Here is a 57,671-nt window from a genome sequence, read left to right as displayed (position 1 = left end):
ATCGCATAGACGATATCCGCCACGTTGTAGTCGATGAGCTGAACCTGATCCTGGCCGCCGCCAATGGCATCGATCCGATCGTCGCCGTCGCCCGCGCGGTAGAGGTAGGTATCGTTTCCGAGACCGCCGACCAAAAGATCGTCGCCCTTGCCACCGTCCAGCAGGTCAGCTGCATCCGTTCCGACGATAATATCGCTGCCGTCAGTGCCGAGGTCGGCCACGAGAAGCGCACGCACGTCGTCGATTGTCAGAGACGTTGCGCTGTCCGCGAGCGTAATGGTGTCGACCTTCCGGCTATCGGAGGCCAAACCGTTGACGATGACAATCGAGTCGTTGGCATCCGAGAACCGGATGACGAGGTCGAGGCTGTTACTGCCGCGGCGCGAGAAACGCACGTCCGAAAGCGCGTAGCCCGATATCTCGAGGCGGTCCCCGCTCGAGGCGCCGCTTTCGCGGATGACATCACGCCCATCGCCGCGGGCGTACTGGTAGACGTCGTCGCCTTCGCCGCCGGTCAGCGTGTCGTTGCCGGTCCCGCCGCGGAGGATATTGGCCCCGGCGTCTCCGAAGATGAAGTCGTCGACCGGAGTACCGACCCGCGCCAGCATATCGGCTGCGGTCCACGTCGTACCGTTCGCGAACCGCAATTCCTCAATCCGCCCGGCTCCCGTTCCGTCGGCGATCGTCAGCCGGTCGTCGGTTCCACGGATCTTGACGATAAGATTGGCGCCATCGCTGCTTTGCTCGATGACGATATCGCTCTCGGCGATTCCTGCGCCTAACGCGATGGCGTCCACGCCGGAGGCGTCGCTGACGATGTCTTGCCCGTCGCCGAGGGCGAATTCGTAAACATCATCGCCCGCGCCGCCCAGGAGCCGATCGTTGCCGGCTCCTCCCTGGAGGTGGTCGTTCCCGTCGAGTCCATTGAGCTCGTCGTCGCCGGCGCCGCCGGCAAGGGTGTCGGCGTTGCTTGTGCCATAGATGCGGTCCGCGCCGGCGGTCGCCGCGGTCGCCATGGCCGCGAGGGTCGCGGCCGACCAGACCGTGCCGTCGTCGAACTGGACGGACAGCGCCGCCATCGTCTGCGACGGATAGGCGCCGAGATTAATCCGGTCACCGGTTCCGATGATCTCGAGCGCGGCCGTCGAGATACCCCGCACGATCTGGACCTGGCTGGCAAGGATTCCCGCGCCAAACACCAATGTGTTCACGCCAGAGGTGTCGGTGATGGTGTCCTGACCGTCGCCCAGGTTGAACCGATAGGTGTCGTTGCCGGCCCCGCCGGCGAGCGCATCGTCACCCGTTCCGCCGATAAGCGTATCGTCGCCAGCGCCGCCGCTCAACTGGTCGTTCCCGGCCATGCCATCGAGAACAGTGGAGTCGCCGACGAGCTTCAGCACGTCATCACGATCGGTCGCCACGACGGAACGGTTGAGCACGTCGTTCCACGACCAGGTGGTGCCGTCGGTGAATGCGATCGTCTCGATCTTTCCTGCGGTGCCGGCAACAAGCGCGTTGCGAAGGCGAATGCGGCCGCCATTTGCGTCAATACGAAGTTCGATATCGTTGCCGATCTGCGCAACACTCACCTGGCTGGGAGTGACGCTCGCTGCAAACTCGATCCGGTCGCTGCCGCCCACATCATCGATTGTGTCGCGCCCGTCGCCGCGCGCGAACCGGTACAGGTCGGCTCCGGTGCCGCCGTAGAGGCGGTCGTCGCCCAGGCCGCCTTCGAACACATCCGCGTCGGCCAAGGAATTTGCGGCGTCGCCGCCGTAAATGACGTCGTCCCCCGTCCCGCCGGCGAGAATGTCGTTGCCGGCGCCGCCGAGAATCCGGTCGTTACCGTCCTGGCCCGAGACCCAGTCGTCGCCTTCGCCCGCGTCGATAACATCGCTGTCGGCGCCGCCTGCCAGCTTGTCGTTTCCGGCATATCCGTAGATCGTGTCCGCACCGCCAAAACCGTAGATGCGGTCGTCTCCGGCGCCGCCCGTAAGCAGATTCCCCGCGTCGGTATCGTCGATGTTGACGGAGGTCTGAAGCGGGAAGGGAAGGCCGTCGAAATTCTCCGGCGTCAGGGTCGTCGCGTCGACGCCCTTCAGGCGCAAAGCGGAGTAAGGCGTGCCGTTGTTGGTACGAACGACGATGGTGTCAGCGCCGTCTTGCTGTACGACCAGGCGGCCGTCGGTGAACGGATTCCCATTCCAGTTCTGGAGCCTGACGATGTCGCCAGCCGCGCCTGCTTGGAAGTCAGTGATAACGTCCTCTGCACGCCCGTAAGTCCATCCGTCCAGATACTGATAGGTGTCGCGACCGGTGCCGCCCGTCATTGTATCGACATCGTCATCCGTGCCGAGGCCGATGAGGACATCGTCGCCGGCGCCGCCAAGCAACGTGTCGGCTCCTTCGCCGCCGTCGAGAATGTCGGCCCCTCTGCCTCCCTCGAGCAGGTCGTCGCCTTCGCCGCCGTTCAGGATGTCGTTGTCGCGCACGAAATCCGTGATCTCGCCGCCGCGAATGCGGCCGTACCAAACGCCGGCAAGTCCGAGATTTCCGACGCTTGTGTCGAATTCGACATCCCCGCCGGCAGGAACGGGAATATTAGTCGCAGAACTAAACGACATGTTGGGGCTTGAGTATGGGTAGCTCCAGTCGAGCTGCTCATAACGGAAGACCACGTCGAAGTCGTTTTCGCCAATGACCTTGATCTGCGCCTGGAAGGCGTTCGGGACGGTCCCGTTGACGTAACGGCCAACGTCGTCCCATGTCACCGTGATGGTGTTGGTCGTGGCGTCGAAATCGACCCAGACCTGGTTGCTGCCGGTCGAATTGCCGCCGGGGCTCGGGGTGAGTTCGCCGGCGCGCGTATCGACGTAATGCGGCCAGATCTGCAGCCGCAAGGATCCGATGGTGATATAGCCCGTGTCGGCGACCTTGATCTTGTCGACGACGGTCCCGTTGACGCTGACCTGGCCGCCGTTGAAGTCGGACGGCAGATTGTACTCGACCGTGGTACCCTGGCCGCGCGGCATGACGGCCTCGCCGAAACCGCGCGTTCCGCCCAGGCCGTTGACCAGCGCGTTTGTGGCGGGTCCGATCGCAGCCAACCCCTCCGCGACAAACGGATCGGCATCGCTGGACCCGTCGTCGCCGATGAGATGATCGTTGCCTTGTCCGCCATTAATGGTATCGGCGCCGAAGCCGCCGTCGATGAGGTCATCGCCGAGGCTTCCATTCAGGACGTCGTCATACGGCGTCCCTGTGATCGTCTGATCCACGGTGGTCTTCAGCGCCAGCCCGCCGAAATTTTCCGACACGAGGTTTGCGACATCGACGCCGCGAAGAATCATAGCGGTGGCGTAGACGTTGTGGCCGCTGGCGTCAGTCGACACGACCGCCTTGATAAGAGCGTCCGCGCCGTCCTGGACGACGAGCACGCCACCATCGATCTGTGCCCATCCAGCGACCTCAACGATGTCGCCGCCGTCGCCGGCCTGGAAGTCGGTCACGGCATCAGCTTGAATGACGTACGGAACCTGCATGTCTCCGCCGCCGGTGCGGTCGGCATAGGACATAACGAATGTGTCCTGGCCAACGCCGCCAGTCAGGATGTCGAAGCCGGCTCCACCTTCGAGGCGGTCCTTGCCCAATCCGCCTTCCAGCGTGTCGTTTCCGTCGTCGCCGAACAGCCGGTCATCCTCGGTCAGAGTGACGATGAGGCTCGCGCCTCGGAGCTGTGCGGCCCACACGCCCGGCTGGTCGATGTTGCCGACCGCCGTATCGAGCGCGACGTCGCCGCCGGTCGGAAGCGGAAGCGTGAACGTTCCCCATGGCGTGGTTATGAAGGGCGTCCCGGATTTGGTCCAGTCCAGCCGCTCATAGCGATAGACTATGTCGAAGTCGCCGTTGCCCAGAACCTTCAACTGCAACTGGAATGCGTTCGGAATGGTCCCGTTGTTGTAAGCGCCGACGTCGTCCCAAGTGACCGTGATCGTGCTGGTGGCGGCGTCGAAGTCATACCAGACCTGATTGGAGCCCTGCGAGTTACCGCCAGGGCTCGGCGTCAGCAGACCGCCTTCCGTATCGACGTCCTGCGGCCAGATTCCGAGCGTGATTCCGCCAAGCACAAAGCGGCCGTTATTGTACACGGTCATGGAGGTCAGCGACTGACCGTCAACGACGATCGCTCCCCCGTTGAACTCGGTGGGGATCGTGACGGTTGCGGTGTCGTCGTCGCCGCGCGCCAGGACCTGCTCGCCAAAACCGATGGCGCCGCCGAGCGTGTTGACCAGGCTGCTTGTCAACGGGCCGAAGTAATCGGCGAGAGTCGTTCCCACGGACGGCGGAACGCCGTTGTCGCCGATAATGTGATCGTCGCCGACATCACCGTGAATTTCGTCGGCTCCGTAGCCGCCATCAATCTGATCGTTGCCCCAGCCCCCGTAGAGAACTTCCCCGCCTTGCGTTCCGGTGACAACGAGATCGTCGGTGCGCAGGATGGAGAGACCGTTGAAGTTTTCCTTTACGAGGTCATCGGCATTGACGTTCTTCAGGGTCAGCAACGGACCCAGCGTGTCGCCGTTCGGACCGCTGATCCGGCCTTGAACAATCACATCAGCGCCGTTCTGGCGAACGAGGGCCGACCGTCCAAAATTGCCGTAAATCGCCGCCTGATAGTCGAGCTCGATGATATCCCCGAGAACACCCGCTTCGAAGTCTGTGATGATGTCGCCAGCCGCTGCCACCGGATTCTCGAGCGTCATCGGCGCGAAGCCGACTCCGCCACCGGTCCCGCTCATGCCGCCGCTGCGGATGATAAACCGATCGCGTCCCGTGCCGCCGGTGATCTCGTCCTGCTCGTCGTTCCCGGCAAGATTGAAGAACGTGTCGTTACCGGCGCCACCGTCCATGACATTGGAGCCGATGGAATCGTAGAACTCGTCGTTTCCGTCGCCGCCGAGCAACACGTCATTGCCGCCGCCGCCCTCAAGAACGTCGTTTCCGTCAAGGCCGGAGATATTGTCGTCTCCCAGACCCCCTTGAAGCGTATTGTCGCCGCTATCGCCAACGATCACCTGGTTCTGAGCAAACTCGACCACACCGGCGTCACCGGTGAAATTGTCCGCCGTCAGCAGGCTTCCGTCGACGCCGGCCAAGCGCACGAGCTTGCGCGTCGCGTTCAATGATCCTTCGGTGAAAACGCCGATGGAAATGATTGCGTCCGCACCGTCCTGGGTAGCAAAAATCCTAGCGTCACCAGGAATGTCGCCGTCAAAGATGATTTCGAGGACGTCGCCTGCGCTTCCTACTTCGAAATCGGTGATGACGTCGATGTCGGGACCCGCGTCGTAGAGCGAGGCAAGGACTTGGTACTGATCGCTGCCACCGCCGCCGGTCAGCGTATCACTGCCGTTGCCGGTTCCGACGCGACGGAAATAGTCGTTCCCGTCACCGCCATCGAGAATGTCGTTGCCGCCAGCGCCACCGTCGAGAATATCGGCGCCGCCCAAGCCCTGAATGGTGTCATCGAGGACGCCCCCGACCAGCACATCGTCGTTCTCCGTCCCGATGAGCGTCAGATTCTCGGTGAGGAGGTGAGCGCGGTCGTCGAAGGCGGCGAAGTTGTCGATTGTCAGCAGGCCGCCATCGACGTTCGCGAGGCGCAGAAGCTCGATGGGCTCAACGACCCCTCGGGGGGAAAGGTCATAGTAGAAGACAACGTCAGCGCCTTCCTGCACGATCGAGATCAGGCTGAAGTCGATCGGGTCGATCGACCTGTCCGAGGGGCGGACCGAACGGAAGTTGATAATGTCGCCGTTCGCTCCCGCCTCGAAATCGGTGATTGTGGACTGCGATCCGACATTCACCGGATCATAGGCGGGTATGCGAACGATGAACGTGTCACGTCCTGCACCGCCGGCGACCGTATTGACCGCCCCGGGTGACGACAGGTCGAAGATGTCATTGCCATCGCCGCCTGACATGGTGTTGAGGCCGTCAGTATCGAAAAATCGATCTGCGCCAGCGCCGCCGACCAACGTATCGTCGCCAAGGCCGCCATCAAGCACATCGCCGAGTGCACCGGCCTGAAGTACATCATTTCCGGCCGTGCCGAGCACGAGGCTCCCGGCTAGAACGACAGGCGTGCGGCCGTCAAAGTTCGCGAAGTTGTCCGCGGTGAGCAGGCTTCCGTCCACGGATTGAAGCGTAACCAAGCGTATGAGAGCATCGTCGGATGCGACGTCAGGCTTGAAGTAGACAATGACATCCGTGCCCTCCTGCACCAGCACCAGCCGTTCGGTGCGGACAACGAAGCCCGCTGTGTCCGGCAGGAACTCGCGGAAGAGCAGAATGTCTCCGCCGTTGCCGGCGGTGAAATCCGTGATGACAGTCGAGCCGTTGAACTCAGTGGTTCCGTCAGCAGGAAGGACGACTTCAAAAGTGTCGCGCCCGGCTCCGCCACTGATCTGATTGGCATGGCTGCCGCTCTGGATCACCAGGAAGAGATCGTCACCCGCTCCGCCGGACATCGTGTTCGTGCCGGAGGTGTCCTCGAAATAGTCGTTGCCGTCACCGCCGATCAGCGTGTCGTCACCACCATCGTAGTCGAGGAGGAAGTCATCACCGGCGCCGCCGTCGAGAATGTCGTTGCCTTGGCCGCCGTTCAGATGATCGTTGCCCTCTCCACCTTCGAGGTGATCGTTGCCGGCGTTGCCGTAAAGGAAATCGTCTTGACTGACCGCGAGGCCGACGAGGCCGTCGGCACGAATCTGGAAGGCCCAAACGCCGGGCGCGTCGAGATTGCCAGATGCCGTGTCCAACCCGACGACGTCTTGCTCGGAGAGGGGAAGTGAATAAGCCACGCCTGGCATTTCGACCGATGGAACGCCCCATCCTTCGGTCTGCCAGTCGATATTTTCGTAACGATAGACAACATCGATGGCGTCTTCACCCACCACCTTGATCTGCAACTGGAATGCATTGGGAACAGTTCCCGACGCATACTGTCCGACGTCGTCCCAGGTGACAGTGATCGTCTTTGTCGTCTCGTCGAAGTGGTACCAGACCTGATTGGTACCTTGCGAGGTACCGCCTGCGCTCGGTGTCAACGGACCGCCACTCGTGTCGACGTCCTGGCCGAAAATATTGAGCCTCGCGCCACCAATCGTAACGGCACCGTTGTTGTTGATGTCAATGCTCGATACTGACTGGCCCCCTACAGTCAGCAGGCCATTCGGAAGTGCCGCCAGAAAGGCCGAGGGTATAGCAACTGGCGTGAACGATTCATCGCCGGTCGGAAGTGCGTCTTCGCCGAAGCCGGACGTTCCGCCCAACGCACTGACGAGGCTGTTCGACAGTGGCCCGAAATAGGTCTTCAGGGCTGCCTGAACCGCCGTCCAATCGTTGTCGGTGAGATCTTCGGGTCTGTCGCCGACGATGTGATCGTCACCGTCATGACCGTTAATCGTATCGGCGCCGGCTTTGCCGAAGATTTCGTCGGCACCAGCGGTGCCATCGATGACGTCCGGCCCGCTCGTCCCATTGATGACCGATCCGTTCGGATTGCCGTCGCCAGGGCCCGCGCCACCAAAGATGGTGGATTCAAACGGGTCGCTGTTGATGGTCGGGTTCAATACCCGCTGTGCAGCATCGATGCTCAGCACGCGAGCCTGCACGTCGGCGAGATTCCAGATCGTACCGTCCGTGAAGGTGAACCGATCAATCGTGGAATTATACGTGGCCGATTGGTTGTAGATCAGGATCCGGTCTTCGCTGCCACGCAATTGCACAAACAGATTGTTGCCATCGGACGAGAGCACGACGTCGCCGACCGCAATTCCAGCGCCGAAGCTGAGCGTATTGGTCGTGTAAGACGACAGGGACTGGATCGTGTCGTAGCCATCGCCGCGGTTGAAGATGAAAGTCGCATTGGTCCCACCCGACCGGAGGATGTCGTCTCCCGCACCGCCATTGATCGTGAGCGGCAGGTCGACGCTGTAGTCAAACTCGATGCGATCGTCGAAGGCCGTTCCATGCCCGGCGCGCGCCAGAATATCGGCGGCCGTCCACGTCGTGCCGTCGGCGAAGGCGAATTCCTCGATCCTCCAGTTGTAATCGGCACCACCCTTTTCGATGGTGATCCGGTCTTCGGTGCCGGCGATGCCGAGCACGATGTTGCCACTCGGCACGCCGAGGAAGACAATGTCGTCCGGCACGACGCTCGGAGCAAACTGAATGCGGTCGATTCCGTCGGAGCTGCCCCAGTCGGAAATCAGATCCTGGCCGTCGCCGCGGCCGAAATAGTACGTGTCGCCGCCGAGACCACCCCAGAGATGGTCGTTGCCGACGCCGCCGGTCAGGATGTCGTTGCCGCGCCCGCCTTTGATCCAATCATTTCCGGGCCCACCGAAGATCGAGACGCCGTTGCCTCCGGTGAGATCGGGCGTCCCCGACGGCACAACGATGGTGTCGTCGCCGTTGGTCTCGAGCAGACCCACGGAGAGTTGCGAAAGCGAAATCTGCTGGCCGCCGGCAAAGCGGATCGTCTGGACCACGGCATCGTTGTCGCTGGGCGAAACAGCCAGCGTGATCCGGTCGTTGGTGCCGGCGATCGCCAGAATGATGTTGCCGTCGAAATCACGCGTCGCGACGATGTCCTCGAGCGTGATGCCGGCGCCAAATTCAAGGATCGCTTTCCCGTCGACCGTGTCGCCAAGCTCGATACGGTCCTGCCCGTCGCCACGGCCGAACTTGAAGACATCCGCGCCGCCGCCGCCGATCAGGGTGTCGTTGCCGGCGCCACCGGCGAAGGTTTCCGCTCTTGTCGTTCCGACAAGTCTGTCGTCATGGTCCGTACCCTGCCCGATGGCCAGGTCGAACAAGCCGTCGCGCGAAATCTGCGTGCCATCGCCGAACACGATTGTGTCGACGCCGTTACGGTTGGATCCGTAGCGCAGGACGATCTCGTCGTCACTGTTGGCAAAGGTGAGGAGGAGTTCGTCCCGGCTCGGGTCCGTGCGTGTCACCCGCAGATCCGCAACGGTGTAGCCCGCAACTCGGAGCGTGTCGGTGCCGGCGCTATCCTCGATCACGTCATGGCCGTCGCCACGCGTAAAGACATAGGTGTCGTTTCCGGCGCCACCCAGCACCAGGTCGTCACCGCGGCCTGCCGCGATCGTGTCGGCGCGGGCGCTGCCGAAGACCGTATCGTCCTCCGGCCCGACCTGAGCTTCGATCGACTTCTGGATCAGTTTGGCGGCATCCCAGATCACCCCGTCGGCAAAGGAGATCGTCGGCACTGCGCCGCCGGCCAATGCGCCGGCGATCGTCACCTGATCGCCGGACCCGGCGAAGGCAATGATGAGGTCCTGGCTGTCGGTGCTTGCAAGACGCACCTCGGCCTGTGTCGAGCGTAGATCGGCAAAGTCGACCTCGGCGCGTGTCACGCCGCTCGGCATCTCGATGCGGTCGAGCCCGTCGCCGGCGTTGAAGACGACACGGCGATCGTTCGACATGACGACGCGGTCGAAATTGAGCGAAGGCGTGATCGCGTCCGGAGAACCGGGCTTGCGCAGGTCGATATTGTCCTGACCGGCGAGACCCTGTTCGTCGATGATCTGCGCCTTGACCTCGGCCAGGGTCAGCGTCTCGCCGTCGTCGAACACGAAGTTCTCGATGACGGACTGATCCGAACCGTTCAGCACCACGAGACGATCGCTCGTCGACGCCAGCGTAATCAGCAGATCGCCGCCGACGATCGAGAACCGGACCTGGTCGCGCGTCACGGTCGGGCCGAACTCGATGCGGTCAATGCCGGCGGTATCGGCAATGCTGTCGAGCCCGTCGCCGAAACCAAAGCGATACGTATCGTCGCCGGTTCCGCCTTCGAGCGAATCCGAGCCCTTGCCGCCGCTAAGCACGTCGGCTCGGTTGTTGAAGCCGACGAGCTGATCGTCGCCATCGGTGCCAAGCAGCAGACGGATCTTCACCTGTTCGATGGTCAGAATCGATCCGTCTGCGAAATGATATTCCTCGACCTGCTTGCCGTTAAGCCCGTCAACGATGGTCAACACGTCGGTGCCGTTGCCGAGGTCGATGACGAGGTCGTTGCCGCGCCGCTTGAAGATCATGGTGTCGAGCGTGACGGAGGCGCCGAACACGACGCGATCGATAACGCCGGCTGCGTCCGTCTTCTCGAGGATCTGGTCGAAATCGTAGTCAGCGCTGAAGGCGTAGGTGTCGCCCTGGTTGCCGCCGATCAAGGTGTCGTCGCCCTGCCGCCCGTCGAGCGTGTTGGGCGCATTCAGCGTTCCTTCGATGACATTGTCGCCGCGGTTGCCCGCCTCGATCTGGAGGAGCTCTTCGACATCGGAATTACGAAGGAAGCTGCCGTCCTTGAACTCGAACCGCTCGATCCCGTCATCGATGGAACGGAACTGGTTGCGGATGCGCAGCGTGTCGGTGCGTTCGAGAACCGAAATGACGAGGTCGTCGCCGTCCTTGGTGAACAGGACGTTCTCGCGGGTGATGTCATCGCCGAACACCACCTTGTCGTCCACGCGCACGTTCGCGCGCGGTCGGTCTGCCCAGGAGGCACGAATGCGATGGTCGATGATGACGTCTTGACCATAGCCGACGTCAAACTTGTAGATATCGCCGCCGTCGCCGCCGATCAGCGTGTCGTTGCCGCCACGGCCGTCCAGCGTTTCACCGAAATTGGAGCCTTCAATGGTCTCATCGGCACTGGTACCGACAAGATCCAGGTCCTCCGCGTTGAAGTCGGTGTAGACGAGCGTGCGATCCGCAAACTCCAGATATTCGACAGCAGCATACTGGCCGTCGTCACGAACGAACTGGTTCTCCAGAACGAGCTGTTCGCCGGTGCCCTTCACGGTGATGACGACATCGAGTTTCGTGCGTGAGAACGTCACGTCATTGAAGTTCAACCCTTCGAGGACAACGCGTTCCTCGCCCGAATTGTCGAAGATCGTATCGCGGCCGTAGCCGCGCCCGAAGATGTAGGTGTCGTTGCCGCTCTGACCTTCGAGCCGATCGTTGCCGGCGCCGCCGTCGATGCTGTCGTCGATCGTCTCGAAGCCGTAGATCGTGTCGTCACCGGCCGTCTTGGCGATGTCGACATAGTGCTGCAACAGCTTGAAATAGGACCACTTCGTGCCGTCGCCGAACTCGATCGTTTCGATGAGGTTGGTGTAGCCGACCAGGAACAGAAATTCGAGGTAGTCGGTCATCGTGATCTGATCGTCGGTGCCGGTGACCCTCAAGGTGAGGGTGTCGCCGGAGCCGTCGCGCAGATAGTCGAAATCCGTCCACCGCAGGTCGTCGATAAACTTCAGCAGGTCCGGCGTGTCGCCGAACAGCTTCATCGAGAAGTCGGCATCCTTGACCACGTCGTGGTCATAGCCGCGTCCGAAGATATAGGTGTCGGTGCCCTCGTGGCCGGAAAGGTAGTCGTTGCCTTTACCGCCATCGAGCTTGTTGTCGTTCAAGATGCCGTAGATCGCGTCGTCGCCGTCGGTGCGCGCGTTCAGAAGCACCTTCTCGACGATCTCGGTGAAATCGAGCGAGCTGCCGTCCTCGAAAACGAACTTTTCGATCAGGTTGGGCGAAATGAAATCCAGCCCGTCGCTGCCGCCCAACAGGCCGCCGAACGCGCCCATGTTGAGCCTGACGCCGCCAAATTCGCCCTCGACGAGGATCCCGTCGTTGGTGATGTTGCCGGCTTCATCGTAATTAAGCTTGCCATCCTCATCGAGGATGTAGAGTTGCAGGTCGTCGCTCTCACCGTCGCGAATAAGGTAGAGGTCGTCTGCGGTGATGTCGCCACGGAACATCAGAAAATCGAGGCCGGCCTTGACCGGACCAATGCTGACGTTGCCCGACTCGCCAATGACGTCCTGACCGTCGCCGCGCGCGAAGATGTAGATGTCGCCGCCGGCGCCGCCGTGCAGGACGTCGTTGCCCTTGCCGCCCCACAGGACGTCGCCCGAGCCGGAGCCCATATAGGAATCGTTGGTGTCGCGAGGATCGGCGACCTGCATCGCCATGCGCATGCGATCCCAGATCACTCCGTCTGCAAAGACGATCTGGTTGACGCCGCTGTCCATCCGCTTGCCGATCCCGTACATCGGGTTCAGTTCGCCGAGGAACTGGTCCTTCAGCCGGATCGTGTTGGTCCGGCCGGTGATCTGCAGGATCAGGTCTTCGCCATCGCGAATGGCCTTCACATCAGCCGCATTGACGTCGGTGAACCGCAGTTCGTCGTTTTCGCCGGTATCCTGTTCGACAATCAGGTCGGTGCCCGAATTCTGGCCGACGAAGTAGTAGTCCGCGCCCTTGCCGCCCTGCAGCGTCTGATCGCCGCCGGTCATGTAGAAGAAGTCGGTGCCGTCTGTGCCGTTGACGGTCGTGTCCGAGGTCGCGTGGGTGATAATGCGCGTTTCGTCGATCGACAACGCGTTTGCCACGGCCTGGATGTCGAGCGGAATACCTACATTCTCGAATGCCGGGAGCAACATCTGGAAGATGAATGCCTGGTCGATCGAGACGCTGCTTCCCCAGACGTTGCCGCGCCCGGTCAGCGCGTAGTCCGGATAGATCTGCCAAAGAATCTCGTTCCAGCCGACGAGATAGTCGTAGGCGGCATCGTTGTCGTTGTTGGTCGGAGCGCCTTCGAAGATCGCCTCGAACATCGGCGCGAGTTCGCGATTCGTGGTCGGCCGATACTTGTCCGTGGCCACGTCATAGGTGAGATCGCGCGCGAAATCCTTCAAGCCGCCCTGAAGGGCCAAACGTACAGCCATACGCCGGCTGACGATCATATATTCGTCCATGACCGGCTGAAGCATCTCGATCATCGTCTTGATGTCGGACACGCCGCCATTGATCGAGCTCAGCGCCTGCCTGGTCCCGTTGATCGAGTAATCGATAATGCCGGTATTGCTGTCGAGGACCGCCGTCAGCATCTCCGGACGGAAGTCGATGCCGCCGAGCGACGTCGCGAAATGGAATTGCGCAGGTGTCAGCAATTCGACGCGGTAATGGCTGTCGTCGGTCGAGTTGACCTCGTCCAGCGTGTCGAAGTCGACTTCGTAGTTGCGCAGATTGAATTCGCGCGAATCCCCGTACTTTGCTTGCAGGTCGAGAGCGCGATCGAGATTCCGGGCCCAGACGTAGAACTTGCCGTCGCGGTCGGTCACTTCGACCGTGTAGTCGACCACGATGCCGTCGATCGTGTAGACGCCGATCTGCTCGACCGGAATGTTCGCATACGGATTGTAGCCGATCTCCTCGACGCGCCATTCCTGGCCGGTCGGATGGGCGATCGCGAGAATATCCTCGCGCGTGGCGTAGACGGTGCTCGGATCGGAAGCCAGGCGCCATGTGCCATCGCCCAGCGCGATGCCATAATCCAGAATCACGGCGCGGCCGTTCACGACCGCCATGAGATAGGGTGCAGGCTCGCGATGCTCGACCGCTTCGCCGCGTGCTGACGGCGACCAGGTCTGCTCGATCCGCCAATGCGTTCCGGCGACGGCTTCCTGGGCGAGGACCTGCTCCATAGTGGGGCGTGCGATCACGACACCGCCTGCGTCGAGCACAGGCGCTCCGGATTCGAGCGTCCAATAGCCGCCCGTTTCATCTTCGACGTAGACCGCGCGATCAATAAGGATGGTCTTGCCCGTGCCATCGGTGCCGAGCAATACAGGGGTGAATTCGCGTGTCAGTTCGAGCGTTTCGCCCCAGCGGCCGAGCACCGGTCCGACTTGCTGGACGAGCGTCCTCAGCGACGGCGCGGTCATCGTAGTTGCGGTGCTGGTCGCGAGTTCGGCCAAGTCGACGTCATTCGCCATGGCGATGGCAAGATCGGTGATCGTGCCCATGCCCTTGGCGTTGAGCTGCAAACCAGTCTGCCAGGGTGCGAGGCCGGACTCGCCGGCAAAGCGCGTCTCGACGTCGCTGGAGTTAAGGATCGCCTCGAACATGCGGCTGGTGCGGCCGCCGTCAAATACGACATCGCCGAAGGATAGGAGTCTCGTAGATTGCGGGGTCGTTATGTTGGTAGCGGTCGTAGAAAGGCTAAGTTCGATTATACCGAGCTCATTGAGTGACTTCAGTTCGCCTTGGTCGGTGATGCCGTTCTGGTTGTAATCTTGCCAGACCTTAAGATCGGCCCAAAGCGCGTCCGCTGCGGTGATCTTGCCGTCGCCGTTGCTGTCGTATTGCGTCAGCTCGGCATAGCCCCCCTCATAGCGGTTGCCAAACATTTCCGATACGTCGTCTATGTTGCCGTTCTGGTTTCCGTCCACCACCAGAAAACCGTCGTCGCCCTTCAGCCAACCAGTACGCTCGGCGAAACGGTCGCCGTCGACGTCGAAGAAGAGGCGATTGCTGTCAATATCGACGGTTTCGAGGCCATCGCCCTCGAGGTCGATCATCAGTGGATCGGCACCAGTGACCCATGCCGCACTTTTCGCGGCTCTCAAGGTTGCCGCGAGAAACACAAGTGTCGTGTCGAGCGTCATGAGCATTTGAAACATCTGACCGAACAGGCCGGAGCCTGCGACAGACGGCAACATCGAAATCAGCTGCAATGACGCGAATATCGGGTTCCCATCCTTGAACACCATGTTCATGGTACCGGGAGGCGTTTTATCGTCCCCGAGGAACGCGCTAAGATCGACTTGTTCGAAGCCCCATTCGCTACGGTTTGTAAAGTCGAAGTCTTTGATACGCATGACGCCGGTAGCGTCAGTGTAACTGCCGTCTCCGTTGGGGATAGCGTTGAACAGCCCATTCTGTCCGGTCAGAAGTCTGAAAAAGCTATCGACAACGTTGCCGACGAGAAGATCCTTCCCGTCCATCTTGTATGTCATGAACGGCATCAAATGGTCGAAGAAGACCTGGTTCCCAGTAGCTACTGCCGCTGAATTCATGGCAGCAGAGACGCCGGACGCAACCATCATGTTGCCCGTCCGCATCCCGAGAGCAAGTCCGACACTGCCGGCAGTGGCATCACCGCCCGTCATCGGCAGGCCAAAGAATTTCAGCACGTCATAATGCTGGGCATCCATGATCGTGGTGTCGGGGAAATACCAGAAATTGTCGGCGTTTTCGGATGAATCGGTTACTTTTTGCTTCGTATCGGGGTCTTCACCGTTGTAAGTGTCGCCGTAAAGTTTGCCTCCCTTTGAGGTGTTGAAAATCCAATCGCGGCCAGTGCCTCCGATCGTTAAGGCGCCATTCCCGCCGCTGGCGACGATCCAGTCGTTGTCAGCTCCACCATCGATGCTAAGTTCCAGACCAGGGACCGTCTTGGCGCCGTTGTAGAAAAGAATATCGTCGCCCTTACCGCCGCGAATAGTCCCGACGCCGGAGTGGATGTTGTAATCGGTCCCAGAGAAATAAAAACGATCATCACCGTCCGTTAACGTAACATTCTCCGCACCGAGCACATAAATGTCATCGTCCGGAAGGAGGCTTTCTGCAACGAGCCCGTTCTTGATTGCTGTGACGCCGGTGGCGTTAAAGGTGAGTCCGCCGACGATAGACGCGATATACGAGGAGGCGGATATCAAGGCACCAGCGACTGATCCGGCACCATGAGTGCTTCCGTCATACCAAAAAATGCCCTCAGTGCCGTCCCAACCGTCGCGAGTTTCGTATTTAATTGTATCGAAGTCTCCGGAAGTTTTGTTACCTCCGCTCGGGTTGGAGAGGTCCAATGTTAGACCGTGTTCAAGAAGCCCTGATTGCTTCTCTACGAGTTCGTAAGCCTTCGCATCAATGTTGACGGTGTCGCCAACGCCTCCAAATTTGATTTGCTCGATGTTAACAAGGAGGTCGCGCCCTCCTGTCCCATCATCAGTGACCTCGAACGCAAGGATGTTTTCTCCGAGTGGCTGCGATCCGAGAACAACGGAAATACCGCGAGTAACCTCCGAGTAATCGGCGGTATCAAAATCATCAATAAAGAATAGAGCGCCGTCCCCACCTTCGCCACCGTCAAGCAGATCATTTCCGGCCCCACCGATAAGCACATCGTTGCCAGAACCGCCGTGTAAAGTGTCGTTTCCATCGCCACCGTCGAGCCTATCGTCACCGGAATATCCGAGGATAACGTCATTCCCTGCGCTGCCGGTCAGGTGCCCGTCGTCGTCGTCGCTCGGATTAAAACCGCTAAGCCAATCCGACCACTTGACTTCGGGCTCGCCGTTGCCGCCAATGAGCTTTCCGCCATCCGGAAGGTCCAGCTCAAATTCGGTGATCGCACCTAAATCATTAAGCCCAAATACTGCTCCTACGGCTAAGAATATGTTGCTAATCCAAATGTCGACGGGGTCTTTGTCTGTTGATGCATCGAGAATATTTAAACCGATTGCACCAACCCAACCTGTGCCGAGATATCCAATAACTGTTGACGCTATGTTCGAACTGAATGCTTGACCCAAGATTGTCGAGATGGCCGTCCAACTGCCATTTGCAATCTCATTCCATACACCCGGCCGTTTGAGTTCTTGCCACTTCGCCTCCCGAGCCGCCTCGTCTCCGGCAAGCTCCAGCGGGACAAAAGCGGTCCACGCACTAATATCTAGCCCGAAACGCTGAAAAACGCTCGTATGATACTCTTGAACTATACCTACCGGCAGATCGATTGAGGATTTGGCTTCGTGTTCAGCCGCGTCGTAGTGCGGATCATTCACATCCGCGAGTTGTTTCCGAGCATCAAAATCCGCTCTTGCCAATGCAGCGGAAATTTTCGCCCACATCTCAGACGAGATCGACTGCCCGCTTTCCTTCGCGCGCGCCGAGGCAAACGCGCGAGCCACACGGCCAGACAACGACTGTGCTGCCGCAACATCCGCAGCAAGCAGACCGTACGTTTCACCGAAACTTGCTAGCAGCGTATAATAAGCGATGTAGTTGTTTAAGCCGTCAACGGAATCCTGGCCGAGTGCAGCATCTAATTGGGCAAGCTGATTTTGCGTAAGATGCGCAACCATTAGTGGCTCCCATTCTTCGTACTACTTTTTGCCGCGAGCGTCTCGAACGAGCTGCTCTGAGTGTTGGAGAGCGTCGCGAGCATCTGGATCGTCTTTGTAGGCCCGTTCACCGTCAGCATTGAATTTGAGAAACAGCCCCCGAGCCCCATCGTCAACGCGGGTCACCTGATCAAGCAAAGGCGTTCGAGAAAATCCGATGTGGAATAAAAGGTTTGGGAACTCGGGATACACCGTCCAATACTGGCATTGCGGGCTCGGAATGCCTTGGCTTGCTTTACCATCGCATCGGATAATCGCGGTGTACTCACCGCTTGGTGAACGTTTCAAATAGATGTCAAACAGCGTTGCGTGAGGATTTGATGCGTCGCTCTTTGGATGACGTAGTACATACCCGTCGAAGTCGGACATCCGGCTGGTTTCGTTCGGTGTAAGGTTCTTGAAGCCCCAAGCCTCCTGGACATACACGCGATACACTGACTGTAAGCTATGTATATTTCCGGAGCTGACATAAATGCTGATGTTGCTGTCCAGATAGTGTTTATAGTTGCTGCGTGACCGCCCTTGTAATTCCGGCCAAGTGGCAACGACAAGGACGCTTCCTACATCACGAGAGACGAGGTAATTAGTTGGGATCGAGAAACGTTGCGTGCCGAGAAATTGGTAGACGGGCGTCTGGTCGGTGCGCAGACTAAGAGGTGTATTGTCGCTACACGCACTTAGAAGCGTGACGACCGTCGATCCGATCACCGCCATGGCGATCGTCCTTGCGCGATGCCTCAATCTGAGCGCAGTCGGAATACCCGCCAGCATCATCGCTGCCGCTCGCGTGGAGATGATTCCCCTGCCTGCCATGCCCCACCCCATGTTACACGCAACGGTAGCAGTTCGATTGATGCACGCAACAGGAATCTTAACGATTGTGACGAATGAGCGCATAAGAGTATCTGAGTAATGGCTGATACACGGGGGTTTCTTTGCTTCAACGTTAAACTAAATGTCCCGCTTTCACCTTCCCGCAAATGGTAGTGGACAATGTTGAAAAACCACGCTTGCGCCTTAGTTCGTCGGGTGACACATTGCGATTTCAACCTAAGGTACAAGATATTGGACTCGGGGGACTTCGATGGCAAAGCAGCCTGCGACCGCATCAGAGACACATGAAAAGCCGAAGGCCGCATCAGGCAACGGTGCCGCAAACAATGGCGCAGCGGCACCCGCATCCACCGCTGCGGCGCTCGATCCGGAAGTGGCAAAGAAGATCGCGGCCGTGCGCTCGCATGTGCGCGAGAGCTTCGGCAAGATCGTGATGGCGATGATGGTGATTCCGCGCTATCGCAGCCAATCGCTCGAAGATCTTCAGCACCTCGTGCTCGAACCGCTCATCAACGATCGTGTCGCTATCGCCTATCCTTCGGATGCTGACAGCAATGCGTTGGCCGACATCGCCGGCGTCGCGATCTGGGCGAGCGTATCCGAGGAGGTCGACGCCAAGATCCGCGAACAGGTGAAGTCGGGCGTCTTCCCCGTCAGGCTCAAGCCGGACGAATGGAAATCAGGCAACATCAACTGGCTGCTCGATGTGATCGCGCCGAACTCAAAGGCGACGGCGCGTGTCATCGCCAACTTCCGCCAGGTCGCGAAGGAAGGTGATCTTCGCCTTCATCCGGTCGTCGCCAAAAGCCTCGACCCTGAGACCTTGAAAAAGATGGGTGCGCAAAAGTTCGAAGCGCCGGCTGCCTAATACACGCTTCCGTGCGCGTGCCCGTTGTCGAAGCGCCGCCGCGAATGCTGAACGGTCTGATGCAAAAGCCCGTCAGCGAGCGCGCGGCGCTATTGTTTTTCGTTCGATCTCCCGCGACGTGCGGCTCCCTGATGTGGCTAATCCATCCATGACCGACCTCGCGGAACCTCCGGCCCCGACAGCCGATAACGATCAGCCGCGTTTCGACCATGCGCTCGGCTGTTTTATCCTGCTGGCGAAGTTTCTCGGTGTCTCGGCCGATCCCGGCCAGATTGCGCATGATCGCGGGCGCGGCGACGACCCCTACAGCTTCGGCGATCTTTCCCGTATCGCGAAGAAGCTCGGGCTCGTCTCAAAGATCAAAAGAGCCCGCGCGGCCGATTTTTCCAAGCTGCCCCTGCCCGCGATTGCCGCTTGCGTGGACGGCACATCGATCATTCTCCTCAAAGCCGATACCGAGGAACGACGCTTCCTTCTGCAGCGCCCGGATGGCGACCGCGGCGAGATCTGGTCGGAGGCTGAAGCCGCGGAACGCCTGACGGGAGAGATGCTGCTCCTCACCTCGCGCGAGCGCATCGCTGGCGCGTCTCGACCGTTCGACATCTCCTGGTTTATCCCCGCGCTGGTCAAATACCGCCGCCCGCTGCGCGACGTCCTGGTCGGGTCGTTCTTCCTGCAACTGATGGGCCTCGTCAGCCCGATCTTCTTCCAGCTCGTCATCGACAAGGTGCTGGTGCACCAGTCGATGACCACCCTCGATGTGCTGGCCATCGGCCTAGCGGTTGTCCTGATCTGGGAAACGCTGCTGTCGGCGCTGCGCAACTGGCTGTTCGCGCATACGACCAACCGGGTCGATGCCGAACTGTCCGCGCAGATGTTCCGGCATCTCCTTAACCTGCCGCTCTCCTATTTCGAGGCGCGTCGCGTCGGCGACAGCGTCGCCCGTGTCCGTGAACTCGAACGCATTCGGGAGTTCCTGACGTCGAACACGGTCACGGTCGTCCTCGACCTCTTCTTCACCATTGTCTTCTTTGCGGTGATGATGCTCTACAGCCCGTGGCTGACGTTGATCGTCGTGCTATCGATCCCCTGCTACATCCTGATCTCGGTGTTCATCACGCCGGTCCTGCGCAAGCTGCTCGACGAGAAATTCAATCGCGGCGCCGAGAACCAGGCGTTCCTCGTCGAAAGCGTCACCGGCATCGGCACGCTGAAGGCGATGGCCGTCGAGCCGCAAATGCGAGACAAATGGGAGCGCCAATTCTCCGGCTACACCAACACCGGCTTCCGCGTCGCGGTGCTGGCCAACTGGGGCAGTCATCTCATCCAGATCGTGTCCAAGCTCACCACGGTCGCCGTGCTCTATTATGGCGCCAAGGCGGTGATCGCTGGCGATCTGACGGTTGGATCGCTGGTCGCTTTCAACATGCTGTCAGGCCGCGTCGCCGCGCCCATCCTGCGCCTGTCGCAGCTCTGGCAGGATTTTCAGCAGGTTCGCATCTCCGTCGACCGGCTCGGCGACGTCCTCAACGCGCCGGCCGAACCCGAACACAATCCCAACCGCGCCAGCCTGCCGCCGATCACGGGACGCGTGGCGTTCGACAAGGTGCGCTTCCGCTATCGCCCTGACGCGCCGGAAGTGCTTCGTGAAGTCAGTCTCGACATCGGCGCCGGCGAAATGCTCGGCATCGTCGGCCCGTCCGGATCGGGCAAATCGACCCTCACCAAGCTGGTCCAACGTCTCTACATTCCAGAACGCGGCCGCGTCCTGGTCGACGGCGTGGACCTTGCGCTTGTCGACCCTGCATGGCTTCGCCGACAGATCGGCGTCGTGCTTCAGGAGAACATCCTGTTCAACCGCTCGGTGCGCGAGAACATCGCGCTGGCCGATCCGACGCTATCGATGGAGCGTGTCATCGCGGCGGCAACGCTCGCCGGGGCGCATGAATTCATCCTCGCCCTTCCCCACGGTTACGACACGATCATCGACGAGCGCGGCAACAACCTGTCGGGCGGACAGCGGCAGCGCATGGCAATCGCCCGTGCTCTGGTCGGTAACCCGCGTATTCTGATCCTCGACGAGGCAACCTCGGCGCTCGACGCGGAAAGCGAGGAGATCATTCAGGAGAACCTGCGCAAGATCGCCAAGGGCCGGACGGTCATCATCATTGCGCACCGGCTCTCGGCCGTGCGGCAGTGCCATCGCATCGTCACCGTTGAAGCCGGCGAGATCACCGAGCAGGGCAACCATGATGAGTTGCTCCACCTCGGCGGGCGCTACGCGCAGCTCTACATAAAGCAGATGGGAGTGGCGGTATGATCGGCGCTGCCTTCGCAGGACGGTTTCCGACAATCTCCCGCCATCTGAGCGTCCTGCGTCAGGCATGGTCGATCCAGAATGAGGCTGATCGTCACCACCGGCCGCTTATTGAACACGAATTCCTCCCGGCCGCGCTCGAAATCATGGAGAAGCCGGCCAGCCCCGGTCTGCGCTACCTGCTGTGGATCCTGTGCAGCCTCTTTACCGTGGCGATCGTTTGGGCCTGCATCGGAAAGGTCGACGTCGTCGCGGTTGCCAGCGGCAAGATCGTCCCTGTCGGAAACGTCAAGCTGATCCAGCCGATGGAGATCGGCTCCGTCATCGCCATCCATGTTCGCAACGGTCAGCATGTCCAGAAGGGTGAGTTGCTCGTCGAGCTCGACCCGACACTGATCGGAGCCGAGGAAGCGCAGGCACAGCGCAACCGGTTGTCGGCCGACATCATCCGCGCGCGCAACAGCGCGCTTCTCGCCTATCTTGATGGACGTCCCAGCACTTTCAACGCTCCGCCCGGTACCCCTGACGACGTCGCCGAAACGCAACGGCAGTTCATTCGCACCTCAATCGCCCAGTATGAAGCCGAACGCGGCGCCCTGGAGCAGAGTAAGAACGAGCAAAGAGCGCAACTCGCCTCCTCGCAAGCGGAGCTGGCCAAGTTGCGGGAAACGCTTCCGCTGGTCGAACGGCAACTCGCCGCGCGGAGCGAACTCAGCGACAAGGGCTTCTTCTCCAAGCTCAAGACCATGGAGTACGAGCAGCTTCGTATTGAACACCTCCACAATATCGATGTGCAGGAAAGCAACGCGGCCCGTGCAAGGGCGTCGATCGCCAATTTCGACGCGCAGATGCATCGTCTGCGCGAAGCATTCGGCAAGGAGGCTGTCACTCAGCTCAGCGACGCCAGTGACAAGTCAGCGTTGGCCGCAGAGGATTTGCGCAAGGCCGGACAGCGAAAGGAGTTCCAGACGCTTGAATCGCCAGTCGCTGGAACCGTTCAACAGCTCGCCGTGACAACCGTGGGCGGCGTCGTTCAACCGGCCCAGCCACTGATGGTAATCGTTCCCGACGATGCCGATCTGGCCGTCGACGCGATGATCATGAACCGCGATATCGGTTTCGTCCGGGAAGGACAGCCGGTGCGGGTCAAGCTCGAGGCATTTCCATTCACGGACTACGGCCTCCTGGAAGGTGAGGTCGAAGACATCAGCCGCGATGCGATTGAGCAGAACCAGCAGCAGCAGCAGAATTCCTCCGCGAATGCCGGCGCGCAGCATCCGCCGCAGCAAGGTCTGGTCTACGCCGTCCGAATCCGGCTCAAGCAGAAGACGCTCTTGATCGCGGGCAAGGAACGGCCTGTTGGCCCCGGCCTCGCCGTGCAGGCAGAAATCAAGACCGGTGAGCGCAGGATCATACAATACATCCTCTCCCCGATCGCGCGCGCGCTCGATGAGGCCGGCCGCGAGCGGTAGCCCGCGGTGGCTTCAACGGTGCGGTTTCGGTGACCAATACGTCGGTGCGACGCGAGATGACGCTTTGTGCGACGAAAGACCAACGCACCTGGAGGTAGAAGGATTGAGAAAAAGTGAGCTTGTTAATCGGCAAAGGAGTAGCATAATCGATCATGGCGGTAATGGACCCAAGTGCATTTCCATGTCCGGCCGTGCATCGGCAAAAGCCGAAGACGGCGAGCTACCTCCGAAAGACCTGGGACTTCGTCGCACGCATCGAACAGTCACCAGATGCTGGCGGCGTTGAGCGATGCCTGATCGAACTGGCCAGTGTGTTCGGCTTTACTTCGGTGTTTGGCGGGGTGATCCCGAGTAACACGACGCCGAGTTCCGAGATCGCTTCGCGGATCATGATCCAGCACATGCCCCCCGGCTGGAAGAAACGTTACGCCGAGCGCAACTACGTCTTCCGCGACCCGATCGTTACCCATTCGCGGAAAGCGCGTTCGCCATTTCTGTGGGAAGAGGCCTACGCGCGATGCGAATGCTCGTCCGACGTGAGGTTGATCAGCGGCGAGGCCGGCGAATTCGGCCTTTGCAGCGGACATGTCGTCCCGGTCCAGACACTCGACGGTGGCGTCGTGGCCATATCGTTCGGAGGTGAAGCACCGGAGATCAGCGAAGAGGCCAAGAGCGCACTGACATTCGCTGCGAACTATGCGGTTGGCCGGTTGCTGTTCGTACCACGCAACGCAGCCGACCCGGAGACTAGGATCACAGCACGGGAAACCGAGTGCCTCCTATGGGCGGCGGAAGGAAAAAGCGACTGGGAGATCTCAGTCATTCTCGGCGTCTCCCGGCCGACAATTCTCAAGCACGTCCGTTCGGTCCGAGATAAACTCGACGCCGCAAATCGCACCCATGCAGTCGTCAAGGCAATCCGCCGTCGCCTGATACGATGAGAGGTCCCCGCAGGCATGGAGACGCCGCCGGTCGCGTTCGGAATTCGACGGCCGGAACGGAATGATAGAGGGACCCTTTCGCCCAGCCACGCACGACACTTTGCAGAAACCTGGCGGGCGCCCTGAGGGAGCGCCGTTAGGCTTCGGCGAATCCTTGGATGCCACCGCACGCGCTTTGAACGGCACCGGCCACCGTCGGCCGATCTTCGGTGGTGCGGATGCAAAGCGCTTGGCAGCTTCAATCGTGCCGACACCGGCTCCCGCCGGTCTCGCTGTAGCTCCGTGCTGCGTCCACACTTCGATGTCCTTCCGGCGCCGCGCGCAACTCGCGGATTGCTGCCATCACCGACCGACGTGCGTTGCCGGAGGCCAACCGGCGTTACTTCGCGATATCGTCCAACGCCCTGAAATGCATGCTGATCGGTCGAAGCCTGGCGCCTTCGCGCGTTCTCGTGGCCATGGCCAGCAAATCCTGCTTGCCGTCGTTCTTCAGTAAGTCCATGACTTTCAGCATGGTCGCAACCTCGTCGGCCTTCGGATCGTGGCCGGGATGGCCAGCGTGATCCATATGTCCGCCGTGGCTTGCCTCGAGCGCGACGCCGACGAAGGGTTCAGGCACCATGACGAACGGCTCATTGACGTCAAACCATTCGACGCCGTGCAATGTACGCTTCTTGATCCGGCCCGGACTTGCTGCTTCTTGCGCTGTGAACCAGTCATCGATCCGGTCGTCGACCCAGCCGTGGAGGCGCCAGAACAACGGATTGACGTGGGACGAGTAGAATTCGCCGAGATAGTCGTATTTTGGCGAATCCCATTTGTCGCTGAAATCGAAAGTCGGGCGGCCAGGATCCCCGGTCTCTGGATCGACTGTAATCTCTCCTGTTTCAGGATCACGCGCCGGCGTAGCCCAACGCATATGCATGTTGTTGTGGATCGTGAATTCGATGAGATTGCCGAGCGCGCCAAGGCTCAGGGAAGCAAGTGTTCCCTTGCTGGAAAACTGGCGCTCCCAACTGCGCATGATCGTATTGAAGAACTCTTGCGTCTTCGCCCACTCATCAGCAGGCGGCACCATGTTGCCTGATGAGGCGGCGTCGCGCTTGAAGGTTACCAGGCCGGAGGCATCCTTCGCCTCCACGAATGAGGCCTGGGCCGAGGACGGCTTCGGAATCTGTTTCCACGACTGCGGCGGCGCTACACCCTGATTGGCATAATCGTCGCTGACCATCTTGATCATCCAGCGGTGCATGAACAGAAAGTCCTCGCCTGCGCCGTTTTCGAGATCGAGTCCGCCGATCGCTTTCGGCCGGAATGGTGGACGTGCGAGGCCCCAGCCGTAACCATCGATCGCTTTGCGCGTTTCGGGCTGGAGATCCCACCAGGCACCGCGAACGGTGTGCCAGGTCGCATGCCAAAGCCGATGCCACTTGCTCGCCAGCATGGTCAAAGTGCTCGGCAAAAGCGCGACACCTTGGATGTCGTGTGGCTCGACGAACGCACGCTGAACTGCCGCAACACTCGCCGTCACGCCAGCCTTGGCCTTCCCGTGATCTTTAACTCTGATCACGGAGCCGACGAGGCAAGTGTGGGGATCGGTCGTCTCCGGCCATCGCCTCGCCAGGGTCAGCTCGTAGCGATAATGGTAATCGGCGATCGCCGAACTCGCCCGCCCCTTTCCGTCGAACTGAACCAGGAACGGTTCGGCGCTTGCGATCACGCCGGTGATGTCCATATAGGCGCGTTCAGTGTCATCGTCGTTCGTCGGCCACGACAGAAGCCCGGTCACGGTCCCGTCCGATGCCGCGAAAAGCGTCAACTCCGCTTCGGCGAACTGGATCTTGTTGAAATCGTCAACTATCTCTTCGCGATTTACAAAGCTGCGATAGGTATACGTCCCGGTTAGCTCAAAAGCCTTCATCACGCCCTCCCCCTTCGCCTTGCCGGCAATGCCCGACGATCAATCGTCAACTCATGAAAACCAACCTGTCACAAAAGGTGTTTTGGGAATTCGGAAATGACGCGCGCGGTGTTGCTTGGACCGCAGACAATAGCGTCTGCCGCACCTTCTCGCTCAAACTCGCCTGCACGAAAAATCCGATGCGCGCCGCCGTTTTTGCTATCGCAGCGCTGTGTATTGGCAGCATTGACCAATATGTACACATCGCGGAATCTGTAGACGAGTACAAGCGAAAGTGCAATTCTAGGTTTAATTTTAAAATCGGCTCGGCTTCTATTTTCTGCCGTGTTCGATAGTACGCAGTCGGACAACACGTGCGTGGAGCCACCCCGGAGTTTCGCGCTGGTCATCGCTCACTATCGCCTCGGCACCGAACCTCATGTGCCGTCCTCGCCGAAGTCCCGGTGCAAACGGTCGAGCGTCTCAATCGCACCTCGCACTCTCGGGTCGGAAACATCCGCCACCGCGTCGATCATCGACCGGTAGCTATCTTCCTGGTCGTCTGTGGACGCGGCCATAATGTCATGCACCGAATAGCTCTCACCCGGCGGCACCGGCGGCGGGTCGCCGAGCGACAGAGACTTATTACGTGTCCTGGTTTTCGATGCCGGCATAGGCGCTGCTTGTGCGAGATTGGACGCGGGCGCAGGAGCGGAGGCGACTTTCACTCCGTTTCGTTTCGATCTGGCGGCGGCCGGCTTTCTGGTCGCACCCGGCCGCTTCGCCTTCGGCGCCCTTGCGCCGGATGACTGACCCCCAACCGCCGCATTGATCGCGCCGCCCAACGGCTCGTCGATCCACGTCGCTAGCTTCGGTAGTGCGGGCGGATGTCCCTTGCTCCGTTCGTAGAGCTTCCGATACGGCTTATCCAGGTAATGCCGAATTTTCGTCAGTTCGAACGAGGGCGAGTTCTTCACCATCAGGATCGACAGCCTGGCCGACATCTCGCGCAGCTCGAGCGGACTGCGCAGCGGCCTTGGCGTGTAATGCGGCGTCCAGACACGAGGGGCAAATATGCCCTGCCCTGGACGCTGAATCGGCGTCTTGTAAACTTGCGTCGTCTCGCCCAGCATCTCCGACACGAACTCGGATGTCTCCAGGTCGTTGATCTGAATGAACAGCTTGATCTGCGAACCGGAGACTGTCGTGATCCGCGTGTTTCGGCCATAGAGTTCGTCGAGCTGCGCAAGATCCTGCATGACGATCGCCATGCGAAAGCCGTAGCCCGCACTGATGGTGATCTTGGAGATCAGCGAATCCATCCTGCCGACGTGATAGAACTCGTCGAGCATGAGCAGCACCTGGTGCGGCTCGTCGGCTCCCGGAATGTTGACCATGAGGAGGTCATGGATCTGCTGGAAAAGGATGCGGATCAGCGGCCGGAAGATGGAAAGCTCGGCGATCGTGCAGCCGATGAAAATGGTCATCGGCCGGCGGCGAAGTTCGCGGATGTCGAAGTCGGACGTTTCGGTCGCGGCCGAAATCAAACCATTGTTCCATAGCGACATCGCCATGTTGATGTTGAACACGGCGCTGTTGCGCGTCTCCGGTTCGAGCGCGATATACTGGTTGAAGCTGTCGATGACCCAGGTCGGCAGGTGGGCCTGTTCCGTCTTCACGATAGCCCGCAGCACCGTCGAAATGTCCTTACCGGTCGTGGTCATACGCGCCACGGTCCGCATGTGCTGTGCGCCGGCCGTCAGCGGCGAGGCGAGGACGTAGCCGATCAGCGCCGACAGAAGCAGGCGCCCTGCGCCCGCCCAGGTATCATCGGCCTTTTCCGGAATCACGAACGACGCCACGACCAGACAGTCGGTGGCCATGCGCTCATCGCGCCGTACGAAGTCCAGCGGATTGTAACGGTGCGTCTCGCTGGAGCCCGGCGAAAACATGTAGACCTCGTTCCCGACCGCCGCGCGATGGTTCGCGAGTGCGTCGAAATTCTCCCGCTTCGGATCGAAGAACACCGCCGAACCCCGCCAGAGATAGCCGTTCGGAAGCACGAACCCCGTCCCTTTGCCCGAGCGGGAGGGACCGACGACCAGAATGTGGGCCGGCTCGTCCGAGCGGATCGTCGCGCCGTTGAGCGTGCCAAGGACGATGCCGTGCTTTACCGTCAGGCCCTGCTTTGCGGCTTCCATCAACGTGCCGAAACGGGCAGAGCCATAGGGCATCTGCCGGCGGTTGATGAAAGCGAACAGGGCGCCTGCGGCACCCAGCCCGAAAACGGCCACAGCCGCGTAGCCGGCGCGGATGAGCGCCTCGGCACGCGTCGCAGGATAGATGAGGCGATCATAGAAGTGATGCCACGCGATCAGAAAGAATCCGCTCGAGCGATCGGCGTTCTGCATCTGAAACAGCGCCCAGCGAGCCGAGCCTTCGCCCGGAAACCGATGCGGTGCCCATCGCAACGCAACGACCACTTCGTAGGCAAGGCTCCACAAGAGGGCGAAGGCCAGCATGGCCATGAGGGCGATGCCAATGCGATAGACGGCTACGCGCCCCATGGCCTCACGTCTCACCTGCTAAGGATGCACCTCGCCACTCCGCCATGCGCGAAAAATAGATCTCCGAAGTTCCGCGCCAGCCACCCACCTTGGTCTGCTGGATGACGATCGGAAGCACCGATTTAACGTAGGCGATGATCTCGTCATGGCGGAGGCCGAGTCCGGCCTGCATCACCATCAGCGCAAGCTGCTCGAAGGCGCCGGTGGGGCTGTCGGCGTGAACCGTGGTGATGCTGCCCGGATGGCCGCTGTTGATGGCGCGCAGAAACGAGTAGGCTTCCGCTCCTCTGATTTCGCCAAGAAAGATTCGATCCGGCCGAAGGCGCATCGACGCTTGCAACAATGTCTCCACCGTGACCCGCGCTTCGCCCTGGTCCCCCTTCGATGCAACCAAGGCGAGATGGTTCTTCTGGATGGGATTGACCTCGCGGGTATCCTCGATCGTGATGATGCGCTCTTCCGAGGGAACTTCCTTCAGGATAGCATTCAAAAACGTCGTCTTCCCCGAACTCGTGCCGCCCGAAAGCAGGATCGAATAGCGATTGATCACCGCCAGACGGATGAACGCTTCGATGCGGCCGGCATCGAGATGGCTACACAACAGGCGATCGGTCGCCGATAGGGTTCCCTCTCCGGCCGCGGCCACTTTCTCGAACGCGCCTAGTCGCCGATAGTCGTCGAGACGCATCTCCTTGATTACCTGCTTGCGGATGGCGAATGCGCCGCCGCCTGTCGTCGCTGGCGGAATAACGCCCTGGAAGCGCTCGCCCGATGGAAGCGCTGCCGACAACAGCGGATGTTCCTCGTTGATGCTCTGTCCGGAATAGCCAGCCACCCGTTCCGCCAGATGGCGTATCGCGTGCTCGGTGAGGGCTGGCAGGCGATGGTGCTCCATCGCTGACAGGCCGAACCGTTCTACCCAAACCTCCCCCGGACCGTTTGCGCAGATTTCGACGACCTGATCGTCGTCCAGCCAGCTTCGAACCGGCTCCAGCGCGCGGTCAATGAAGATCGTTGGACTTTGCGCCAGCACGTTCACGCTTGATCTCCCGCAGTGCTTCCTTGACCGGATCGGGATAGAACGCCGAGAAGTCGAGGTCGCGCCGGACGAAAACGATGATCCGGGTCCCCTGATCGAGATAGATCGTCGGCGCGATATTGATCGAGTTGCGCAGCGCCTCATGGGCGATGTTCGTCAGCGTCTGGGAAACGTTCTGGGCTGCGATCTGCCGAGCCTGCAACGAAAGCTGGTTCTGGTTCATCCCCGATTGCGTTTGCGTGACCACGCCGGTGACGGGGTCCGTCGTCGTCACGACGGTGCCATTTCCATACGCGTTGTAGTTCTGCCCATAGGCGCTCAGGAACTGCGATACGCCGCCGACAACCGACAACATGACCGCCGAGCCGAAACGCTCGACATAATGATTATCGACGAATCCCGCATTTCCGGCGCGCCCGAGATCATCCGTGCCGTTCGATCCGAGCTGCACCGAAACGCCATCGGACCTCAACACCCGTGTCCACACGACAAAGACGCGCGTCTGGCCCTGGGCGATGCCGGACTTATACTCTCCAACCAGGCGGCTGCCGGCGGGTATCAACACCCGGCGGCCGTCGAATGACCAGACATTCTCCGTAACCACCGCGCGCACCATGCCTGGGAGGTCACTCTGCACGGCGGTTTCGAGCACGCCCCGGATCAGTGTTCCCTGAGCAATCAGCGCATCGATACGATCGTTTTTCGTGGCGCGCGAAACCTCGACGCCTGCCGCAGAAACGGAGGCAAGAAAGCGCCGGTTCGGATCGTCTTCGGTGTCGGCCGCAGCACCCGCGCCAGAGTCGGACATACCTGCCGCTGTACCAGCGGCCGCCGCGTTGTCAGAGATGACCTGCGGAGCACGCAGCCGTTCCCATCGCCGCCGTTCTTCCTCCAGCCGCTGCCGTTCCAACTCGGCGAGACGTCGCGCCTCGCTGTCATCCTGTGGCGCGGCCAGCGCCGGCTGATCCGGCGCCGGCGGTGGCGGCAATGTCAACGGCGGCGCAACCGGAGGAGAAGGCGGGGTCGGCTCCGGTGGGGGCGGTGGAAGGACGATCGTACCCTGGTCCGTCTGCGGCCGCGGGGAGGACAGCGATGGGGCTGGAAACTGCGTGGTGGTGAATTCTTCGGTATCGGGTGTGGTCAGCAACGGCGTGCGCCGTCCGATCGAGCCGTAAATCACCCACGCGGCCACCGCGAGGGCACCAAGCGGAATCCCAACGGTCAGGAATTTGCCGAAAGCGGTGCGCCCGCGCGCGACCGACGTCGCGGCGGCAGCTTCAAGTTCAAGAGAACGATGGTCGTCGGCGGTCGGCATCGCGCTCAAAATCCTGCGGTTGCAGTCGTCCCGACGCGCTGCGGCGCATAAGGTTCGAGGCCGGTCGGCTCATGAAGGTTCGTGAGACGGCGATTGAAGATGCAGGTCGACTCCTTGCCGTTGCGCAAAGTCCATTGCGCCGAGACCTTGTCGACGACGAGGTAAGGACCTTCCGAGCGGAAGTTGACGAGGCTCTCGTTGCGATCAGCGTCGACGATGTAGATCGCCGGCGTCTCCCCCTCGAACCGGAACCAGGTCTTCGTTCCGTCATCGAACACGGCAACGGGTTTGTTCGCTGACGATCCCTTGTAGCCATAGTCGCTGTTGGCGTTGGCGATGTTGAGCGCCTTCAGGTTCGGATTGGCGGCGCGCTCCTTGGCCTCGGCCAGAAGCCGCGCACTCGCTTCGTCGTCGGGGAAGCGGAAACGGACGACGTAGATCTGCGCCGATGGCGGCCGTGTGTTCGAGCGCAGCAGGAATGAATAGACGCGCTTGTCGGTCACGACGTTGAGATTGGACTGTGCGTTCTTCTCGACCGGCTTGACGAAAATGATATCGCCCTTCCGGTTGGGCTCCACACGCCAGGCAATGGAATCGCCGAGCGCCAGGGTCTCGATCTTCTCGTCGGTTTGCAGTTCGATCATCGTCGAGGTGCCGTAGGTGGCATCGATCGCGGTAACGTTGTCCCGGTTGTAGATGACGTCGCGAACGCGCGCGTCGACACGTCCGGGTCGCGGCAACGCCTCGGCGAAGGCATCGCTCGCCAGAAGGACCAGAAGCAGTGCCAACGCAGCACGGGTCACTGTCATTGCTGCGCTCCGATCGCGCGTGGCGAAGGGGCGCTTTCCTGATCGCGCCTGTATTCGAGCACCTGGAAACCCAGCGGATTGTCGAAACGCCATTCATTGCGCATCGGCGCCGATGTGTAGCGAAACCGCACCAAGGCCACCCAATGACGGGTGACGATGTTCGTCGCCGACTTTTCATCCGTCGAGAAGCGGACCAGAGCGGTGCGATTATTCGGAAACGTCACTGATTTGATCGTGACAGCCACTTCCGTGTTGGTGCCGAAAATCTTGACCGGATTCTGCGGGTTGGCGGGCGAATAGATTTCGGTCAGTTCGCGCGCGGCATCACCCGAAGCAAGGAGCTGGGCGAGATCGAAATTGTCTTTCAGGGCTTTCGGATCGTAGGTCTCGCGCGCCTTCACATAGCGCACGACGTTGAACATCGTGACCGCCTCGTCCTGGGTAAGCGGCCCTTCGGCCATCGGCCGTTTGACCTCGACGAAGCCCGTCGTTTTGTCGACGACCACCATATAGGGCTCGTAGGTCTTCAAGGGCACAAGGAGCGCGAGCGCGGCCAGTGCGGTGATGGCGACCGCGCTCATGACCATCGCGACGATCCAGGCAAGCGCTCGCGAGTTGCGGTTGCGCCGCGCAATGTCCTGTTCCCAGGTGACGCCCTCCGCGTAGTAGCGAGGGTCGATACGCGCCCCGTCCGAGAGAGGTGCGTCGCTCACGGCCGGCCCCCTTTACCCTGGACCGGCGGAACGCCGGCGTTCTTGAGTTGATCGGCCAGCCGGCGAAATTCGGCCGATTGCGCCCAGGACGCAGCACGCAACCCGACCCGCGCTCTCTGCCGTGAAGCGAGTTCTTCACGTCTGGAGATCGAAGCCGGATTGAGCGGGTTGCGAAAAGCGAGCCGTGCCCTGTTCGTGGCCGCTCCCAGCCGATACCCGGAGACAGTGGCGAGGAACGTTCCCAAACGCGATGCCTGCAACGGAATTCCGCCCGCAATGCCCGCGGCCATATTGTTGATCTGGCTGAGCAGCAGGATGCCGATGATCGCGAGCAGCACCACCGGGCCAATGGTCGCCCATGTCGCGGACTTGGCATTGGCGACGCCGTTCAGCGTGTCGATCGACTGCTGGATCAGCGAAACGTAGAAGGCGAGGAAAGCGTAGACGAGGACCTGCACCAGAAAATATTGAGCCAGTGCGCTCATCCAGCCGCCGAAGAAGCGCGAGGTGACGCCGAACAACAGTAGAATAATGAAGAGCGGCGCCAGTGCGAGCAGCAGCCACATGAACATTTTTGAGAGTACGATCAGGAAGATCGCGAAGCCGATGAGGATGGCCATCACGACGTAGAACACCGCGGCGAAGATATAAGGTCCCCAATTGGTGATGCCCGCGTTCTGAAGAAAGGCTTCGGTTGCGCTGTTGGTCGTATCCCACATGTTCTGAAGCGCCGTCTGCACGGCGTTGACCGAGGACAGGTTGACCGAGGTGCCGGTGTTGTTCGCGGTCGTCACCGCACTGAGCAGCGCGTTGCCGATCGCCGACGGCCCGTCGTTGAGGGCGTTGTAGACCAGCGTCTGGAAATCGCCCCAACGCGTCGCCATCACGTAGATCAGCATCGCACGGAAAAGCCGGAAGGCGTGGTCCGCAGGTCCTCCTGTGGCAGTGCCCTGCCAAATCCCGATGCCCCAGAAAATAACGTAGAGGGTGAGCAGAAGACCGGCGACGCCGGTCGGTCCGCCAGACGTCGCTGCGTTCGCCAGCGCCTGATAGGCCGTGGAGACATAATTCTGACCAAGCTGGTCGACAGTCTGCAGAAGTGATGTGATGTTGAAGCTGTTCGCTATCGGCTCCTCAGATCGGCCGCATCGGGCCGCAGTGATCGGGGAGCGACAGCGGCGGATGTGCGGTCGCGGTCGTGGTATCGGCATAGCCGAGCGGGCTTATGCCTTCGTCGGGCGCGCAAGGCGCCTTCAACGGCTTGTACGCACATCCGTTCAAGGCCACGGTCGCCAGAAACGCAGCGAGAAGGGTCGGTAACGGCTTCACTCGGATAGGGCTTTCGGCTGGGTGAACGTCATGGCCCGCCCGGCGGCCTCGGCCGCCTTGTCGGGCGTCGGAGATTGTTCGCCCGCGCTGATCGGGGAGCCTGTCCGCGGTGCCAACACGTAGCGCCCGAAAAGCACGGCACCGGCGAGCACGACAATCGTCGTAAGGACGAGAGACCTTTTCGTCATCATATTCCCTGCTTCACTGCGAGAATTTCATCGCGCGTGCCGCAGCGGACTCGGCGGCGATGCGGTCGAGATTGGCTTGGTTGGCAGCCGCGGCGGCGTTGTTCACGACGCCGTTGAGCTCATTGATCGTCAGGCCCGTCTGGATCTGGACCTGCGTGTTCTGGTCGACACTGCCCTTCAAATCCTGGGCACTGCCGATCTGCTGCCCGCCCTGCTGGAGTGCGCTCGAGCGCTGCTGCACGGCGCTCTGGGTCGAGTTGATCAGCCCCGATAGGGTCGCGGCGACGTTGACCGAGTTCTTGTAGGCGGTGTCGACCGGATGGCTTTGCCCGCTCACCAGTCCCGTGATCGTTTGAACGAGTTGGAGGCCGTTGATCAGTGACGATACCATCGTTTGCGTCTCGGTCCCCATACCGGCGAATGAAAGAGCTCCGCCCGAGATCACCGACCCGAGCGACGGAGCCTTCGCCATCGAAAATCCCCCGCCAAGAGCCATCTGCGCGAGCGAGCCCTGCGCCTGCGACGAACGATCGCCCGTCACAGCCTTCAGGGTCTGCTGTGTGAACTGCATGATTTGCTGGTCGGCTGACAGAATCTTCTGGGTACTGGTGGCGATCTCCTGCGCCTTCTGCAGATTCGCGCTGTCGATAACCGGGACCTGCGCGAGCGCACCGAAGGTTGGCGTCACGACCAGCAAGAGTGCGGCGAAAGTGGAGCGGCTGTTCATGAAAGTCTCCCTAGCGGCTGTTGGCGACGATGGAGGTCAGCGCAGCGTTGATATCGTCGACGCTCAACGGTGGGTTTGCGGCGTGCGCCGACGCGCGCGTGGCGCTCTGCGATTCAGCCAGGTATGACGCGACATTGCGATCAGTATCGGTGTAGCGCGCGCTGACGCAGGCCGGGTCCGGCGTGATACCCGGCGTCGTCGTCGAACAGACAGGTGCCGGCTTACACGGTTCCGCGACCGTGCCGGCGCCCACCATTCCTGCCGGGCATGCATATGCCGGCGATGGGAGTTGCGGCGAAGAGACCGCGCGCATCCCTCCTGCCGCGCTGCTGGTGTTACCTGTCACCGACAGGTTGAGCGCGTTCAGAGCAGTCATCCATAGGTTCGCCGAACCGATCACCCCGTTCCAGGCGAAACCGTTCTGCACACGGACAGAGCTGTTGGCGTCGATCGACGCCATCACGGTCGCAGCACCGCCGACCTGGCCGCCCTCGGATTGGAGGCGTCTCGAGGCGGCCGCCATGGTCGATCGACTAGCGTCGATACCGGCAACGACATCGCCGGCCGTGTTGAAATGCGTCTGGCGATTCAGCGCTCCACCGGTCGCTGCTTCGGTCGGTTGGGTAGCGAGTTCGGGGGCGTAGTTTCGGATAAGATCCGTCCCGGCACCATTCTGCGCCTTCACCGTTGGGTCGGTGATGCTGGCTTTCTTGCCAGTGGTGACCGCGCATTTGACACCGCCGTTGGCATCCTTGCGCTGCGTCGTGATCGGTACGAGCTTCACCGTGCTGCTCGAGGTCATCGAATGCTGGGTGAGCTGGGCTGCGTCCTCGACGGGGATCGCGGCGAGCGCCGGCAATGGGGCAAGGACGAGGACGTGCAGCAAAGGCAGGAAACGCAACGCTTTCATGTCGGGTTCCTTCCAAGAAAGATCGGCAGCCACGCGGCCGGGTCGTCCCCGACACGCGCGCGCAATGCGTCGAGTTCGGCCACCGTCTCGGTACGCCCTGAAAGAACCTTGATGAGGTCCGGCATACCGGCGAGGTTGAGGCGTGCGACGACACTGTCGCGGCCGTGCTTGATCAGGAAAGACCGGCTTTCCGGAACGGTATTCCGGATCCACGCCACCTCCCGGCCGGACAGGCGAAAAGCCTGACGATAGCTGTCGTCGTCCGCCTTCGGGTTGGGAAAGAAGATGTTGGTGCTGGTCTGTTCGATCAGCGTGTTCGATGCGTGTGAGCGTACAATGTCGGCCGCCGACTGCGTTCCGAATCCGACGATCCCATTCTGTTTGCGGATCGTCTTCAACTTGTCGCGCACGAAGAAGGAAAAGACGTCGTCGTCGAGCAGGCGCCAGCCCTCATCGAGGAAGATCATGACCGGATCGCCGGTCAGCAATTCCTCCATGCGATGGAAGATGTACATTAATGCCGCCGTCCGGATGACGGGGTCGTCGAGAACGCGCGTCATGTCGAACCCGAAAATGCTCGAGATCGAGAATCGGTCCTCTTGGTTGTCGAACAGCCAACCCCGTTGGTCGGCGCGCATCCAGCTTTCGAGGCGGCCCAGGAGATCGCCCTCCCCCGCGCGGATGCGGCCGCGCAGCAGCGTCGAGAACGCCTTCAGGGTGCGGCCTGCCGGTCCCGCCGCAAGCGAAGCGGCGATCGCGTTGCGGATCACCTGTTCCTCGGACGCGCTCAATTCGCCACCGGCCGGGGGCCGCATCATGAAGGCAAAGAGCTGATACAGAAAATCCCGATTGAGCGCGGTGTCCGGCAAGGACAGCGGATTGAAGCCGGTGGGCTCGCCGGGAACGAGTGTCTCATACTGACCGCCCAGGGCACGGATGAAGATCTCGGCGCCGCGATCCTTATCGACAAACACCAGCTTCGGGCGGGGCACGATGCGTTGTGTCTGCGCAGCAATAAAAGAAAGAAACACCGTCTTGCCCGAACCGGTCGGTCCGACGACAGTAAAGTTGCCGATGTCGCGGACATGGTGGTTGTAATAATAGGCCGTCTGCGATGTCGTCTCGAACACCGAGATCGCCGGTCCCCAATGGTTGCCGGACGGCCGCCCACTCGGATAGTTGTGCAACGACGTGAAGCCGGCAAAATTCTTCGAGGAAATCACCGCCTTGCGTGCGATATAGGCGAAGTTGCCGGGAAACTGTGCCCAGAACGCAGGTTCGCAGTTCAGGTCTTCGCGCACCCAGATCGCTGACCTGTCCGTCAGCGCTGCACCCACGGCGGTCACGCATGCGCCGACCTCGTCGAGCGTCCGGCCGAGGCACATCACCGACATGTGGTGTTCGCCGTAGATCGCCTCCGAGGCGAGCAGTTCGTCGCGCGCTTCGTCCAGGTGTTCAGCGACGATCGACTCGGCCTCGTCGGACATGTCGACCTGTCGGGCGACGCGATCGATCTGCCGCGCTGCTTCCGGCCGGTCGACGATCGCGAAGGTCTGCGTCGCGATCATCTCGTGTGGTACACGAAGGAGATTATCGAACGATCCCGGACCACTTTGGGCGGGATACTCGCGGACCGACACCATCGCCGCGAAGCGCGTGTCGGTCGCTCCACTTCCACGGATTTCAATGGCATTGCGGCCAAAGAAAATCCGCTTTGCCGACAGCGCGTCGGCGAGGTTCATTCGCGGCAGATGCATCGGACGCGGCACGCCGCCGTTGACGATCTGAACCAGGAACTCAAGCGGCTCGGAGAACCACACCCCGTCCCTTCGCACGACGCCGAGCTGACGCGCACCATAGGAGGAGAGGTTCTCCCGCACGGCGACGGCGGCGTCGCGCAACTCATTGAGCGCGGATTGCATGGCCAGCGATGCGCCCGCCACGTCTCGCCGGCCCAGCACTTTCGTCAGCATGGTTTCGAACGTGCCCGCCTGGCCTTGCAGCTTGCGGCGCACGACGGTCACATAGAGATCGTTGACGAACATGCGCCGTTGCGAAAGCGCGGCGTTGTAGCGCTCATCGATTTCTCGGCAGAGCGAATTGTCGAAAGTCGAGATAATTTTTGGCTGCACTTCACGCCGAATGATGTGCGCGACCAGCGCAAAACGAGAATTGCCAAGGGCTCGCGCGATGTCGTTTCGTCCCAGCAGGCGGGCGTTCACCTCGCTCATGTCCGCGGTTTCGAACGAATAGCCATCGAGTTTCAGCGTGGTCAGGAGAAGACCGTCATGCGTCTTGAGGATCTGATCATCGACATGCCGCGCATAGGGAAGGTGAGACGCGACTGGTCGTTCCCGGCGCGAGATCCGTCCATAGGTCAATTCGTCGAGGAGTGTGTGCGACGCCATCAGCCCATCATGCGCAATAGCTGTCCGCACCCCAGAACGAGTGCGCCCGCGGCGGGCATTTCGTCGAGCGAACGAACAGGATTTCGAATATTCGGTCGTCGCGCAGCGTCAGCACGTAGCCGAACAGATGCAGCGGGATGGCAACCAGCAACATGAAGAGGTTGTGGGTGACGAGGAAACACACGCTCGAGGCGACGCCGTTGAACATGAAATACATGTAGGGGACGCCCATCAGCGTCGGTGCGCGCGTCAGCGCCCGCACAAGCGGCGTGATCAGCGGGTCCTCCAATCCCGTATCGTTCATTGCCCGACCGCCGACTGGAAGAATTGGACGATCTGCGCGGACCCGAAAACAAGCACGATGCCGAAAATAACACTGCCGGCGATGCCCCAGGTCAGGCGCCCGGACCAAGCGAAGAACCCGCACGCAATCACGGCAAGGGTCGCGAGCGCGGTCGCGATCGGCCCGGTGAGCGCTTGCACGAGCTGTGTCAGGGTGGATTGGACCGGTTGCAGCGTTCCGCCGGCTTGAGCGGCCGCGTCGGTGACTGCGGTTCCCAGCAGAATTGCGGCTGTCAGACCGCGCGAACCCATACGTCGCATGTCATATGTCCCTTCAGTCGATGTGCATCACAAAGCCGTCACTCCAGCGCGCGACCGCGGGCTGTGATGCCGTCGTCTGTGTCTGAGATTTGCCCGGAGCCGGCTCGACGACGTCCGCGCGTGGCGCGCCGTCGCGCCCTGATCGGTCGGCCGGTTGCGGCCAGCCGTAGAGGTCGTTGATGACCTTGGCGACAAAGCGAACGGTTTCGGGGTAAGGCGGAATGCCGCGGCTTCTCGCAACCGCCTCTTCGCCGGCGTTGTAAGCGGCCGCGACGAACAGAGGGTTCTTGTACCGCTCGTGCAGGACGCGCAGGAAGCGGACGCCGCCTCTGACATTGTCGGCGGGATCGCACAGGTCCACGTCGAAGCGCTGCGCTGTTTCCGGCATGAGTTGCATCAAACCGAACGCGCCCTTGTCCGACAGGGCGGTCGAATCGAAATGACTTTCGTTCTTGGCGACCGACCTGACGAGATCGGGATTGAATTTTTCCTCCTCAGCGATCCGCATGACGAGGGCTTGCGCATCAGACGGGGCAAGCGGCGCTGACGCCGCGCAAGGCGGAAGCGCGGCCGTCGCCGCGCCGGCCGCCGCATCGATTCCCAAACGATCAACAGGCACAACCCCGCCCGCCCCGTCGACGGCCGCCAGACGGGGCGGAAGGTCCTGCGCGGACGCGCTTGTTATAGTCATGAAGACGGTAAATCCGACCGTCACGATGCGGATCGACATGCCACCCCAGCTCAGGTTATGGGCAGACATTATATTGAATGTTGGGTGATTAGCAACCGTCCAAACGACTGCGCGGGCCATTGGGCACGTCCCGGCCTGCTGACGCGATGAGGATTGATGCGCAAATTCCGCCTCGTTCTCGGAAAATCCAGAACTATAGCGTCTTTTGCGGTATCGTCATGCCTGCGTATGAATGTCATGGCGCCGAGCATGACGCCTTGGCAATTTCGAAGTGGGGCAATTTTCCGATAGACATTATATTGTATGTTGATAGTTTCGATCATGTCATGAATGCTACCTCGGATCCCGGCCGCGTCTTTGGCGCCATCTCCTGCATCGCCCTTCCTCTTGTCGCGGCCGGACTACTCGCGCTGTCTGGAATGACGAACTCGGCTCGGGCCCAGGACGCCTCGTTTGGCTGCAAGGTGCTGCTCTGCGCTGCCGCGTCCTCGCCAAGCTGGTCCGGCATTCCCTATTGCGTTCCCGTCATGCACGAATTGTTTCACCGTTTGGCGCGCGGACACGGGTGGCCGACATGTCCCGAAGGCCATGCAAGCCGGCTGCAATATGAAGCGTTCAAGCCATGTACTGCTGGAATGACGCCAGTCGCCGGCCAGGAAAGCGAACACCGGGGCGGCGCCTATCGTTCCGAGCTTCCCTACTGTTCGGACCTCTCCAAGCCTCTAAACACATGCGGCCGCGGTCACGACGATGGCTGTGTCCTCGCCTATTTCACCGTACCCCGCGAGCGGCGCTCCGAGCCGTATTTCGTCGACATCACGACGGCGAGCGGGGTGCAGCGGTTCTACTTTTCCTTGAAGGGATATTGAGATGGCGAGCGCGCGGAGGATGGCGCTCACCGTCGCGGCGATGCTCGCGACCACGCCTGCATTTGGTCAAGCCGCTTCCGCGTGGTCGCCAGTTCCAAAGGACGCGGTCTACCAGACCGGGGATAGCTGGAGCAGCGGTGGCGTGACCTATCGGCTCTACGGCGTCCAGGCGTGCCTGCGTGGCACGAGTGTCACCAACGCCAACGGGATTGTACGCGATTGCGGGGAGGTTTCGCTTGCCATGCTGGTTGCGCTCACCCGCGATCTGCATCCCCAATGTTATCGCGCGGCGGTGTCGACCTCCGAGCAAACCGCGTTCGTCTTCTGCGTCGCCACGCCTTCGAGCGGTGCAGGCGCAGGCTCCCGGATCGATCTCGGTACGGCACTTATCTCCACTGGCTTTGCGTTCGCCGCGTTGAAGCCGGACGGCCAGCCGGTCCACGCCCCCTACTTCGTCGCGCAAATGATCGCACAACGTACCCACGCCGGACTCTGGGCCTTCGCCGATCTTCCAGAGCCGAACGCGATCATCCTGCGTGCTTTACGCGAAAAGCAAGGTGCGCCCGCCGATATCACCCACAACTCCGCATCCAGATGACCACTTCGGCAAATTCCATGGAGGGATCATGCGAACGACCAATCTTTTCATTGTGCGTGGCTTCGTCGGGCAGACGCCCAAGTCCTTCAACAAGGCGGCGAAGATCAATGTCGCCACCGACCGGGCGTGGACCGACGCCAAGGGTGAGAGGCATGAGGAGACCGACTGGGTCACCATCACGATCCTCAACGAAAAGGCCGCAGCCTGGACGCTGGCAAACATCGCCAAAGGCGATGCCGTCTATGCGGAATGCCGCATTGCCGACGGCTCGTACAAAAAAGGCAGCGAGACGATCTATACGACCGACATCATCGCCAATGTGCTTCACAAGCTCGATCTCGGTGCGCGGGATGATGCTGCCGCATAAAAGCATGGCAGGCGTCGCATTGCTTTTTGCCGCCCTCGAGGCCGGAGCGGCAACCGGGCAGCCGATCGATCCGCAGGCAGGGAGTTACACGCCGCCGGCGTCGAGTCAGTCGCCGCCCCTTCGGGTCGAGGTGATCGGCGGCACCAGCTTCCGCGATGTTGAAACCGGAGACGTCTACCGCCTCTATGGCGTCGACGCATGCGATCCCGACCAGATCGCGCGGCGCGGCAGACAGGCTTGGCCGTGCGGGACGGTCGCCATCGCGTGGCTGGTAACGGCGACGTTGAACAACTGGCTCGCCTGCGCGACCGTTCGCCAGGAAAGCGGTATTCGCCTCGCACGCTGCGCCACGGCGACCTATCCCGACCTTGCTGAGGCGATGCTCCGTGAAGGTGTGGCGGTCGTCGCGCCGCCGAGCGATACCTCTCCCGCTGTTCGTCGGTACGCCGAGGCCGAGCGCGCAGCGCGGAGGAGCCAACGCGGCATCTGGTCGAGCACATTCGATATGCCATGGCACTGGCGAGACCGTAACCGCGACGCGAAATCGGAGGTCGGGCGATGACGAGGTCGTTCGCTCTCGTCTCAATACTGTTGTCGGGCGTGATGGGCGGCTGCGCACAGCCTTCCGCGCATATCGTCAACGAGCCGCCGCCTGTCTCCGACACGCTCTACAGCCCGACGACCGTTGAACCGGGGCGGCTCGAATATGCTGTTGACCGGTCAACATTCGCCCCGCTCTTGACCGAGCGATTCACCTATCCGACACAGCCCCAGGCAAATTTCGCATTTCGGCGCTTGCTCGCCTCCATACCGGGTCCGCCGCAGCGAGCGGCCTCGCTCACCCTTTTCGGGTGCAAGCCCGGCGCGCTTGACGAGCAGACCTCAAGGGTTTCGCGTTATCGCGGTCCGGTGGTCCATTGTGCGACCGATTTTCTCGATGCCGATGGACACCGTCTCGGCCGAAAGCCTGTCAACTTCTACTACCACCGCAATGTCTGGAACATGCAGATGGTGGCCCCGCAACGCATCGCCGTGCCGTGGCGGAACCGCGAGTCCTCGCCGAAGGACTTGTGGTGGTGGATCCCTGGCCGCGACCGCTATGAATAGAATCGTGTGCACCGGATGAAATCATGACCTCAGCGCAGACCCGGAAAATCGTAGGCGCTGCGTTCACGTCAGGCCTGCTTGGCATCAGTTGCGTCGCGTTGGGATTGCTTGTCGTCACGTCCAGTTGTCGGGCCCAGGCGCGCACGCCGGATCCGGCCGCATGGCGCGCCATGTCCTATGCCGATCTCCAGCATCCCTCGTCATCGACAGCGACCTATTTCGACATCTGGAAAGAGGCGATCGACGACAACAATCGTACCTATGCGACACATGGCCACGACCGTTTCGCCGACGGGAACGCGCCCGTAGCGGAAGCCCATTTCGTGGTGTGGAGCTCACGGCGTTCGGTGGTGCTCAGCATGCTCAACACGGCGTCAGGATGCACCACCATACAGACGCTGTCCAAAGCGGCCGTGACCGTCAGGCTCTGTCCAATGCGCCTTGCCTTATACGAGGGCATCGAAGTCCACGTGATGGACGCCGGTCGCGGCTGTTTCGTGGAATCCGCAGCCGGCAAAACAACGGATCAGGAGGCGGCGGTCTATGCGTCGTACGATGTTCGGACGCGCACGCTGCGAACCGGCGCCATCGTCAACCACGCCGTGGTGCCGGACTGTTCGTTCGAGGTCCCAATTCCCACACCAAGCGACTACGTTCGTTGAAACGACGAACCGAATAATGGAAGGACGCCAGCCGATGTACCGTCAGATCGTCATATCGCTCGCCCTCGGCATGATGGCAACGGTCGCGGGTAACACGTCGGCCTCCTCCGCGGAAACCGCATTCGCGTACAAAACGTCTTACCGAGACGTCGCTCAGGACCCAGACGGTATCTGGACCGGTGATGCGCTCGCCGCGGGATCCGCCGGCAAGGTCACGATCTACGAGTATGAGTTGCGTCGCAATCAGGGTGATCTACTCATCTCCCAGATATGGAACGAAGACTGCTCGTCTGGCGCCTGCCCTACCCGCCTCGTGCGGATTGTGCCCAATCGTGCCCCGGAGATCCTGGTCGACGACATGATGCACCAGGTTATTCCTCCCGATGATCCGCGCTTTGCCGCCCTGTCTTCCGGCTCCGCCCAGGCGGCGTTCGCGCGTGCGCCGTTCGCGCTCGCTAAGGACGGCAGAACCTTGATCAATGGCGATTTCAAATTCCCCATTACCGGGGACCAGCCATGAACCGGGTGGCGATGCTCCAGCGAACCGTCGCTGATGTCGGGATCGCGCTCTGCTTCTCGGCGGCGGCAGCTTTCGCGGGCGAGTCTGCCGCAACCTTGTCCGGCGCCGGAATTCCCACCAATTGTGCCGCGTTCGCGTCCAAGGTGTCGGGCAGCGAGGGCAGCTTCGGGACAGTCAACCAATATGGATGTCTTGGCGCATTCCAATTTTGCCCAGGCACGTTCGAACGCTATTACAACGGCAGCGCGCAGAGCTTTTTGAACAGTCCTACCGCCCAAGTCGCCGCGTGGACGAAGTACGAGCAGGATTCCTGGAGCCAAGCCCGGAAAAACGGCATGACGTCACTCATTGGCCAACAGGTCTGTCATGCCGGGCGGTGCGCGATGATCGACGAGTCCGCAGTTCTGATGGCGTGCCAGTTCGGCTGCGGCGCGAGGGGCAAGCTCGCGAACTATATGACCGGTGGCGATTGCAGCGCGCGCAATGTCAAGGATGGCAACGGCGTCAGCGTCTGTACCTACCTCCTGCGCGGGGCCGGCTACGATGCGTCGTGCTTTACCGGCGGGCAATCCACCGTTTGCATTCCGTCGCCGGTCGGGCCGGGCGATTTCCCGGCGTCGACTAACCTTGCCGCCAATCCGCCAACTGCGGAGAGCGCCTCCATCATCGTCGACCCCACCGAGATCTGAAACGTTACCGCTCAGTTCATTTCCGAATTATCCCGGATGATCTGCGGCGCAAAATAGCTCAACTGTTCTTCGACGGAAGCGCATAGGTCGCCACCGCGGTAGTGCGCATGCACCAGAGCCCAGAAGACCACCTCGTCGGAACGTCCAGCAAACAACGCTTTTTCAATGATGCGGCCGATCAGCGTGATCGCCCGCAGACGATCGTATCGGGCGTGCAACTCTGCGGCGACGATCTTCGTGTCTGCTGTTCGTATCAACGCGATGGCCTCCTTGGGGTGTCAGTCTCAAGCGGCCGATGCTATCGGCATATCTTCGAGGACGCTGCTGGCGCACCCGCGAGCGACATGAAGTGCGTCGAGCGTTTCGGCGTCGAACGACATCTCCAATGCAACGACCTCGTCGTCTCCTATCCGCTTGGGAAGACCGAGCGGTCGCACGAAAAAGCGAAGTTGCATTGCGATGACCATGAGACGCCAGTCGATCACAGCGCTTACGGTATCGACGCCGTTCGCCATTCCCCATTCGACGACGCCTTGCGCTAGTTCGAGGAACGGGCTGTCTCCGCGTGGACGCATTTCTCGTCGACCATGGGTGACACAGAATCGTGTCCACTCATATATGTTTGGCCCACGCGGCGGCTGGCGCCGACACAGGTCTCCAAGAACCTCGGTCAACAGATGCGGCTGCGTTGTTGGTAGCAGGCGCTGGTAGCCGACGACATCGCATCCGCGCATGCAGATCTGATGCACGGCATTGATGCCATCGAAGCAGTCCCGCTCCAAGCCATCGGGGCGACGAAGATCCGACCAGCCCTTTTCCTCGACAAAGATAGAATGGCGAAAGCGATACGCTTTCTCCATGACATTTGAGTACCGCTCGGCTTCGCGGCCAGAAATCACCTTGAGCATGTGTTCGCCTCCGACCTATGAAATAAGCCGACTTGGCCATGCGCAGAGGAATCCGGCTATGGTTACAAATCACCATTGAAGGGAGCGCAATACGCGCCCCAGTCCATGAGATTATTGATCGAACAGTTGAGTAGCTTGTAGATTGGATGTGGCCGCACGACGCTCAATTTGCCTGGATGCGCGCGCACCACGTTTCATCTTCTTTCGGCAAGCAAAACGGAAGCCGCGGCACATAGCCGAGTTCGATGGAGAGCTGCTGGAAAACCAAGCGTCGCCGCGTATGTTCCACTTCGGCGTCGCTGCACCGACGTTCCAGATCGGCGTCTGATACGTCGCGCGGCCGACAGCGCGGGCAGTTTGCGAGATGCCGCGCACGCTCCCAGATGAGCAAGCTGTCCAGATATGCGCGATGAGCTTCGATGGTTCGAGCTTTGAGCGCTTCGTCGTCTTGCGCTATCACCGCTTGCACTCGCCTCCCAACGAGGCCTGCGTCTGCGGTGCGCCCCCGCAAACAGGCCCTGGACCACCCATGATCGGGGAGTTGGAAAACCGAGTACACCCGGTCCCGTAGACCTTTAGTTCGAAGAACCTGGACATACGTCCACGGCTCCCCGACCTATGGTCAAGGGATCGGCGCTGGTACGGCCGTCGCCAAGCCGGTGTACTCTGGGGTTTCCATGCCCCAGGGTGGGCGCGTCCCACCCCGTCACAAACATACTCGGTCACTACGTGCTGTTCTAGGCCATAATCGTTATCGCTGGGTATAATGACAGGAAGGCCACGAACCTTGCCACCAGCGGCGACCAGAACGTCGTACTGTCCACCAAAAGATGGTCGCTTCCGCAGGCAAATCGTCCCGCATTGACGGCGAACTTATGGATCCGTCCCTCTCGCGTGAGCCCGTTTCGTGCGAAGGGACATCGCCTGTCGTCTTTTTGCATCGTGATTGCGAGCACCACGGACGGCCGTCCTGCGGAATCACCGCCGCTCTCGAAATGGCGTTCCTCGTTCACCCGGTCCCTACCACGTTCAACCCGCTAGGGGTTCGCGACTGGCGTGCGACCTCTTTGGCTTCGCCGTCGAGGTGATCGCGGGACCGTCTGAACAATTCGGCGCCCGTCGAGCGGGGATGATCCCCGCCCAAGGACGGAGATCCCGAAATGGCCCACAATCTCGCTCTCGCTCAAAACCACGCATTCGATCTCGCCCGCTTGCTTCTCGTCCCGGTAACACTCTTCGAGATCGACGGCGAGTTCGGCGTCATGCCAAGCGCTGACCTTGAGGACGGCGAGGTAACCGTTATCCAGGAATACGATCCATGGACGCCGGCTCTTTGAGCCGGCTGACCGCTGCCGCTGGCGCTGCCGCGGACGCAAGGGAGGCTGCGCCACGGCGAAAGTCCGGACCTCTGCGAGGTCCCGCCGCGCCCTTGCGTCCTCGACGCTTCGCGGCTGGTGCGCGGTGCACCAGAAGTGCAAAGTAAGGAAACCAGGCGATGAAGGGGCCGAGCCGCTGAGAGTGCGGCCGGTAACAAGAATGGACAAGGCTGAAATCGAGGAACTACGAGCAAAGGTCGGATGTGCAACACTCCTGGAAAGCGAAGGCTGGCAGCTCGATCTGAAGGAGAGCACGCGCAACGCCGTTAAATATCGCCAAGGTGCGCGGATCCTTATCGTGAATCACGAAGGGCGAGGCTGGTTCGATCCGCTATCGCCGGCAAAAGGAGATGTATTCTCCCTCGCGATTTTTCTCGGGGCGAACACATTTTTCGAGGCACGCGACCGTGTTGCCGGCGTCGTTGGATACGTCTCCGCGCCCACCGTTTTTCAGCGATCGGAAAAATCCCGGTCGCTAAAATCCATCGCTGCGCGATGGTCATACCGCACCAGACCTCGTCCAGGATCTGCGGCCTGGACCTATCTGATCAACCAACGCTGCATTCCGACCGAAGTCATCGCGGCGGCGGCGCGTGCGGGAGAACTTCGGGAAGGCCCGTCGGGCAGCATGTGGGCCGCGCACCGCGATCCGAACGGAAAGTTGTTAGGTTGGGAAGAGCGCGGTGAAGCGTGGCGCGGCTTTTCGACCGGAGGCGCGAAGCAACTCTTTCGGTTTGGTCGCCTTGACCGCGCTCGCGTGTGCGTTACCGAGGCGGCAATCGATGCTTTCAGCCTCGCGGCGCTCGAGCGGTGTCGGGACGACACCTGCTATGTCAGTACAGGAGGCGGTTGGGCTCCAGCGACGGAAGCGGTGATTGTCACCCTGGCGGAAGCTGGTCGCACGCTCGTCGCTGCGACAGACAACAATCGACAGGGCGATGTCTATGCCGATCGAATCAATGCGATCGCCTCATCGCATGGATGTCCCAGTGAGCGATTGCGCCCCCGTGCAGAAGACTGGAACGAGGATCTATGCGCGCTCCGTCGCAACACGTCGTGCGAGACGGCCGTCGTCACCAGCGTTTAGGTGATCGACGCCAGCACGGTTAGCCAAACTTCAGATGAAGTTTCTTTCGCCGTGCCGGCTTTACGGGTTCGGCTTCGCTCTTTGGCTTGCGGCCGAGCCCCATCGATTTCGCCATGGTGGAGCGCGCCGCACTGTAGTTGGGTGCCACCATCGGATAGTCCGGCGGAAGATTCCATTTTTCACGGTACTCGGACGGCGTCATACCGTAGTGAACACCAAGATGACGCTTCAAAGATTTGAATTTCTTGCCATCCTCAAGACAAATGAGAAAATCGGGCCGTACTGACCTCTTAACCGACACCGCTGGCCGCCGCGTTCTCTCGACGACCTCGGCGGAGCCGGCAGTCCGCAAGGAGCACACGGACGCGTGTACGCTCGAGATCAGTCCGGCGAGTTCAGAGGTTGGCACCGGATTTGCGCGCACATACGCTGAAACGATGCTCGCGGTGAGCGTGACGGTGTTGGCGTCGGTTTCGGCAGCGTTGTTCATAGCATTGTAGATCCGGAGCTGAGGTCAGAGGTTATTCCCAATTGATAGTGCAACGACATCCATTCACAAAGTTCAAGTGAATCAGCCGCATTTAATCCCGATAGATCACGAATAAAATTTGAGAGCGGCCGTCGTGCACACGCATCGTGCCATTGCAGGCGCAACCGCGGCGACAGGATTGCATCGCTTCGAGGAAAATAGGAAGGAGACAATAGAACAAAGGAAAACGCGATGCCGCATGCTCGCCGGCCGCATCAAGGGTAAAGCTGCGCCCGCGTGCCGCGGCCCTTGACCCGTCCGACCGCGAGGCGGCCGCCCGGAGGTGTTTTCAACACTTCTGGGAAAGGAAAAGGCCATGGAAATGGCGCAGCAGCTCGGCGCAATTCTTCGCGTGCTCCAGGTTGTCGAGATCGAATATTCGCTCAGTGGCGGAGGAGATTCCGGGGAAACGACGCTGGAAAGAATTGTCTATCGTGACCCCCCTACTGCCACCAAACTCCCGGACATCCCGGTTCGGTTCACCGACGACGGCCGGATCGTGCGCCTGCCCGATCTGCTCGAAGACATCGTGGCGGACGCTCCGGAGGGCGATTGGGTCAACAACGAGGGCGGATATGGCACTGTCTATGTGCGCCCCTTCGAGGACGACAGCAGCCTCGCGATCGAATGCGACATGACCTACCGCGACGACGGTGATTATGGCGACGACGATCATGACGATGAGTTTGTCGATGACGAGGAGAGCGATCTGAACGAAGCGGCAATTTCGCCTCTGCCGGTGATCCGGGCCGAGGAGATCGCGCCGTGAGCAAGTTCACCTGGACCCGCCTGAAGGCGGATGCTGCCTCGAAGCTGACCGCGGCCTGCCCGGCTCTTGCCAGTCGAGACACGGACCTTTCGGTCCTCGCCACGGTCGTGGCTCTGGCTGACACCCATTTATCCACCAAGATGATAGCGGGCGCGCTCGAACCGAAGTTGCTGGTTTCGCCAAAGCCGCGGGGCGACGCCATTGCCGATAGTCTCCTCGCAGTGATCGCGACGCCGATCTACGCCAGGGTTTCGCAGCCCGATGGGACTTGCGGTCCGTGCCTCGGCGACTGGGTGGAAGTACATGGCTTCGCCGAGATGAGTCTGGCCGTGCTTGCGAGCGCCACCGGGTTGGAGGAATTGAACGCCGCCGCGGCCATCGTTGCTGATGCAATCCGCAAGCTATCACGCCGGACAGCGGAGCTCGCGCTTGCTCATCTTGGCGACGTTCTTGAACGCGATCTGCACGCCGCAGCGACTTACCTCCCCTCGCGGCTTACTTCGCCCGCCGTATGGCTGCTCGCACCCGAAACAAGTGGCGATCCCAGTCGGGGCGAGATCCTGAAGCGCCGGCTCCAGGCGATGACGATCTACGGGGCGCTTTCCGGTACGCTCATCAGTCCCGAGGTCACGCGTGCGATTGACGACGCGACCCCACTTGCACCGATTCTGATGCAACGTCACGACCTTGACGCCGCCGAGCTGCGGGCACTTCGCGGGGCGCGCAGTTTCAGACGTTCAGTTACGTGCGCGACCGATTTTCACGTTGCGGTCCAGGAACTCAAGGCCCACGAGGTCGCACAGAGCGACTGGCCTGGAGCAGGCCGGCCCGAGCACCCTGACGCCTGGGAAAACTGCGTCTGGACCACTAGCGAACGCCAGAGCCTTCTGCGGCCAGACTATCTCGGATCCGGCGCCATGGACGCCATAGATGCCCTGCGTACCGATCTTCTGCGACCATTGGCAGCGCAGCGCATCCGCGTGCGCGCAACCACGCCGAGTCACGATGTCCTGAATTTTGAACGCACCATCGCGCTCGAGGCAATCGGCGGCGAAGGATCTGCTCGCCAACGCCTTCTACGCGCGCTGCGGCAGGCAATCGTCGGCAACCGCCGCCACAAGGCGTTTCAGGAGGCCGTCGCGCTTTGGCACCGGCGTGTCGCGTCTCTCTCCGCGCTCAGGCATGAGCGGCAGGCTGACCGACCTGGCTGGCCGCCTCTATGCGCGCCGTGGCGTTCGAGCTGCGGCCGCTTCGAGATCGCCGTTCTGGCCTCGGCCGCCGATTTGGTCGAGGAAGGAAACGCTCTCGATCATTGTGTCGGTGGTTATTACGAGATTTGCCGGCGTGGCGATACGCAGATCCTCTCCATTCGCGACGACGGTCAACGGGTCGCGACCGTCGAGCTGCGTCTGGGCCCGGATCTGAGTGTACTCACCCTGGAGGTAGGGCAGTTTCGGTCGCGCCGTAATGCGTCACCAGGCGCTCATCTGCATGATCCTCTTCGCGCGTTCCTGCGCGATATCCGCGCTGGCGTCCATCCGGTCGAAGCGGCGCAGCTAGCTCGCTATCGCAAGCGGATGCGGGAGACCTGGGACGGCATATGGCGCAGCGATGCGCTGTCGATCGCCCATGCGCGCGAGGTTTTTCCATTCTATCTCGCGCTGCTTCCCCGCGACACGCCACACGATTTCGATGCGTGGTGCGAACGATCCGGGCTCAGTGCCGCGATCGACGGAGCCATAGCCCATCTGGAAGCGCGTCCGCCCAAGGGCTGATCCGTTCCGCACCGATCCACCAACAAGGAGAGCAATCATGCATCCCTACGATCACGCGCGCTCGTCAGCACGCATCCATGGCGGTAGCTGGCAGGACTACTATCCGCTTCACTCCTGGTTCGATGAAACGAAATCGCTGTTGTGCCGGTTCACGCATCGCGCCCTGCGCCATCACATCGAAGGTGCGAGGGAAGCAGTGGCGCTTTTCGGAGACGTCATCCGCAACAGCGACGGTGCCGACGTCTGCACGATGACGCTCGGCATTCAGCATCTCGAAGAGGATGTGCCGACAGTCGTGGCGGCGAAGGACTGGCTCGTCGGTTTCGCCGCCCCCGGCTGGCTGCCCCAGACCACACCGGCGGCCGGCGATCTCGCCGCGACGAGCGTGATGCGATTCGGCGGCACGCCGTCGGATTTCCTTCCGCTGCACGCGTGGTTCCTTGCGACACAGCAATGGGTGGAAGGCACGCAGCACCTTGTCTTCAGGCACCATGCCTTCGGCATATTCGAGGCCGAAGCCCGGTTCAGCGCCGTCATCGCCATGTCCGGCGGGAGCTTCGTACCAACCCGCGTCGTCGCGGAGCGTCATGTTCAGGAGGTTCTCGGCCGCATTCCGCCGGCAACGGAGTTCCTGCGGTGCATCCGAGGAGAGCGCTGGATGTTGCAGGCGACCTCGCCACGGCGTCTCGGTCTCGACGTTCGTGTCACCCCGCGGGTGCTGGAGGTGAGTCATGTCCATGCTTGACACTCGCCGCTTCGTCATCGTCTCGACCAGCCATGTGACGGCGGCGACCGCGAGCCTCCTCGACAACACGCCAAATTCGCTGTGGCCTTGCGTCGGAGGGCGCTACGCCGACTACGGCTGGTTCGTCTATGCCCATGAAGAAAACACGGATGTCGGTGCTGACGTCATTCCCGACGACCTGTTCGCCGTCATGACCTGGGCTCGCGGCGAGGGGTTCGACTACATCCTGCTCGACCACGACGGCGACCCGATCGAGGGCATGACCACCTATGAGTGGTGAGATCCGCCGCAGGCCTGCTGGCGAATGACGGAGAATGCGAAGGGAGAAGAACGGAAACGGAGAATGGCCTGCCGCATGCCCGCCGGCCGCGTCAAGGGTGAAGCTGCGCCCGCGTTCCGCGGCCCTTGACCCGGCCGGACGGAGAGGCGGCCGCCGGGGAGGGGTCATGAAGGGCTGAAGAGAAGATGGTGATCCCGTGAGGGGAGCCGCGCTCCGGCCCGACGAGGCTGAAGGAGCCCGCCATGAACCTCTCATCCGTCCGCAAGGTCTTCCAGGGCGTCGCCGATCGGCGGCAGATGTTCCGCATGTTCGATCGCCATGCGCAGCGGCCCAATCGCTTCGGGGGCGACGACGGCGCACTCTATCGCGGCGAGTGGTTCGAGATCGGCCAGGTCGAGCATGACTATATGTTCGAACTGCTGCCGCCGCTCTGGATGCGCGGTGACATGTTCGCCATGCGTGAGTGCATGACTGGCTCGATCACGAGCGTCTTCTTCTCCCTCCCGATCGACGGCCGCATCCGGTATTTTCACGGCTATTGCGATCTTGCCGACGGGGGATCGCCTGCATCCATGCGAGGCGCAATCGTCGAACGCGAGACGCGTCCTGTCCGGGCCATGACCAAGGCGGAACGGCTGGATCATATCTGGTCAAGCACCCACGATGAATATCGTGGCTATGCCGATGGCCGCTTCCCCCATTCGCAGCGCGGCAGGCGGATCGTCATGATGTGTGCGTCGTGGCCGGGTCGTGATTTCAAGCTGCTGGACGAACTCTCAGATGCAGAGATCTCGGCGAAGCTGCCGGTGCATCTGCGCTACCTGCCCGACACGATTGCGGCTTGATGGGTGTCGGCGATGTTCACCTTTTCCGTGACGGATATCCGCGCCGTCATCATGCGCGGACGCATGGACGATTTCCAGAACGGCGGCTTCCGCAATCCCTATTACGGCCTGCGGCCCGGCGAGGGCGAAAAGCCCGGCGCTTGGCTCGTCGGCGACGAGGGTGTCTACCTCATGTCCAACGGCGAGCTCGCCGAAGGTCAGCGCCCGCTCGTCGTCTATGCCGAGGAATGCGATCCGAAGACCAATCCGGACTACTGGCATTACAAGCGCCGGCATTTCGGCGGGGATGACGGCATCGAGTTTCTCGATGCCGAGATGCTCGTGAAACTGATCACCAGGGCGCCAACGGCGACCCATCTGATGATCACGATGACGGATACCAGCCTCGCCATCACGCTGGTCCGCCGCTGAAGCCAGGGCCGATACAGCCCCTCCGCCAACTTTCCCGCGATCATTGCTCCATCCGGACGCGTCCGGCGGGACGATGACGCGCGCCTTCAACACAGGAGAATTTTCCATGGCGCACGACGATCCCTTTACCATCGATCTCTTCGGCAACACCGCCCTATCCTCTGGGCTCGGACTGGGCGTGACCGCCTTCGCCGGCGACTTTTCGATCGATGCCGATGACGACGACGATCCCGATCCGACGCCGCCCGCCGGCGTCGCGGCGGCGAAATCGCCGCCAGCTTCGGACCTTGGCCAGGCTGTGAACTTTCGTCTTGCCGGCGACCGCCTCCTCGCGGCGGGTTGGAAGGCACGCGCCCGGGACAACATCGAGGCGATCCGGCTGGCTGCGGAGATCGACGCGGAGGCCCGACCGGCGACGCCCGAGGAGCAAGAGCGCCTTGTCCGCTTCACCGGCTTCGGCGCGGGCGATCTTGCCAACGGCATCTTCCGCCGGCCCGGCGAAACCGCATTCCGCAAAGGCTGGGAGGATCTCGGCGACGAACTACAGGACGCCGTGAGCGAGGGCGATTATGCCTCGCTCGCGCGGTGCACGCAATATGCGCATTTCACCCCGGAATTTATCATCCGGGCGATCTGGGCCGGTCTTCAGCGTCTCGGCTGGCGCGGCGGCCGCGTGCTGGAGCCTGGGATTGGAACAGCTCTCTTTCCTGCGCTGATGCCGGATGCTCTGCGCGACGTCTCGCATGTCACCGGCGTCGAGCTTGATCCCGTAACAGTGCGCATTGCCCAGCTGCTCCAGCCGCAGGCTCAAATCATCGCCGACGACTTCGCGCGCACCGATTTGCCGCTGGCTTTCGATCTCGCCATCGGCAATCCGCCCTTCTCCGATCGCACGGTCCGTTCGGATCGAGCCTATCGCTCGCTGGGATTGCGCCTGCACGATTACTTCATCGCGCGGTCCATCGACCTCCTGAAACCCGGTGCGCTCGCAGCCTTCGTCAGCTCCTCCGGCACGATGGACAAGGGTGATGCCACGGCCCGCGAGCACATTGCGAAGTCCGCCGATCTGATCGGAGCCATTCGCTTGCCCGCAGGGAGCTTCCGCGCCGATGCCGGGACGGATGTCGTGGTCGACATCCTCTTCTTCCGCAAGCGCAAGGCAACCGAGCCCTTGGGCGATCGCGCCTGGCTCGATCTCGAGGAGGTGCAGTGCGCAAACGAGGAGCAGGGCGCGATCCGCGTCAATCGCTGGTTCGCGCTGCACCCTGAATGTGTTCTCGGCACGCATGCGCTGACCTCGGGGCCGTTCGGCGAGACCTACACCTGTCTGCCGCGCGCGGACGTTGATCTCGGCGCTGCGCTTGATTCCGTTATCCAGCTCCTCCCGGAGGCTCTGTATGACGGCGAACCGAGCGAAATCGAATTCGCACTGGACGGCGTCGAGGGATCGGCTGATGGCGGCTCGCCGGCCGAACGGCATGTCCGGGAGGGAAGCTACTTCCTCGATAATGCCCACGGCCTCATGCAGGTCATCGACGGCACGCCCGCCGCGGTGCAGGTTCGCAAAGGCCGTAGCGCCGAGGGCATTCCGGAAAAGCACGTTCGTATCATCGGAAAACTCATTCCGATCCGAGACGCCGTGCGCGAGGTCCTCAAATGCCAGGAACAGGATCGGCCCTGGAAGGACGCGCAGGTTCGCCTGCGCATTGCCTGGTCGGGCTTCGTGCGCGACTTCGGCCCGATAAACCACACGACCGTCTCGGTCACCGAGGACGAGGAGAGCGGCGAGGTTCGTGAGACACACCGTCGTCCGAACCTGCAACCGTTTCTCGACGATCCGGATTGCTGGCTTGTCGCCTCGATCGAGAATTACGATCTCGACACGGACACTGCCAAGCCCGGGCCGATCTTCTCCGAACGCGTGATCGCGCCACCGGCGCCTCCTGTTATCACCTCGGCCGCGGACGCGCTTGCCGTCGTGCTGAACGAGCGCGGCCGTGTCGATCTCGAGCATATTGCCGAGCTGCTCCATCAGGACGTGGTCGGCGTGATCGCGGAGCTCGGTGACACGATCTTCGCCGATCCGAGCAACGGGTCATGGCAGACGGCGGATGCCTATCTCTCCGGTCCGGTTCGCGACAAACTGAAGGCGGCCGAAGCCGCCGCGGCACTCGATCCCGCCTTCGAGCGCAATGTCCGTGCGCTTGCCGATGTCCAACCGGTCGATCTCGGCCCCTCCGAGATCACCGCGCGTCTCGGTGCGCCTTGGATTCCTGCTGGCGATGTCGTCGCCTTCGTCAAGGACATGATGGGCGCCGAGATCCGCATCCACCACATGCCCGAACTGGCGTCGTGGACAGTGGAGGCGCGCCAGCTCGCCTGGATGGCGGCCGGCACCTCGGAATGGGGCACGGACCGTCGGCACGCCGGCGAGCTGCTCGCCGATGGCCTGAACAGCCGCGTGCCGCAGATCTTCGACACGGTGAAGGACGGCGACAGTGAGCGCCGTGTTCTCAACGTCGTCGACACAGAAGCGGCGAAGGAGAAACTCCACAAGATCAAGACGGCGTTCCAGAACTGGGTGTGGTCCGATCCCGATCGCACCGATCGTCTGGCGCGGGTCTACAATGACCGCTTCAACAACATCGCGCCGCGAAAATTCGACGGCTCCCATCTGAAACTTCCCGGCGCCTCTGGCGCCTTTGTTCTTTATGGGCATCAAAAACGCGGCATCTGGCGCATCATCGCGGCCGGCTCGACCTATCTCGCGCACGCTGTCGGCGCCGGCAAGACCATGACGATGGCGGCCGCGATCATGGAACAGCGCCGGCTCGGCCTGATCGCCAAGGCGATGCTTGTCGTTCCCGGTCACTGCCTGGCACAGGCCGCGCGCGAATTCCTCGCGCTCTATCCGTCGGCCCGAATCCTCGTCGCCGACGAGACGAATTTCAGCAAGGACAAGCGGGCGCGCTTCCTGTCGCGCGCCGCGACCGCGACCTGGGATGCCATCATCATCACACACTCGGCGTTCCGCTTCATCGGCGTGCCGTCGGCCTTCGAGCAGCAGATGATCCAGGACGAGCTCGAACTATTCGAGTCCTTGCTGATGAAGGTCAAGAATGACGACCGCGTTTCGCGCAAACGGCTCGAGCGCCTCAAAGAAGGACTCCAGGAGCGGCTGGAGGCGCTTGCGACGCGCAAGGACGACCTCCTCACCATTGCCGAGATCGGCATCGACCAGATCATCGTCGACGAGGCGCAGGAATTCCGGAAGCTCTCCTTCGCGACCAATATGTCCACGCTGAAGGGCGTCGATCCCAACGGCTCGAAGCGCGCCTGGGACCTGTTCGTCAAATCCCGCTTCATCGAGACGAAGAATCCGGGCCGAGCGCTGGTGCTCGCCTCCGGCACGCCGATCACCAACACGCTGGGCGAGATGTTCTCGGTGCAGCGCCTGATGGATCACGCGGCGCTGATGCAGCGCGGCCTGCATGAGTTCGATGCGTGGGCGTCGACCTTCGGTGACACGACCACCGAACTCGAATTGCAGCCCTCCGGCAAATACAAGCCGGTCTCGCGCTTCGCCAGCTTTGTCAACGTTCCCGAACTGATCGCGATGTTCCGCTCTTTCGCCGACGTCGTGATGCCGGAGGACCTGCGCCAGTATGTGAAGGTGCCGGCGATCTCGACCGGCCGGCGCCAGATCGTCACCGCGAGGCCGACGGCCGCGTTCAAGCGCTACCAGCTCCAGCTCGACGCCCGCATCAAGACCATCGAGGAGCGCGATCGGCCGCCCGAACCCGGCGACGACATCCTGCTCTCCGTCATCACCGACGGGCGCCATGCCGCGATCGATTTGCGTCTTGTCGATGCCGACAACGACAACGAGCCCGACAACAAGCTCAACAGGATGATCGATACGGTCTTCCGCATCTGGCGCGAAACGGAGGAACGGACCTATCGGCAATCCGACGGCAGGCCCTACGAGCTGCCGGGCGCGGCGCAGATGATCTTCTCCGATCTCGGCACGATCAGCGTCGAGAAAACCAGAGGCTTCTCCGCCTATCGCTGGGTCCGCGACGAGCTCGTCCGCCTTGGCGTGCCCGCGTCGGAGATCGCCTTCATGCAGGACTTCAAACGGTCCGAGGCGAAGCAGCGCTTGTTCGGCGACATCCGCGCCGGCCGGGTCCGCATCCTCATCGGCTCCTCTGAGACGATGGGTACTGGCGTCAATGCGCAGCTCCGGCTGAAGGCCCTGCATCACCTCGATGTGCCATGGCTTCCGTCCCATATCGAGCAGCGCGAAGGTCGCATCGTCCGTCAGGGCAACCAGCACGACGAGGTCGATATTTTCGCCTATGCGACCGAGGGCTCGCTCGACGCAACGATGTGGCAGAACAACGAGCGCAAGGCTCGCTTCATCGCCGCCGCACTGTCCGGTGACACCTCAATCCGCCGGCTCGAAGATCTCGGTGAAGGCCAGGCGAACCAGTTCGCGATGGCCAAGGCGATCGCGTCCGGAGATCAGCGGCTGATGCAGAAAGCCGGTCTCGAAGCCGACATTGCGCGGCTGGAACGTCTCCGCGCCGCCCATATCGACGATCAGCATGCGGTCCGCCGGCAGATTCTCGATGCCGAACGCGACATTGATCATTCCACGCGCCGTATCGCGGAGATCGGACAGGATATCGAGCGCCTCGTTCCGACCGCCGGCGATGCCTTCCTCATGGACGTTGCCGACACGCGTTTCACCGAGCGCAAGGAGGCAGGCAGGGCACTGATGAAGGAAATCCTGACCCACGTGCAGCTCCAACAGGAGGGCGATGCCGTCATCGCCTCGATCGGCGGATTCGACCTCGAATATTCCGGTGAACGTTTCGGCCGCGACGGTTATCACTTCACGACGTTGCTGCTGAGGACCAATGCCGAATTCGAAGTCGACCTGCCCGTCACGGTCACGCCGCTCGGCGCGATCGCACGCCTCGAGCACGCGCTTGACGATTTCGAGGGTGAGCTGGAGCGTTATCGCCAGCGTCTTGCCGACGCGCACCGCAGGCTCGCGTCCTACCAGTCGCGCGGGGAAAGCGAATTCCCCTTCGCCGGGGAACTGGCGGAGAAGCGCAGGCAGCTCGGCGAGATCGACAGGACGCTAGCTGCCGATGTTGAAGGTTCTGGAGATGCGACGGACCTCGCGGCGTAGGCTTCCCGGTTAGCGCAGGCGATTTTCGTCGTCGATCAGTTGCAATCGCGCTGGGGGCTCCGGTCCCCATCGCCACAAGACGAGATTCATATCCTCGATAGTCGCGCCGGGGGCAAAGCTGCGCACTATCAGCCCATCATAGCCTTCTTGGAGCAGCCGGCTGGCGAACGCTTGCGTCCTCGCCTCGCCGGCTGTTTTCATTTGGTCACGCCAGGTGGTGTCGGCGAGCGCTGCGGCGTCGAT

42 protein-coding genes (1 of these 42 running past the window's edge) are annotated in these 57,671 nt (G+C 61.4%); 22 read left to right on the top strand and 20 right to left on the bottom strand.

What is annotated here, in order from left to right:
* Window positions 1–17,021 carry the 5' portion of a tandem-95 repeat protein gene (locus M9H71_RS15270; protein ID WP_455405816.1) on the bottom strand. It extends 12,745 nt beyond the left edge of the window, so 17,021 of the gene's 29,766 nt are visible here — the first part of the coding sequence; its start codon is at window positions 17,019–17,021; the stop codon falls past the left edge of the window.
* A gap of 21 nt (window positions 17,022–17,042) precedes the next feature.
* Entirely contained in the window at window positions 17,043–17,774 is a 732-nt protein-coding gene (locus tag M9H71_RS15265) for a hypothetical protein (protein ID WP_455405815.1), read from the bottom strand.
* A 370-nt stretch (window positions 17,775–18,144) separates the two neighbouring features.
* Between M9H71_RS15265 and M9H71_RS15260 the strand changes: the two genes are divergently transcribed.
* From M9H71_RS15260 to M9H71_RS15245, 4 genes are all read left to right on the top strand, one after another.
* Complete coding sequence (locus M9H71_RS15260; RefSeq protein WP_455405814.1) at window positions 18,145–18,762, top strand: toxin-activating lysine-acyltransferase; 618 nt, start codon at window positions 18,145–18,147, stop codon at window positions 18,760–18,762.
* Window positions 18,763–18,910: 148 nt separating this feature from the next.
* Complete coding sequence (locus M9H71_RS15255) at window positions 18,911–21,082, top strand: type I secretion system permease/ATPase (protein WP_455405813.1); 2,172 nt, start codon at window positions 18,911–18,913, stop codon at window positions 21,080–21,082.
* Window positions 21,079–22,551 (top strand): HlyD family type I secretion periplasmic adaptor subunit, encoded by a 1,473-nt coding sequence (locus M9H71_RS15250; RefSeq protein ID WP_455405812.1) that lies wholly within the window; start codon window positions 21,079–21,081, stop codon window positions 22,549–22,551. Before M9H71_RS15255 ends, M9H71_RS15250 begins: the two co-directional genes overlap by 4 nt.
* Window positions 22,552–22,703: 152 nt before the next feature.
* On the top strand, window positions 22,704–23,492 hold the full coding sequence (locus M9H71_RS15245; RefSeq protein ID WP_455405811.1) for a helix-turn-helix transcriptional regulator: 789 nt from the start codon (window positions 22,704–22,706) through the stop codon (window positions 23,490–23,492).
* A gap of 379 nt (window positions 23,493–23,871) precedes the next feature.
* Here the strand turns inward: M9H71_RS15245 and M9H71_RS15240 are convergent, their stop codons facing one another.
* Entirely contained in the window at window positions 23,872–25,413 is a 1,542-nt protein-coding gene (locus M9H71_RS15240; RefSeq protein WP_455405810.1) for a hypothetical protein, read from the bottom strand.
* Between the two features lie 53 nt (window positions 25,414–25,466).
* Here M9H71_RS15240 and M9H71_RS15235 point away from each other — a divergent pair, with 53 nt between their 5' ends.
* Window positions 25,467–25,748, top strand: a complete 282-nt coding sequence (locus M9H71_RS15235) for a hypothetical protein (protein ID WP_455405809.1) — start codon at window positions 25,467–25,469, stop codon at window positions 25,746–25,748.
* An 81-nt stretch (window positions 25,749–25,829) separates the two neighbouring features.
* Here the strand turns inward: M9H71_RS15235 and M9H71_RS15230 are convergent, their stop codons facing one another.
* From M9H71_RS15230 to M9H71_RS15175, 12 genes are all read right to left on the bottom strand, one after another.
* Window positions 25,830–27,959 carry a type IV secretory system conjugative DNA transfer family protein gene (locus tag M9H71_RS15230; protein WP_455405808.1) on the bottom strand — a complete coding sequence of 710 codons (2,130 nt, stop codon included), beginning with the start codon at window positions 27,957–27,959 and terminating at the stop codon, window positions 25,830–25,832.
* A gap of 4 nt (window positions 27,960–27,963) precedes the next feature.
* Complete coding sequence (gene virB11, locus M9H71_RS15225; RefSeq protein WP_455405807.1) at window positions 27,964–28,998, bottom strand: P-type DNA transfer ATPase VirB11; 1,035 nt, start codon at window positions 28,996–28,998, stop codon at window positions 27,964–27,966.
* A complete protein-coding gene (gene virB10 / locus M9H71_RS15220; RefSeq protein WP_455405806.1) occupies window positions 28,961–30,313 on the bottom strand; it encodes a type IV secretion system protein VirB10 in 1,353 nt (450 codons plus the stop codon). The genes virB11 and virB10 overlap by 38 nt, the downstream gene beginning before the upstream one ends.
* A gap of 5 nt (window positions 30,314–30,318) precedes the next feature.
* The gene (virB9, locus tag M9H71_RS15215) at window positions 30,319–31,122 is read right to left on the bottom strand and encodes a P-type conjugative transfer protein VirB9 (protein ID WP_455405805.1); all 804 of its coding nucleotides are present in this window, start codon (window positions 31,120–31,122) and stop codon (window positions 30,319–30,321) included.
* Complete coding sequence (locus M9H71_RS15210) at window positions 31,119–31,835, bottom strand: virB8 family protein (RefSeq protein WP_455405804.1); 717 nt, start codon at window positions 31,833–31,835, stop codon at window positions 31,119–31,121. Before M9H71_RS15210 ends, virB9 begins: the two co-directional genes overlap by 4 nt.
* Window positions 31,832–33,046: a type IV secretion system protein gene (locus M9H71_RS15205; RefSeq protein WP_455405803.1), complete on the bottom strand. Its 1,215-nt coding sequence runs from the start codon at window positions 33,044–33,046 to the stop codon at window positions 31,832–31,834. Before M9H71_RS15205 ends, M9H71_RS15210 begins: the two co-directional genes overlap by 4 nt.
* A gap of 319 nt (window positions 33,047–33,365) precedes the next feature.
* A complete protein-coding gene (locus M9H71_RS15200; RefSeq protein ID WP_455405802.1) occupies window positions 33,366–34,079 on the bottom strand; it encodes a type IV secretion system protein in 714 nt (237 codons plus the stop codon).
* A gap of 10 nt (window positions 34,080–34,089) precedes the next feature.
* Window positions 34,090–34,989, bottom strand: coding sequence for a hypothetical protein (locus M9H71_RS15195; protein WP_455405801.1), 900 nt, complete (start codon window positions 34,987–34,989; stop codon window positions 34,090–34,092).
* Window positions 34,986–37,397, bottom strand: coding sequence for a VirB4 family type IV secretion/conjugal transfer ATPase (locus M9H71_RS15190; protein WP_455405800.1), 2,412 nt, complete (start codon window positions 37,395–37,397; stop codon window positions 34,986–34,988). The genes M9H71_RS15195 and M9H71_RS15190 overlap by 4 nt, the downstream gene beginning before the upstream one ends.
* Before the next feature lie 7 nt (window positions 37,398–37,404).
* Window positions 37,405–37,701: a type IV secretion system protein VirB3 gene (locus M9H71_RS15185; RefSeq protein ID WP_455405799.1), complete on the bottom strand. Its 297-nt coding sequence runs from the start codon at window positions 37,699–37,701 to the stop codon at window positions 37,405–37,407.
* Window positions 37,698–38,000, bottom strand: a complete 303-nt coding sequence (locus tag M9H71_RS15180) for a TrbC/VirB2 family protein (RefSeq protein ID WP_455405798.1) — start codon at window positions 37,998–38,000, stop codon at window positions 37,698–37,700. Before M9H71_RS15180 ends, M9H71_RS15185 begins: the two co-directional genes overlap by 4 nt.
* Window positions 38,001–38,013: 13 nt before the next feature.
* Entirely contained in the window at window positions 38,014–38,730 is a 717-nt protein-coding gene (locus tag M9H71_RS15175; protein WP_455405797.1) for a lytic transglycosylase domain-containing protein, read from the bottom strand.
* Window positions 38,731–38,837: 107 nt separating this feature from the next.
* Between M9H71_RS15175 and M9H71_RS15170 the strand changes: the two genes are divergently transcribed.
* The 8 genes from M9H71_RS15170 to M9H71_RS15135 are packed head-to-tail and all read left to right on the top strand — an operon-like array spanning window position 38,838 to window position 43,503.
* Window positions 38,838–39,560 carry a hypothetical protein gene (locus M9H71_RS15170; RefSeq protein ID WP_455405796.1) on the top strand — a complete coding sequence of 241 codons (723 nt, stop codon included), beginning with the start codon at window positions 38,838–38,840 and terminating at the stop codon, window positions 39,558–39,560.
* A gap of 19 nt (window positions 39,561–39,579) precedes the next feature.
* Window positions 39,580–40,158 carry a thermonuclease family protein gene (locus M9H71_RS15165; protein ID WP_455405795.1) on the top strand — a complete coding sequence of 193 codons (579 nt, stop codon included), beginning with the start codon at window positions 39,580–39,582 and terminating at the stop codon, window positions 40,156–40,158.
* Window positions 40,159–40,186: 28 nt separating this feature from the next.
* Window positions 40,187–40,525 carry a single-stranded DNA-binding protein gene (locus M9H71_RS15160; RefSeq protein ID WP_455405794.1) on the top strand — a complete coding sequence of 113 codons (339 nt, stop codon included), beginning with the start codon at window positions 40,187–40,189 and terminating at the stop codon, window positions 40,523–40,525.
* Complete coding sequence (locus M9H71_RS15155; protein ID WP_455405793.1) at window positions 40,509–41,087, top strand: thermonuclease family protein; 579 nt, start codon at window positions 40,509–40,511, stop codon at window positions 41,085–41,087. The genes M9H71_RS15160 and M9H71_RS15155 overlap by 17 nt, the downstream gene beginning before the upstream one ends.
* Window positions 41,084–41,632, top strand: coding sequence for a hypothetical protein (locus tag M9H71_RS15150; protein ID WP_455405792.1), 549 nt, complete (start codon window positions 41,084–41,086; stop codon window positions 41,630–41,632). Before M9H71_RS15155 ends, M9H71_RS15150 begins: the two co-directional genes overlap by 4 nt.
* Window positions 41,633–41,655: 23 nt before the next feature.
* Window positions 41,656–42,294 (top strand): hypothetical protein, encoded by a 639-nt coding sequence (locus M9H71_RS15145; protein ID WP_455405791.1) that lies wholly within the window; start codon window positions 41,656–41,658, stop codon window positions 42,292–42,294.
* A 34-nt stretch (window positions 42,295–42,328) separates the two neighbouring features.
* Window positions 42,329–42,814 (top strand): hypothetical protein, encoded by a 486-nt coding sequence (locus M9H71_RS15140; RefSeq protein WP_455405790.1) that lies wholly within the window; start codon window positions 42,329–42,331, stop codon window positions 42,812–42,814.
* Window positions 42,811–43,503 (top strand): acyltransferase, encoded by a 693-nt coding sequence (locus M9H71_RS15135; protein WP_455405789.1) that lies wholly within the window; start codon window positions 42,811–42,813, stop codon window positions 43,501–43,503. Before M9H71_RS15140 ends, M9H71_RS15135 begins: the two co-directional genes overlap by 4 nt.
* An 11-nt stretch (window positions 43,504–43,514) precedes the next feature.
* Here M9H71_RS15135 and M9H71_RS15130 read toward each other — a convergent pair whose 3' ends face one another.
* The 3 genes from M9H71_RS15130 to M9H71_RS15120 all read right to left on the bottom strand — a co-directional run bounded on the left by M9H71_RS15130 (window position 43,515) and on the right by M9H71_RS15120 (window position 44,880).
* The gene (locus M9H71_RS15130) at window positions 43,515–43,760 is read right to left on the bottom strand and encodes a hypothetical protein (RefSeq protein WP_455405788.1); all 246 of its coding nucleotides are present in this window, start codon (window positions 43,758–43,760) and stop codon (window positions 43,515–43,517) included.
* Between the two features lie 27 nt (window positions 43,761–43,787).
* Complete coding sequence (locus M9H71_RS15125; protein ID WP_455405787.1) at window positions 43,788–44,411, bottom strand: acyl-homoserine-lactone synthase; 624 nt, start codon at window positions 44,409–44,411, stop codon at window positions 43,788–43,790.
* Window positions 44,412–44,574: 163 nt separating this feature from the next.
* Window positions 44,575–44,880, bottom strand: coding sequence for a hypothetical protein (locus tag M9H71_RS15120; protein ID WP_455405786.1), 306 nt, complete (start codon window positions 44,878–44,880; stop codon window positions 44,575–44,577).
* Window positions 44,881–45,571: 691 nt separating this feature from the next.
* Between M9H71_RS15120 and M9H71_RS15115 the strand changes: the two genes are divergently transcribed.
* Complete coding sequence (locus tag M9H71_RS15115) at window positions 45,572–45,748, top strand: hypothetical protein (RefSeq protein WP_455405785.1); 177 nt, start codon at window positions 45,572–45,574, stop codon at window positions 45,746–45,748.
* Window positions 45,749–45,947: 199 nt separating this feature from the next.
* A complete protein-coding gene (locus tag M9H71_RS15110; RefSeq protein ID WP_455405784.1) occupies window positions 45,948–46,874 on the top strand; it encodes a DUF3991 and toprim domain-containing protein in 927 nt (308 codons plus the stop codon).
* A gap of 19 nt (window positions 46,875–46,893) precedes the next feature.
* On the opposite strand, the gene M9H71_RS15105 is transcribed toward M9H71_RS15110, so the two are convergent.
* Window positions 46,894–47,364, bottom strand: a complete 471-nt coding sequence (locus tag M9H71_RS15105) for a MucR family transcriptional regulator (protein WP_455405783.1) — start codon at window positions 47,362–47,364, stop codon at window positions 46,894–46,896.
* 355 nt (window positions 47,365–47,719) lie between these two features.
* On the opposite strand from M9H71_RS15105, the gene M9H71_RS15100 reads away from it, so the two are divergent.
* The 7 genes from M9H71_RS15100 to M9H71_RS15070 all read left to right on the top strand — a co-directional run bounded on the left by M9H71_RS15100 (window position 47,720) and on the right by M9H71_RS15070 (window position 57,428).
* Window positions 47,720–48,172 (top strand): hypothetical protein, encoded by a 453-nt coding sequence (locus M9H71_RS15100; protein ID WP_455405782.1) that lies wholly within the window; start codon window positions 47,720–47,722, stop codon window positions 48,170–48,172.
* Window positions 48,169–49,947, top strand: coding sequence for a PcfJ domain-containing protein (locus M9H71_RS15095; RefSeq protein WP_455405781.1), 1,779 nt, complete (start codon window positions 48,169–48,171; stop codon window positions 49,945–49,947). The genes M9H71_RS15100 and M9H71_RS15095 overlap by 4 nt, the downstream gene beginning before the upstream one ends.
* Before the next feature lie 37 nt (window positions 49,948–49,984).
* Entirely contained in the window at window positions 49,985–50,692 is a 708-nt protein-coding gene (locus M9H71_RS15090) for a DUF6915 family protein (RefSeq protein ID WP_455405780.1), read from the top strand.
* A complete protein-coding gene (locus M9H71_RS15085; RefSeq protein ID WP_455405779.1) occupies window positions 50,679–50,972 on the top strand; it encodes a DUF5983 family protein in 294 nt (97 codons plus the stop codon). Before M9H71_RS15090 ends, M9H71_RS15085 begins: the two co-directional genes overlap by 14 nt.
* Before the next feature lie 242 nt (window positions 50,973–51,214).
* Window positions 51,215–51,817: a DUF1419 domain-containing protein gene (locus tag M9H71_RS15080; RefSeq protein ID WP_455405778.1), complete on the top strand. Its 603-nt coding sequence runs from the start codon at window positions 51,215–51,217 to the stop codon at window positions 51,815–51,817.
* A 12-nt stretch (window positions 51,818–51,829) separates the two neighbouring features.
* On the top strand, window positions 51,830–52,228 hold the full coding sequence (locus tag M9H71_RS15075) for a DUF3085 domain-containing protein (RefSeq protein WP_455405862.1): 399 nt from the start codon (window positions 51,830–51,832) through the stop codon (window positions 52,226–52,228).
* Between the two features lie 106 nt (window positions 52,229–52,334).
* Entirely contained in the window at window positions 52,335–57,428 is a 5,094-nt protein-coding gene (locus tag M9H71_RS15070) for a DEAD/DEAH box helicase family protein (RefSeq protein WP_455405777.1), read from the top strand.
* Window positions 57,429–57,437: 9 nt separating this feature from the next.
* On the opposite strand, the gene M9H71_RS15065 is transcribed toward M9H71_RS15070, so the two are convergent.
* Window positions 57,438–57,671, bottom strand: a 234-nt coding sequence (locus M9H71_RS15065; RefSeq protein ID WP_455405776.1) for an RES family NAD+ phosphorylase, incomplete at its 5' end; no start/stop codon positions are given.

This window comes from Rhodopseudomonas parapalustris, from assembly GCF_053772255.1.
This window is presented reverse-complemented; position numbering and strand designations above follow the sequence as displayed.

Excerpts from the sequence above, each read along its gene's own strand:
- M9H71_RS15190 (WP_455405800.1), bottom strand. The coding sequence starts at position 37,397 with ATGGCGTCGCACACACTCCTCGACGAATTGACCTATGGACGGATCTCG.
- M9H71_RS15115 (WP_455405785.1), top strand. The coding sequence starts at position 45,572 with ATGGCCCACAATCTCGCTCTCGCTCAAAACCACGCATTCGATCTCGCC.
- M9H71_RS15160 (WP_455405794.1), top strand. The coding sequence starts at position 40,187 with ATGCGAACGACCAATCTTTTCATTGTGCGTGGCTTCGTCGGGCAGACG.
- M9H71_RS15175 (WP_455405797.1), bottom strand. The coding sequence starts at position 38,730 with ATGTCGATCCGCATCGTGACGGTCGGATTTACCGTCTTCATGACTATA.
- M9H71_RS15150 (WP_455405792.1), top strand. The coding sequence starts at position 41,084 with ATGACGAGGTCGTTCGCTCTCGTCTCAATACTGTTGTCGGGCGTGATG.
- M9H71_RS15140 (WP_455405790.1), top strand. The coding sequence starts at position 42,329 with ATGTACCGTCAGATCGTCATATCGCTCGCCCTCGGCATGATGGCAACG.
- M9H71_RS15205 (WP_455405803.1), bottom strand. The coding sequence starts at position 33,046 with ATGCCGATACCACGACCGCGACCGCACATCCGCCGCTGTCGCTCCCCG.
- M9H71_RS15155 (WP_455405793.1), top strand. The coding sequence starts at position 40,509 with ATGATGCTGCCGCATAAAAGCATGGCAGGCGTCGCATTGCTTTTTGCC.
- M9H71_RS15070 (WP_455405777.1), top strand. The coding sequence starts at position 52,335 with ATGGCGCACGACGATCCCTTTACCATCGATCTCTTCGGCAACACCGCC.
- M9H71_RS15255 (WP_455405813.1), top strand. The coding sequence starts at position 18,911 with ATGACCGACCTCGCGGAACCTCCGGCCCCGACAGCCGATAACGATCAG.
- M9H71_RS15090 (WP_455405780.1), top strand. The coding sequence starts at position 49,985 with ATGCATCCCTACGATCACGCGCGCTCGTCAGCACGCATCCATGGCGGT.
- M9H71_RS15240 (WP_455405810.1), bottom strand. The coding sequence starts at position 25,413 with ATGAAGGCTTTTGAGCTAACCGGGACGTATACCTATCGCAGCTTTGTA.
- M9H71_RS15170 (WP_455405796.1), top strand. The coding sequence starts at position 38,838 with ATGAGGATTGATGCGCAAATTCCGCCTCGTTCTCGGAAAATCCAGAAC.
- M9H71_RS15085 (WP_455405779.1), top strand. The coding sequence starts at position 50,679 with ATGTCCATGCTTGACACTCGCCGCTTCGTCATCGTCTCGACCAGCCAT.
- M9H71_RS15245 (WP_455405811.1), top strand. The coding sequence starts at position 22,704 with ATGGCGGTAATGGACCCAAGTGCATTTCCATGTCCGGCCGTGCATCGG.
- M9H71_RS15145 (WP_455405791.1), top strand. The coding sequence starts at position 41,656 with ATGACCTCAGCGCAGACCCGGAAAATCGTAGGCGCTGCGTTCACGTCA.
- M9H71_RS15235 (WP_455405809.1), top strand. The coding sequence starts at position 25,467 with ATGAAAACCAACCTGTCACAAAAGGTGTTTTGGGAATTCGGAAATGAC.
- M9H71_RS15135 (WP_455405789.1), top strand. The coding sequence starts at position 42,811 with ATGAACCGGGTGGCGATGCTCCAGCGAACCGTCGCTGATGTCGGGATC.
- virB10 (WP_455405806.1), bottom strand. The coding sequence starts at position 30,313 with ATGCCGACCGCCGACGACCATCGTTCTCTTGAACTTGAAGCTGCCGCC.
- M9H71_RS15105 (WP_455405783.1), bottom strand. The coding sequence starts at position 47,364 with ATGAACAACGCTGCCGAAACCGACGCCAACACCGTCACGCTCACCGCG.
- M9H71_RS15250 (WP_455405812.1), top strand. The coding sequence starts at position 21,079 with ATGATCGGCGCTGCCTTCGCAGGACGGTTTCCGACAATCTCCCGCCAT.
- M9H71_RS15230 (WP_455405808.1), bottom strand. The coding sequence starts at position 27,959 with ATGGGGCGCGTAGCCGTCTATCGCATTGGCATCGCCCTCATGGCCATG.
- M9H71_RS15080 (WP_455405778.1), top strand. The coding sequence starts at position 51,215 with ATGAACCTCTCATCCGTCCGCAAGGTCTTCCAGGGCGTCGCCGATCGG.
- M9H71_RS15260 (WP_455405814.1), top strand. The coding sequence starts at position 18,145 with ATGGCAAAGCAGCCTGCGACCGCATCAGAGACACATGAAAAGCCGAAG.
- M9H71_RS15200 (WP_455405802.1), bottom strand. The coding sequence starts at position 34,079 with ATGAACAGCCGCTCCACTTTCGCCGCACTCTTGCTGGTCGTGACGCCA.
- M9H71_RS15195 (WP_455405801.1), bottom strand. The coding sequence starts at position 34,989 with ATGAAAGCGTTGCGTTTCCTGCCTTTGCTGCACGTCCTCGTCCTTGCC.
- virB9 (WP_455405805.1), bottom strand. The coding sequence starts at position 31,122 with ATGACAGTGACCCGTGCTGCGTTGGCACTGCTTCTGGTCCTTCTGGCG.
- M9H71_RS15185 (WP_455405799.1), bottom strand. The coding sequence starts at position 37,701 with ATGAACGATACGGGATTGGAGGACCCGCTGATCACGCCGCTTGTGCGG.
- M9H71_RS15165 (WP_455405795.1), top strand. The coding sequence starts at position 39,580 with ATGGCGCTCACCGTCGCGGCGATGCTCGCGACCACGCCTGCATTTGGT.
- M9H71_RS15180 (WP_455405798.1), bottom strand. The coding sequence starts at position 38,000 with ATGCGACGTATGGGTTCGCGCGGTCTGACAGCCGCAATTCTGCTGGGA.
- M9H71_RS15075 (WP_455405862.1), top strand. The coding sequence starts at position 51,830 with ATGTTCACCTTTTCCGTGACGGATATCCGCGCCGTCATCATGCGCGGA.
- M9H71_RS15110 (WP_455405784.1), top strand. The coding sequence starts at position 45,948 with ATGGACAAGGCTGAAATCGAGGAACTACGAGCAAAGGTCGGATGTGCA.
- M9H71_RS15265 (WP_455405815.1), bottom strand. The coding sequence starts at position 17,774 with ATGGCGGTGATCGGATCGACGGTCGTCACGCTTCTAAGTGCGTGTAGC.
- M9H71_RS15100 (WP_455405782.1), top strand. The coding sequence starts at position 47,720 with ATGGAAATGGCGCAGCAGCTCGGCGCAATTCTTCGCGTGCTCCAGGTT.
- M9H71_RS15125 (WP_455405787.1), bottom strand. The coding sequence starts at position 44,411 with ATGCTCAAGGTGATTTCTGGCCGCGAAGCCGAGCGGTACTCAAATGTC.